We start from the raw sequence: 54,296 nt of genomic DNA, 5'->3' as shown, positions 1-54,296 counted from the left end.
CAAAGCTTGCGGCCCAGCGCGCCAATCGCGGCGAGATCGGCCGGCTCTCGCTCGGCTTCACTGCTTCCTCCGCCTTCAACAGCATCGTCACGGCAACCATCCGAGAGTTTCGCGATCACTGGCCCGGAGTGCTGCTGTCGCTGACCGAGATGAACACCAATGCCCTGATGGAGCGGTTACTGCGCGGCGAAATCGATGCCGCCTTCATCCGACCCGGCCTGGAGGATACGCGCGATGTGCGCCTGAAGCGCTTTGCAGACGAGCCGATGATGATAGCACTGCCGGCCCGCCATCCCCTTGCGGCTGGGAATCAGGTGCCGATCGCAGCGCTTGCCGGCGAACCCTTCATCCTCTTTCCGCGGATGGTCGGCCTCAGCCTTTACGACGATATCGTCGCGGCCTGCCGCGAGGCGGGCTTTGACCTCGTGGTGACGCAGGAGGCACCGCAGATACCGTCGATCGTCAATCTCGTCGCCGCCAACCTCGGGGTTTCCATCGTTCCCGCGTCGATCGCGCAGATCAAGCTCGACGGCGTCGCCTATCGGCCGATCGACGGGCCGCCGGTCGTGGCGCGGCTCGGCCTTGCAAGCCTCAAGGCACAGCGCTCGCCCGTCGTCGCCAATCTCATGAGCCTGATTGCCTGATCAGGCGCTCTCGTCCCAATAGGGTGGATCGCCGAACGCCGTTTTCAGATGATCGGCGATGGCGCGCAGCTTCGCCGAAGGATTGCGCCCTTCCGGATGGGCCATGAAGATGAATTCCGGCGCCGGCCGATATCCGACATCGATCTCGACAAGCCGCCCTTCCCTCACCGAAGGTCCAGCAATAAAGGCTGGCAACAAGGCGATACCGAGCCCGGCAACCGCGGCATCATGAAGAACATCGCCGTTATTCACGCCCAATGCCAGCGTTCCCCTGATGACGACGGCGCCCTCGGGGCCCTGAAAACGCCAATCCGCCACGCCGCGATTCGTGTAGAAAATACCACGATGATTCTCGAGGTCGGCCAGGGAGGAGGGCTTGCCGTGACGTATCAGATAATCCGGCGACGCCACAACAAGACGGCGGCTGCGGGCAAGCTTCCATGCGATCAGGCGCGAGTCCGCAATCAGGCCGTGGCGGATGATCGCGTCATAGCCATCAGAGGCCGCATCGACCCGGCGGTCGTCGAGATCAAGTGTCAGCTCGATTTCGGGATGATCGACCAAGAACGGATAGAGAGCAGGCCCCAGATGCAGGCGGCCGAAGGTAACGGGCGCGGCGATGCGCAGCGGCCCCATCAACGTGCCGCGCCGCTCGGCGAGATCGGCGGCGGCCTCGCGCACCTCCTGCGCGATGCGGGTCGCGCGCTGCAGAAAGGCTGCCCCGTCCTCCGTCAACGTCAGCTTGCGGGTGGTGCGGTGAAGCAAAGTCGCCCCCAACGCCTTCTCCATTTCCGACAGACGCTCGCTGACGACGGATTTCGACAGGCGCAGGCGTCGGGCCGCCTCGCTGATCGAGCCGGCCTCGGCTACTGTCACGAATGTCACGATCCCATCGATCTTCAACATCGTTCGGAAACTCCGAATTCGAATTCCACTATTTGCAGACTAATCCGAACGATCAGGAAAGGCCATCTTCCACGTATCGGACAAACCGAAAGACACGTCCTCACACAGGAGATGGAACAATGAATCGCTTGAATGGAAAAGTTGCAATAATCACCGGCGCCAGCTCCGGCATCGGCCGCACCACGGCAAAGCTCTTTGCCGCCGAAGGCGCCAAGGTTATCGTCGGCGCCCGCCGCGCCGCAGAGCTGGAAAGCCTAGCCGCCGAGATCAAAGCTGCCGGCGGTGAAGCAGCCGTGCTGGCCGGCGATGTACGCTCGGAAGACTATCACAAGGCGCTGGTCGCCCTTGCGGTCGAACGCTATGGCAAGCTTGATATCGCTTTCAACAATGCCGGCACGCTCGGCGAAGCCGGTCCGAGCACCGAGGTTTCCGAGGCAGGCTTTGCCGATGCGCTGGCGATCAACCTCACCGCATCGTTCCTGGCCGCCAAGCACCAGATTGGCGAAATGGTCAAGCACGGCGGTGGCTCGGTGATCTTCACGTCGACCTTTGTCGGCTATACCGTCGGCTTCCCGGGCGTTGCCGCCTATGCCGCCAGCAAGTCCGGCCTGATCGGCCTGACGCAGGCACTTGCCGCCGAATTCGGTCCGCAGAATGTGCGCGTCAATGCCATACTGCCCGGCGCCGTCGATACCGACATGTATCGCGAGATGAACGACACGGCCGACAAGCAGGCCTTCATAACCAATCTGCATGCGCTGAAGCGCGTTGCCGGCCCCGAAGAGATTGCGCGCTCGGTCCTCTATCTCGCCTCGGATGATGCAAGCTTCGTCAGCGGCACAGCTTCGCTCGTCGACGGCGGGCTGTCGATCACGCGTACCTGAGCGGGCGTTTTGCCGGCGCAATTATCGCGCCGGCAACTTCGGAATACGGACATGATCCCGCAACCAGTTCCTGTTTGCGGGATCATGTCGCTGGAATGCCTTGAATGGATAAGAGCGGGCCGCAGATCTTGCTTCCCCTTGCGGCCTTTCAACTCAGAACATCGTATTGTTGTTCTTCGACGTCTCGGGGATCGGCTGCACCGAGTCCCAATGTTCCTGGATCTTGTTGTCCTCGACGCGGAAGATATCGACGATGGCGCTGCCGCGATCGCCCGGCTGGCGAATGGCGTGGACGCGCAGGATCACGTAGTCGCCGTCGACCATCACACGCTTGATCTCGCTCTTCGACTGCGGATAGTTCTTCTTCAGGTATTCGAGGAAGCCGCGCAGGCCTTCGGGACCATCGGCCGCCATCGGATTGTGCTGGATGTACTTGCCGAGATATTTCGAGGCCGCGTCGAAGTCCTTTTCGTTCAGCGCCTTCTGGTAGAAATCCAGAACGATCTCCTTGTTCTTCAGCTCTTGCGGCGAATAGGCACGCTCGGCAAAAGCCGGCATGGCGGCGGCCATGATTGGCAGGGCGATCATCGCGATTTTCATCAGTTTCAAGGCGTTGCTCCTTTGGTCGTTAACGTGTTCAGTGTTGTCGAGACGGAAGGCGCTCGCAAATGACAAGGATGTGAGGCCGGCGTGATCATCTGCCGGAAATGGCGGGAAAGGACAGCTTGCAACCGTAATGAGAGAATGCCGCGATTGCCTATGACACACCAAAGGCTTAGGCTTGTCGGCAAAAGAACAGACGACGGGTTCAGGCATGGTTCTCGCAGGAAAGCGCATCCTTCTCATCATCTCCGGCGGCATCGCGGCCTATAAAAGCCTCGATCTCATCCGCCGGCTGCGCGAGCGCGGCGCGAGCGTGCGGCCGGTCATGACATCGGGCGCGCAGGAGTTCATCACGCCGCTCGCTGTCGGGGCACTGGCAGCCGACCACGTCTTCACCGATCTGTTTTCACGTCAGGACGAGCAGGATGTCGGCCATATCAGGCTGGCGCGCGATTGCGATCTCGTGCTGATCGCGCCGGCGACCGCCGATCTGCTCGCCAAGATGGCAAACGGGCTGGCGGACGATCTGGCCTCGACCATTCTGCTTGCCACGGATCGGCCTGTCCTTGCCGCACCGGCCATGAACCCGAAAATGTGGGCGCATCCGGCGACCAAGCGCAACGTCGAGATGCTGCACGGCGACGGCATCGCCTTCGTCGGGCCGATGACGGGGGAAATGGCTGAAAGCGGCGAGATCGGTGCCGGCCGGATGGCGGAACCGCTCGATATCGTCGCCGCCGTCGAGAGGCGGCTGGATGATGGTGCAAAGCCGCTTGCCGGCAGGAAGGTCATCATCACCTCGGGGCCGACGCACGAACCGATCGATCCCGTACGCTATATTGCCAACCGGTCATCAGGCCGCCAGGGCCACGCCATCGCCGCAGCGCTTGCCGCACTCGGCGCCGACGTCACCCTCGTCGCTGGCCCTGTCACCATTCCCGATCCGACTGGTGTGCGGGTCATCCATGTCGAGCGCGCCGACGAGATGCGCGACGCCGTCCTGGCTGCTCTTCCGGCCGACGTCGCCATCATGGTCGCAGCCGTCGCCGACTGGAAGGTCGCTTCCGCCTCCGACCAGAAGATCAAGAAGCATCCGGGCGAATCTCTCCCGACCCTGGCGCTCACCGAAAATCCCGATATCCTGAAGACAGTCGGCCATCACACGCAGCGGCCGAAGCTGGTCATCGGCTTTGCCGCCGAGACGCAGGACGTCGAGAGCAATGCGAAGGTGAAGCTCGAACGCAAGGGCGCCGATATCATCGTCGCCAACGACGTCTCACCGGCGACCGGCATCATGGGCGGCACGCACAACCGCGTGAAGATCATCAGCCACCACGGCGTCGAACAGTGGCCCGATCTCGACAAGGATGAGGTGGCGACACGGCTCGCGGCCCTGATCGCCAAACAATTCACGCAGGGATAGCAGCGATTGGCGGGCGTTCGACGGGCGCGCGTTTTTCAGGCTGGAAGGCCGTGACATGGACGCCGGTATCGTCGATCATGACGGCGCTGCCGTCCGGGATCTCGCGCCAAGCGTCGACATCGTCGTTCAGCGGCTCCGAAACGAGGCAATTGCCTGACCCGACCGGCGAGGCATAGAGCGTCGGCGCCTTGCGGTCGGTCGCATAGCGTATGGCGTAAAGCGACTTGCCGTCGGAAAAGGCTGCTGTGAAGCGTACCAGCACCGAGCCGGTCAGACGCAGCGAAAGCCCTTCGACGAAGCCGATGGTTTCGGCCATCGCGGCAATCGGATTTGCAGCCATGCCGAATTGCATCGCCAGCAGGAACAAGAGTTCAGAATCGGTCGTGCCGCTGCGGGCATGAAACAGCCGGTCGTCGAGCATGGCTTCCATCGGCCGGCGCAGGCGGTCGAAATTGGAAATCTGGCCGTTATGCTGGAACGACCAGTTCTCGAAGACGAAAGGATGGCAATTGTCGCGTCGCGTGCCGCCACCGGTGGCCGCGCGGACATGGGCGAGGAAGAGCGGCGAACGGATCTGCCGCGCCAGGCTCTTCAGATTGCAATCGGACCAGGCCGGCAGGATATCGCGATAGCGGCCGGGCTCCGGCCGATCGCCATACCAGGCAATACCGAAACCATCGCCGTTGGTCGCCGTCTTGGCGCGCGTGGCGCAATGGGATTGTTCGACCAGGGAGTGGGCAGGCGAAGACACCAGCTCCTCCAGATAGAGGGGGTCTCCACGATAGGCTGCCCAGCGACACATGCGTCTCTTACTCCGATTCCTGCTGTCTTCCTGTCCCGCGGGAGAATGGCAAATCTTGGACGATTGTTTATGCGAAATGGGTAATAAACTCTTAATTTTCCATGCAGTTGCTTGCAGGATGACAGATATTTGACGCTTCGTCCGATCACGTTTGGCATCGCAACATTTTCTTCGTGAAGCCCGCTGTCATAGGGCTTTTGCCGCAGATGCGCCGAGCCCAGGCATTTCAATGCGACAAGAAGTGTGAAGCTTCATAAGGCCGAACCCCTTGCATCGGCTCAAATTTGAGCTACGTTTGTCTTGTCTGAAACGTAACGAAAGGAAGGTGATCCAATGTCTAGTGGGATTTCGGTCTTGGTATCTGGCATGGAAATGGTCGTGAACGTCGCGAGGCAGCCCTCGCACTGATCAACACCTTCCCGAAGCGCTAGCCGCTTCAGGCCAGTTACGGGCCAAAGCTCATGGGGGGTCGCTTGAGGCGGCCCCTTTTGCGTTTTCAAGCGCCAATATCCGGACGATCGGCCCGATCCTCCCCGGCAGCGATTTTGTTTTTTACCTTGCCAAACGGGAAGAGCGCCTTAGCTAAGGCAACATGTCTTCTCAGGAACAGCCCGAACAGGGTGACGCCAAGCCGAGGTCGTTCAAAGAGCCGGCCCTTACCGCACTCTCATTGTATCCTCAGGACTGGGCGCTGTTCCTCGATATCGACGGAACCTTGCTCGATCTCGCCGAAAGGCCGGAAGCGATCGTTGTTCCCGACTATCTGCCCGGCACGCTCCATGCGCTCTCCCGCCAGCTCGGCGGCGCACTGGCATTGGTGACCGGTCGCTCGATCGAGTTCGTCGATCCGCTCTTTGCCCCTTTCCGCTTCCCCGTTGGCGGCCTGCATGGCGCGGAACGGCGCGATGCAGCCGGACGGTTGCGGCGCGCGCATATCCCGACCGCCTTTCAGGAGATGAAACAGGTCATCCGGCACGAGGCCACGGCCTGGCCCGGCGCCATCGTCGAAGACAAAGGAGCTGCCGTCGCAGTTCACTTCCGGCATGCGCCGGCAAGCGAGGTCGAAATCGGCGAGGCCATGCAGCGCCATCTGGAGGACGCCGGTCCCGACTGGGCCCTTCAGCGCGGCAAGAAGGTGATCGAAATCTGCCCCGCTCATGCGAGCAAGGGACATGCCGTCGAGGCGTTTCTGGCCGAGGCTCCCTTCGAGGGACGCCGCCCGATCACCATTGGCGACGACGTGACCGACGAGACGATGTTTGCCGCCGCCAATCGTCTCGGCGGCCAATCGGTGCGCATTGGCGATGCCAGCGGAAAAACGCTGGCGCGTGCATCCATTGGCTCGCCCGCGCGTTTAAGAGACGTGCTGGCAACGCTCGTCAGGTAATCCGTCGATCCGTTCGGCGCCTCCAGCGTCTTATTTTCCCGCAATTCCGAACGGAAAGCTGCTGCGCACTTTTCCTGGAATTGCTTTGGCCTTCTCGAAAGGAAGTTACCATTGAGTCGTCTGATCATCGTTTCCAACCGCGTTTCCGTGCCCGATCACAAGGGTGCCGCTGCCGCCGGCGGCCTTGCCGTGGCGCTGCAGGCAGCCCTTGCCGAACGCGGCGGCATCTGGATGGGCTGGTCCGGCAAATCGAGCGGCGACATCGAGCCCGAGCCGCTGCAGATGACGCAGGACGGCAATATCACCTATGCCCTAACCGATCTGACCCAGACCGATGTCGAGGAATATTATCAGGGCTTTGCCAACCGCGTGCTCTGGCCGATCTGCCATTACCGGCTCGATCTGGCCGAATATGCCCGCAAGGAAATGACCGGCTATTTCCGCGTCAACCGCTTCTTTGCCCATCGCCTTGCCCCATTGATCGAGCCCGACGACATCATCTGGGTGCATGACTATCACCTCATTCCGCTGGCGGCGGAGCTCAGGCAGATGGGGCTGAAGAACCGCATCGGCTTCTTCCTGCACATTCCCTGGCCGCCGGCGGATGTCGTGCTCGCCATGCCGGTGCATGAGGAAATCATGCGCGGCCTCTCCTCCTACGATCTGCTCGGCTTCCAGACCGATCATGATCTTGAGAATTTCGCGGGCTGCCTGAAGCGCGAGGGCATGGGCATCGAGAAAAGTCCGGGCCATTTCAGCGCGCATGGCCATGATTTTCGCGGCGGCGCCTATTCGATCGGCATCGAGACGGAAGGCTTTGCCGCCTTCGCCCGCAAGGCCGCGTCGCACAGCATGGTGCAGAAGGTACGCCAAAGCATCGAGGGCCGCGACCTGATCCTCGGCGTCGACCGGCTCGATTACTCGAAGGGCATCACGCAGCGTATCGACGCCTTCGAACGCTTCATCACCAACAACCCGGCCCACCAGCGCAGCGTCACCTATCTGCAGATCACCCCGAAATCGCGTTCGGAAGTCCCGGAATACGAGGTGATGCAGCACGCGGTCGCAGAACAGGCCGGAAGGGTCAACGGCGCGATCGGCACGGTCGACTGGGTGCCGATCCGCTATATCAACCGCTCGATCAGCCGCCCTATACTGGCCGGTCTCTACCGGCTTGCGAAAGTCGGGCTGGTGACGCCGCTACGCGACGGCATGAACCTCGTTGCCAAGGAATATGTCGCCGCGCAAGATCCGGACAACCCCGGCGTGCTGGTGCTCTCGCGCTTTGCCGGCGCTGCTCGCAAGCTGCACGGTGCCTTGCTGGTCAATCCCTATGATGTCGACGGCACCGCCAATGCGCTCGCACGCGGCATCAACATGCCATTGCAGGAGCGGCAGGAACGCTGGCGCGGCATGATGGATTATCTCCTCGAAAACGACGTATCGCATTGGTGCGAGACGTTTCTCGCGGATCTCACGGCAGAGTAAATCAGGATCGCTCGGCTGCGGCTTCCATAAGCAGCCATTGCGCCAGCTGCTCCGCCTCCGCGTTTGCAGCAGCCGGCGGCAGCAGCCAATAGCCACGCTCCGGCGCCTCCAGCATGGGGCCGGCCGTCACCAGCGTCCGGGCAGTAAGCAGGGAATCGACGAGGCCCATCCAGCCGATCGCCACACCCTGCTCGCTGAGCGCGGCCTGCACAACCAGCGAATAGGTATTGAAGCGCAGGTCGCCGCGACCGGCATGGGCGTCCCGGTTAACACCGAAGGCCGCGAGATAACTCTCCCAATCGAACCAGGGCGATGGCATCTCCGAATCGAGATGGACAAGCGTGGTGCCCGCGAGCTGCGACGGATCGGTGAATGGCCCATGGCGCTCCGCGAAGCCCCTGGTGCAGATCGGCACGACCTTCTCCGGCAAAAGCAGCGTGGCCGCCGGACCGAATTCGCTGCGCGCGCCGAAGAAGACGGCGATATCGCCGCTCTCCGGCGCGCCCCGATCCAGCCGCTGCGTGGCGACGATCTGGATATCTACCTCCGGATGGAGAACCCGGAACGTGTGCATGCGCGGGATCAGCCACAGAGCGGAAAAGGCGTAGTCGGTCCGCAGGCGAACGGATGGGCGCGCCGCCTCGACGCGGAAGCTGCGCACCAGATTGTCGACGCCGCCGACCGCCCTTTCGACGATCTCGAACAGGCGCTGGCCTTCGGCCGAGAGTTCGACACCGCGATGCTGACGGCGGAACAGGGAGACACCCATCTGCTCTTCGATGCGGCGGATCTGATAGCTGACGGCCGGTTGCGTCAGGCCAAGCGATAGGGCGGCGGCGGAGAGGCTGCCGGCGCGCGCCACCTCCAGAAAAATCCGCAGCCAGCCAAGATCGACGACACGTTCAGCCATAAATTTTCCTTTTGGCATCCATTGAAAAATGCCCGCTTCACAGAGATAACTCTAGTGATGTTCAATAAATTAATCCAATAACAAGAGGGAACCATCGTCATGCGCATGTCTGCAATGGGCCGGCTGGCCGCCGGCGCTCTTCTTTCCGTCCTTTCCTTTGCCGGCATCGCCCGGGCCGACGGCGACAGCTGCAAGACGATCCATATGTCGGACCCCGGCTGGACCGATATTACCTCGACCAACGGCGTGACCGGCGTGTTGCTGACGGCTCTCGGCTACGAGCCCGATATCAAGACCCTGTCCGTGCCGATCGGCTATCAGGCGATGAAGACGAAAGAGATCGATGTCTTCCTCGGCAACTGGATGCCGGCGCAGAAAGCCTTCGTCGACGACCTCAACAAGGCGAAGGCCATCGAGGTGCTGAACCGCAATCTCCAGGGCGCGAAATTCACGCTCGCCGTCCCAACCTATGTTGCAGATAAGGGCATCAAGAACTTCTCAGATCTGCAGAAGCATGCCGGCGATTTCGACCACAAGATCTACGGTATCGAACCCGGTGCGCCGGCCAATGCCAACATCCAGAAGATGATCGATGCCAACGATTTCGGCCTCAAGGGCTGGGAACTGGTGGAATCCAGCGAACAGGCGATGCTGTCGCAGGTGGAGCGCGCCGCAAAGGACAAGCAGGCAATCGTCTTCCTCGCCTGGGCGCCGCATCCGATGAACGAACGGTTCAAGATCGCCTATCTCTCCGGCGGCGATGCCTATTTCGGCGCGAATTACGGCGGGGCCGAAGTCTACACGCTGGCGCGCGCCGGCTGGGCAGCCCAATGTCCGAATGCCGCCAAGCTCTTCCACAACCTGGCCTTCGATATCGGCATGGAGAATTCGCTGATGGGTTCGATCCTCGGCGGCGACAGCGCCAAGGACGCCGCGACCGCCTGGCTGAAGGCACATCCGGACGCCTTGACGCCCTGGCTTTCCGGCGTCACCACTATCGACGGCAAGCCCGGCCTCGATACCGTCAAAGCCGCCATCGGCCTCTGATCTCCAAGGAAGACGCTACCATGTCCCGCCCGAATATCCTCATCCTTATGGTCGATCAGTTCAACGGGACATTCTTTCCCGACGGCCCGGCGGATTTCCTGCACGCGCCGGTCCTGAAGGCCCTGGCGAAGCGCTCGGTGCGCTTTGCCAACAGCTATACGGCAAGCCCGCTCTGCGCGCCGGCGCGGGCCTCCTTCATGTCGGGGCAGCTGCCAAGCCGCACGCGCGTCTACGACAATGCCGCCGAATTTTCCTCCGACATCCCGACCTTCGCTCATCACCTCCGCGCCGCCGGCTATCAGACGGCGCTGTCGGGCAAGATGCATTTCGTCGGTCCGGACCAGATGCACGGCTTCGAAGAACGGCTGACAACAGACATCTACCCGGCCGATTTCGGCTGGACGCCTGATTATACGAAGCCCGGCGAACGCATCGACTGGTGGTATCACAATCTCGGTTCGGTGACCGGCGCCGGCACGGCCGAGATTACCAACCAGATGGAATATGACGACGAGGTCGCCTATCACGCGACCCGCAAGCTCTATGACCTCTCACGCGGCCATGACGAGCGGCCCTGGTGCCTGACCGTCAGCTTCACGCATCCGCACGACCCTTACGTCGCGCGCCGGCGCTTCTGGGATCTCTATGAGGATTGCCCGGCACTCGACCCGGACGTCGGCGAAATCCCCTTCGAGCGGCAGGACCCGCATTCGCAGCGGCTGATGAAGGCCTGTGACCACACCGCCTTCGACATCACTCCGGAGCAGATCCGTCGGGCGCGGCGCGGCTATTTCGCCAATATCTCCTATGTCGACGAGAAGATCGGCGAGATCCTCGAAACGCTCGAGCGCGGCCGCATGACCGACAACACCATCATCCTCTTCGTCTCGGACCACGGCGACATGCTCGGTGAGCGCGGTCTCTGGTTCAAGATGAACTTCTTCGAGGGCTCCGCCCGCGTGCCGCTGATGATATCGGCGCCCGGTTGGCAGCCGAAGCGCATCGATCAACCGGTTTCGACACTCGACGTGACGCCGACGCTGGCCGCCCTTGCCGGGATCGACATCGCCTCGCTGCGCCGCTGGACCGATGGCGAAGACCTGACGCCCTTGGCTCTCGACACCGGAAGCCGCAGCCCCGTGCCGATGGAATATGCGGCGGAAGGCTCCGAAGCGCCGCTCGTGGGCTTACGCGACGGCCGCTACAAGCTGACGCTTTGCGAGAAGGACCCGCCGATGCTATTTAACATCGCGGAGGACCCGAAGGAGCTTAACAATCTGGCCGGCAACCCGGCCTATGCCGAAACGCTGAACCGGCTGACGGCGCGAGCGATGGCCCGCTGGAACCTGGCAAGCTTCGACGCTGATGTGCGCGAGAGCCAGGCGCGGCGATGGGTCGTCTATACCGCCCTTCGCAACGGCGCCTACTACCCATGGGACTACCAGCCCTTGCAAAAGGCGTCGGAGCGATACATGCGCAACCACATGGATCTCAACGTGCTGGAGGAAAACCAGCGGTTTCCGCGCGGCGAATAGAATTTCGGTAGCTTGCCGCGAACCGAAACGATATTGTTGCGCCGCAAAAGGGAGAAACATCCATGAAAATCAGTGCAAGAAACCGCCTCAAGGGCAAGGTCGTCGAAATCACCAAGGGCGCGACGACAGCGCATGTCCGCATCGATATCGGCAACGGCTCGATCGTCACCTCCTCGATCACCAACGAAGCCGTGGACGAGCTGGGCCTGACGGTCGGCGCATCGGCCTATGCCGTCATCAAGGCATCCGACGTCATGGTCGCCGTCGACTAAAGCAATTCCAGGAAAAGTGCGAAGCGGTTTTCCGTCCGGAATTGCGTAAAACAATCTAAGCATCGCGCTTCTGGCAGTAATGCGCGGTCTCGCCGTCGCCGGTCTGGAAATCTCCGGGCTGCGCCGGCGCGATGGGTTTGAACAGCGTGCGATCCGGCTTCAGGTCGAGCAGCGGCGTGCCATCCAGGCAATCGAGGCCGCGCACCAGCAATACGGCACCCTCGACGGCTTCAAGCTTGACGATGGATGTGCCGATAGGGTTGGGCCGCACCGGCGATCGCAGCGCGAATGTGCCATGTACCCTGCCGTTTCTGGCCGGGCTCTGCAGCACGAGATCCCGGCGCGAACGATCCAGCCAATAGAGAATTTCCAGGCGCTCGAAAGCTTCGACGCCGGTCAGCGCCGGCACCCAGGGCTCGAAGATTTCTACCCGGCAAATCGGCCCGTCATGCCGCCCCTGCCTCGGCGTTTCCAGGCGCGATGTCCAGGGCGTGGAAATGCGGCCGATGAAGGTGAGGCCGGCATCCGAGGCTGCGGGCGGCTCGACGGCCACTTCGTTTTCGCGAATCTCGTTCTCACGAACCATGCGCTGCTTCCTTCCTCGATGCCGGTTACTTCACGCCCTTCAGCAGCGTCGCCAGCTGATCGTCCGTCAGATCGACCTGATAGAACAGTTTGTAGAACGTCTTCACATCATCGGAGAAATCGCTCCTGAAGAGTTTCGGATAGAGCAGCTTCTCCATCCAGCGCACGCCGAGCAGCCGGTTGACGCCGGGCGGCGAATCGAACCAACCGAAGGGCAGCGACGGCGGCACGAAAACCTTGCCGTCCTTGACAGCCTTGATGCCGGCCCATTGCGGATCGCTCTTCACCAACGCGGCGAATTTTGCATCATCGGCGATGATGATATCGGGATTCCAGCCGACGACCTGCTGCGGCGTCACCTTGGTCAACCCGCCCTTACCCGCAGCGGCGGCAACATTCATTGTGCCGACGGCATCGAGTATCTCCAGATTGATCGAGCCGGAAAGCCCGGTTTCCAGGCCATCGGCGCCACGGCCATAGTAAACGCGCGGGCGTGGATCGTTCGGCAACGTCGCCAGTTTTTCGTTCAGATCCTTGATTGCCGAATCGGCATAATCGGCCAGCTTGTCGGCGCGATCCTTGACGCCGATCAGGGCGCCGACGTCGCGAAGCGTATCGGCTGTGCGGGCAAAGCTGCCGTCGACAAGGACATAGGGAATATGCGTTTCGGCCTGCACCTTGTCTGCCAGAGCCTTGTAGGTCGGATCGACCGTGCCGGCATCGAGGATGATGTCGGGCTTGGCGTCCATGACCGCCTGTGCGCTGATCGTGCCGTCCTTGCCCGTCAGGCGCCCGACGGTGGGCAGCGCCCGAACCGACGGCATCAGATAGGCTTTTGCCGCATTATCAGGCGCGTGAACCCAGCCCACCAGTTTCTCGGGCGCCAGCACATAGACCAGCACCGTGGCCGGCGGCCCGGCCACCAATATGCGGTTGATCTTGTCCGGCACAGACACCGTGCGTCCGGCCGCATCGGTGATGATTCGCGCGTCTGCTGCGACCGGCACCAGGCCGACGAAGGCCAGAGCAAGAACCGCAAGAAATTTCATCATGAAAGCTGCTCGTTCTGATCGAGGGGACCCCGGGGCGGCACTATGGCATAGCGCTATATCGGATGGAACATGGCGAAACCACTATTCCAAAATGAAACGCATCCAAACCGATCACGTCGGCTTGAGGCGCGATCGTGGCTGCTTTCATTACATCGCATGTAATTGAGAGCAGCATTCGCCTTGGAGTATCTAAACACCATCTTCTTGCAGGAAGAGCTTTTAGCCCTTCAACGAAAGAGAGCTTTTGCCCGGCATGACATCGATGGCCACGACATCATGCCAAGGGCAGGCTCAGGAGAATTCCATGACGACCATGTCATTCACTAAGAAAGACGCCCCGCAATGGCTGCTGGCCTTCTGGCGGGAAATCGACGACAAGACCTTCGGCGAAGGCTTTGATTGCCTCGCGGAAGACGCGACATGCAACCTCGGCATTGCCGACTGGAAGGGGCGCGACACCATTCGCCAGAACCTTCGCGCCTTCATCGACACCGGCTTTACCGCGTTGCATGATGTCACCGAATATTGGGACGGCGGATCGCTAAAGGTGTTTCGCGGCACGGTGACCATGACGCCCGACGATCGGGCGCAACCCATGGTCAAACCGGTCATGATGCACTTTTTCTATATGGATGAGACCGATCCCGCCAAGGTGCGTCATTGGTATGGGTCGGTCGGACCTGTTGCCTTCTCATAGAAATTGAAGCTGGCGGGGTGTTGAATGACGCCCCGCCACAATGACACGAGCGAAGCAAGGCCATTGCAAGATGAGTTCTTCCCAAGCAAATCTGAGACCACCAAACGAACTCGGCCCGCAGCTGCGCGCCTGGCGCGACACGCGCGGCAAGAGCCAGCTCGAGCTTTCCCTCGACACCGGTATTTCGCAGCGTCAGATCAGCTTTATCGAAAGCGGCAGGAGCACGCCCGGCCGCCAGAATGTCCTGCGTCTCGCCGATGCGTTGGACGTGCCTTTCCGCGAGCGCAACACCCTGCTGCTCGCCGCCGGCTACGCGCCGATCTACTCGGAAGGAAGCTTCGATGATCGCGAGATGCAGGGCGTTGCGAAAGCGCTGAAGCGTATGCTGCATCAGCACGAGCCGTTTCCGGCCGTGGTGATGGACCGCTACTGGAATGTGCTGATGGCCAATGATGCGACGCTTCGCTTCTTCGGCCGGTTCATCGATATGGCCACGCGCCCGGCACCCCGCAATCTCCTGCATCTGATGTTCGATCCGGCGGGCATGCGGCCCTTCATTCCGGATTGGGACGAGACGGCCAAGAGCCTTTTGGGACGCGTCTTCCGCGAGGCCGTCGGTCGTGTCATCGATGCACGGACGAAGGAGCTCGTCGACAGTCTGCTCGCGTACCCCGATGTGAATGCCGAATGGCGGATATCACCGACGATGGAGAACGCGCCACTCATCCCCCTATCCTTCATGAAGGACGGACATATCCTGAGATTTTTCTCGCTGGTCACGACGGTCGGAACCGCGCAGATGATCACGACCCAGGAACTGCGCATCGAATGCATGTTCCCGATGGATGAAGCTACAGAGGCTCAGTACGCTGAACTCATGAATCCGACGGAACAATAATCGCCATGCGCCACAGGCTCATCGCCGGCAACTACAAGATTGCCGGTATCACGCCGCCTTGACGGCGTGATATTCCTTGATGGCGACCATCTTGATAGCCGGATAACGTTCCGCCTCGTAACGCAGCGAGAAGCCGTCCTGCGCGAGGAAGACCGGGTCGCCGTCGAGATCGCGGGCGATATCGCCGCGGCGCGCGGTGACGAATTTTTCAAGGTCGGCGGCCTGGTCAGCTGACACCCATCGGCAAACCGAAAAGCGCGACATTTCGAAGGAAACCGGCAGGCCGTATTCGGCCATCAGCCGCTCCTTCAAGACGTCGAGCTGCAGCGCGCCGACGACGCCGACGATGGCGGGCGAGCCGTCTTCCGGCGAGAAGAGCTGCACGACGCCTTCCTCGGCCATCTGCTGCAGCGCTTCCTTGAGCTTCTTCGCCTTCATCGCATCCTCAAGGCGCACGCGGCGCAGGATTTCCGGCGAGAAGTTCGGCACGCCCTGGAAGACGAGGGATTCGCCTTCCGTCAGCGTATCGCCGATGCGCAGCGTTCCGTGGTTCGGAATGCCGACGACGTCACCGGCATAGGCGGTATCGGCGAGCTGGCGCTGCGAGGCGAAGAAGAACTGCGGCGCGGTGAGACCGAGCTGCTTGCCGGTGCGCGACAGCCGCGCCTTCATGCCGCGCTCCAGCTTGCCGGAGCAGATGCGGGCAAAGGCGATGCGGTCGCGATGGTTTGGGTCCATGTTGGCCTGGATCTTGAAGACGAAGGCCGTCATCTTGTCGTCGGTGGCGTGCACCGTCCTGATATCGGCGACCTGATCGCGCGGCGGCGGCGCGAATTCGCCGAGCGCATTGATGAGATCGCGTACGCCGAAATTGCGCAGCGCAGAACCGAAGAAGACCGGCGTCATATGGCCCTCAAGGAAGGATTCCTGGTCGAAGGGGCGGCAGGCCTCGATCGCCAGTTCCGTCTCGTCGATGAAGGCCTGGCGCTCGTTTTCCGGCAACCTGTCGGCAACGGCCTGCGGGCCGTTGACGGGGGTCGCGGCAACTTCGGTATCGGAGCCACGGACGGTGTTGGATGCCAGATGATAGGAGCCGCAGAAGGTCTTCGAGCGGCCGATGGGCCAGGTGATCGGCGCCGTGTCGAGCGCCAGCTTCTCTTCGACCTCATCGAGAATCTCGAAGGGATCGCGGCTTTCGCGGTCCATCTTGTTGATGAAGGTGATGATCGGGATGTCGCGCATGCGGCAGACTTCGAACAGCTTCAGCGTTCGCGGCTCGATGCCCTTGGCGGCGTCGATGACCATGACGGCGGCGTCGACGGCCGTCAGCGTACGGTAGGTGTCGTCGGCGAAGTCTTCGTGGCCGGGCGTGTCGAGAATGTTGAAGACATTGCCTTCGTATTCGAAGGTCATGACCGAGGTCACGACCGAAATGCCGCGCTCGCGCTCGATCTTCATCCAGTCGGATCGCGTCTGCATCCGATCCTTCTTCGCCTTGACTTCGCCGGCAAGCTGGATGGCGCCGCCGAACAGCAGCAGCTTTTCGGTGAGCGTCGTCTTGCCCGCGTCCGGGTGAGCGATAATAGCGAATGTGCGGCGGCGGGAGACCGCCTCGGCGAGACTTTCGGCCATGCGTGTGAATCCTGTGAATTGCGGCCGTATCTAGCGACTCAAAGCCCTAAATGCAATTGACCTCCGGCGTTCGAGCGCAAACTATTGCAGGATGACCATTCACACCGACACCCGACCGACCGTGAACCTCATCCGCCTGCCGCATGGCGAAGGCATTGAGCTACCAGCCTACCAGACCAGGGGCGCTGCGGGCATGGACCTGCGCGCCGCAGTCGATGATGGCGCGCCGCTGACGCTCCTTCCGGGTAAGCGGGATCTCGTTCCCACCGGCTTCATCTTCGAGGTTCCGGAAGGCTACGAGGCGCAGATCCGTCCGCGCTCGGGCCTTGCTTTCAAGAACGGCATCACCTGCCTGAACTCGCCGGGCACGGTCGACAGCGACTATCGCGGCGAAGTGAAGGTGCTGCTGATCAACCTCGGCGAGGAGCCGTTCGAGATCACGCGCGGTATGCGCATCGCACAGATGGTCATTGCTCCTTCGATCCAGGCCCGCATTTTCGAGACGACTGAAGCAAGCGAGACCATACGCGGAGCAGGCGGTTTCGGCTCGACCGGCGTGTGATGCCGGAGCTTGCCCAGGCGCATGGCCTAACTCTGCGCCAGGACTATTTCGGCGATCTCACCGCATGGAAGGGCCTTGTCGACCTGCTACAGGACACGTTCTCGATCGACGTCGACCTGCAAGCTTCGTTCGGCGGCCCCGACCCGACCAGCATGCCCTTCGGCTATTTCGATGGCGACGGGCGCTGCGTCGCCAATTTCACTGCCTTCTCCATGCCGGTGATCGTCAATGGCCGCTCCGTCAAGGCAGCGGGCTATCAGTCCGGTGCCGTGCGGCCGGAATGGCGTGAGCGCGGGCTCTATCGCGACCTGATGCAACGTGCCTTTGAGCGTACCGCAGCCGAGGGCTACGAACTCGATCTCCTGCTGACCGACAAGCCGGCTCTCTATGAGCGTTACGGCTTTCGCAGCCTGCCACAGCATATCTCTGTTGCGCGGATGCCAAAGCTCGAGAGATCCGGCTCGACTGCCCGGCGGCTCTCCCTGGAAGCGCCGGAGGATCTGCTGCTGATCAAGACGCTGTTGCAAAACCGGCAACCGGTCTCCACTCGCTTCGCGGTTATCAGGCAGATGGAGATGTTTCTGCTGAATGCCTGCTTCAATCCTGCGATCCGCCTGACGACACTCGGCGATGCGGCGGTCGTTGCATGGACGTTTGACGGTGCGACTTTCTGGCTTCTCGATATAGCGGGAACGACCATTCCATCCCTCGCGACCATCCTGTCCGCGCTCGACGTCGAACCGGACCGCATCGAGATCTGCTTTTCGCCGGATCGCCTGGATTGCGAGGTATCGCTCGAACCCTATGAAGGTTACACGATGCTGATGGTACGCGGCAAAGCGGCGGACGATATTGCCGGGCCGCTCATGCTGTCGCCGATGGCCGAATTCTAGAGCCGCTTAACGGCTCTAGCCCCCTGTTCTGCGCAATTGCCAACGGAAAACCGCTACGCAGTTTTCCTGGAATTGCGCTAGCGCGAAAGCGGCGGCAGGCGGCGCTTGACCGGCGTTGCCTTGATCATCGACGTGTTCGTCTCGGCGCGCTCGGTGATCTTGTCGAGAATGCCGTCGAGTTCGCCCATCGAGCGCACCACCAGCCGGCCGATGAAGCAATCGTCGCCGGTAACCTTGTCGCATTCGATGAATTCCGGCGTCTCCTGAATGATGCGCTCGACGACATGCAGCTGGCCGGGCAAGGGCCGGATGCGAACGATCGCCTGCAGCGGATAGCCGATCGCCTCCGGCGCGATGTCGATGGTGAAGGCTGAAATGACGCCGCGCTCCTCCAGCCGTCGCAGCCGTTCCGCGGCACTCGGCGACGACAGGCCGGCCACTTCCGCCAGCTCTTTCAGCGATATCCGGGCATTGCGCGCCAGCGCCTCCAGCATTCGCTGATCGGTATCATTGAGACCGAGAGCCGCATTAGGAATACCCATAACTCAACCTCATTTATTTAGGTAAATCCGCCGTATCACCTCATTAAATCTATATCACCTATTCCAACAGCGCAATATCATCTGCCCCGATAGACGGGAGCCAAGACGATGAACGAGACAAGACGCGGTGCGATGGAAATGACGGCGGCGATGCTGATTTCAGGCACGATCGGTTGGTTCGTGCTGACGTCCGGGCAGGCCGTCACCGGTGTCGTCTTCTGGCGCTGTTTCTTCGGTGCGCTGACGCTGCTCGCCATATGCGCAGCCATGGGCCTGTTGCGCCCCGGCATTCTGAGCCTCAAGACGTTTTCCATCGCGGTCGGCGGCGGGATCGCCATCGTCCTGAACTGGCTGCTGCTTTTCGCCGCCTACTCCCACGCCTCGATTTCGATCGCCACGACCGTCTACAACACGCAGCCATTCATGCTGCTCGGGCTCGGCGCACTGTTCCTGGGAGAGCGGATCACCTTCACCAAGCTGTTCTGGCTCGGCCTCGCCTTTGCCGGCATGGTGGTTATTGTCGAAGGCAAACCAGCCGGGGCGGCAGGCTCCGGGAGTTACGCAATCGGCATCCTGCTTTCGCTTGGCGCAGCCTTCTTCTATGCGCTGGCGGCAATTGCCGCCAAGTGGCTGAAGGGCACGCCGCCGCATCTGATCGCACTTATTCAGGTGTCAACGGGCATCCTGATGCTGGCGCCCTTCACCGATTTCTCCGCCGCCCCGCATGATGCCGGCGGATGGTCGATCCTCGTCACCATGGGCATCGTCCATACCGGCCTGATGTATGTGCTGCTCTATGGCGCCATCCAGAAGCTGCCGACACATCTCACCGGCGCGCTATCCTTCATCTATCCGATCGCCGCCATCGTGGTCGATCGTTTCGCCTTCGGCCATGTGCTTGGCATCGCACAGATCGCCGGCGCGGTCATCATTCTCGCGGCCGCCGCCGGCATGAATCTCGGCTGGACGATGCCCCTGCCCTGGCATAGAAACGATCGTCTTTCAAAAGGGACCGCCGAATGATCACCTGTTATCTGCGCTACGTTATCGACCCATACAAGCTTGCCCAGTTCGAGCACTATGCCCAGCTCTGGATTCCGCTGGTCAACCGGCTGGGCGGCACGCATCACGGTTATTTCATGCCGCATGAGGGCGCCAGCAACATCGCGCTCGCGCTCTTCAGCTTCCCGAGCCTTGCCGCCTATGAGGAATATCGGCTGAAAATACCCGAGGACGCGGAATGCCAGGCTGCGCTTGCCTACGGCGAGGAAACGCGCTGCATCGTCAGCTACGAGCGCAGCTTCATGCGGCCGGTTTTCTAAGACTTATTTAGCCGGAGTCGGACAGGTTTCGGGGCGACCATCGAGACCTTCCGCCATCTTTTCGAATGTCGCGCCTGATCCAGCCTTGCTTGCGCCGATGCGCAGCACATAGAGGCTGTCGAAATCCTTGCCATGCCATTTCGGCACCGCTTTTTCATCACCGCCATTCTCGCTCATCAGCTGGCGGGCGAGATCGACGATCTGCTTATGCTCCCACGCGACGAAGATCAGCTTGCCGGCATAGGCGGGCTTTGCCAGCGCGGTCTTCAGGCCGGCGATATCCTCGTAGCCGAAGCTGGTATCGACAGGCATGCCGAGCGCGATCGCGGTCGGCTCGATGGTGGCGAGCGGCCGGATGTAATCATAGGAGGCGCCGGAATCTTCCTTCCGTTTCGACGGATCGGGCGCGAAGATCGCCGCGGGCTTGCCGAAGAGCTTTGTCAGCACCGGCGGCAGGGCCAGCGCCCGGTTGAGACCTTGGCAGCTCAATTGGCCGAGACCCGCCTCGGGCTTTTCGCCGTGACGCATGAAGACGATTGTCTGCGTATCCGTCTCCGTCGCCGAAGCGGCACTCCAGAACGATGTCAGCGCCAGAAGGCTGGCGGCGAGCGGCAGCGAAACGCTCCGCATCAACGCTGTGCCTCGAAAGCCATGCGCACGGCAAGCCCGGCGAGCACCGTGCCCATCAGCCAGCGCTGCACCAGCGCGAAGGACGGACGGCGGGTGAGGAACATGGCGATCCAGCCGGCACTCAGCGCGAAGATGGCATTGAATGTCACACTGATGACGATCTGCGCAAAGCCCAGAACAATCGATTGAGTGAAGACACTGCCGGCGGCGGGATCGATGAACTGCGGCAGCAGCGACAGATAAAGGATCGCGACCTTTGGATTGAGCAGGCTGGTCACCAGCCCCATGGTGAACAGCCGGCGCGTGCTATCCTTCGGCAGCTCACGCACCTGAAATGCGGAGCGGCCGCCGGGCTTCAGCGCATTCCAGGCCAGCCAGCCGAGATAGGCGGCACCCGCCAGACGCAGCGCATCATAGGCGAAGGGGACGGCAAAGACGAAGGCGGTAATGCCGAGCGCGGCCGAAAACATGTAGAACAGGAAGCCGCAGGCGACGCCTCCAAGCGAGATCAGCCCCGCCGCCGGCCCCTGCGAGATCGAGCGCGACACCAGATAGATCATGTTCGGTCCGGGTGTCAGCACCATGCCGAGAGCGATCAGGGCAAAGGCGATCATGCTGGTCAGGTGTGGCATAGCGCCTCCGGCGGTAGGAAGGTATTCAGAAGAGAATCTCGCTGGAAACAGCGATCTTGATTTCATGCGATCCAGCATCGAAGCCGTCAAGCAGCATATTGTGATGGGTGACAATGTCTTCGAAGCTCAGCCGACCCATATCCGCTGTGGTGTGGCCGTCGGAGATCAGCGTCACATCGAAGCCGAGCGAAACGGCGCGACGCACGGTCGTATCGACACAGAACTGCGTCATGCAGCCGCCGACGATGAGATGGGTGACGCCGCGCGCGCGCAGCCGCGCCTCCAGATCCGTCTCGAAGAAGGAATCGCAGCTCGTCTTGTGCACGACGACATCGCCGGCCTCGGGCGCGATTTCCCGACGCAGCTGCCAGCCTTCGCTACGCTTGACCAGCCGATGCCCCGGAGCGCCGTCATGCTGGACGATGAAGGCCGGAATGCCAGCGGCACGCGCCTTGTGCTTCAGCGCGGCAAGCTTGGCGATGACCATCTCAAGCGCGGCATCAGTGACCGGTTGACGTTCCGGCGTGCCGAGGCCGGCCAGAATGGAGTTCTGAAGATCGATGAGTAGCAATGCAGAAGACATGATATCCTTGGGCAAAGCAGTTTCGACGCGCCGTTAACGCCTTGGTAATCTGTTCGCCGCGCCGGCGCAATCGCTTGAAAACGCAAAGGTGGTGCGCTAGAGCGAATACCATCTCAGGAGGAAAACTTCATGACGCTCGCGGCCCTGTTTGCCTATTGCGGCGCGCTGTTCATCGCCGCCGCCATTCCCGGTCCGGGCATTACCGCGATCGTGGCGCGCGCCCTCGGCTCCGGCTTTCGCGAGACCTTCTTCATGGGCCTCGGCCTCGTGCTCGGCGACACGATCTACCTGACGGCCGTCATCCTCGGCCTTGCCTTCGTGGCGCAGACCTTCACCGAGGTCTTCATCGTCATCAAGATCGCCGGCGCGCTCTATCTCGGCTATATCGCCTGGAAACTCTGGACCGCCGGGCTGCTGGCCGCCGATATCGCGGCGAAGAAATCCAGCGGCGCCGGCATGTCCTTTCTCTCTGGCCTGCTCGTGACGCTCGGCAACCCGAAGACCATGCTCTTCTATGTCGCGCTCGTGCCGACGCTGATCGACATCGGCAGCATCGGCCTGCGGGAATATGCGATCCTGGTGGCGGCAACCTTCGTCGTGCTGCTGATCGTTCTCGTGCCCTACATGCTGCTGGCTTCACGGGCCCGAACCTTCCTGAAGCAGCCGCGGGCACTGCAGATACTGAACAGGGTCGCCGCCAGCATTCTCGCCGCCACGGCCGCCTTCATCGCGGCTCGCGCGGCCTGAAAAAATATTCTCTGAAGCGGTCATTCGGGAGATTATTTTCTCACGGTCTACAAGTGGCGAGGATGCGCGCACTCTGGTTTCCGCAAGCGTTTGATCCTATTGTCATTCGATAATTCAAATGTAGGGAGAGTTACCCATGTCCGACACCCGCAAACCCGGCCGCGGCCGCGTCTATGCCTCGATTACCGAGACCATCGGCGATACGCCGATCGTCCGCCTCGACAAGCTGGCGAAGGAAAAGGGCGTCAAGGCCAACCTCTTGGCAAAGCTTGAATTCTTCAATCCGATCGCTTCGGTGAAGGACCGTATCGGCGTCGCCATGATCGAAAGCCTGGAAGCGCAGGGCAAGATCGCGCCGGGCAGGACGGTGCTGATCGAGCCGACCTCGGGCAACACAGGCATCGCGCTTGCCTTCGCCGCCGCCGCCAAGGGTTACAAGCTGATCCTCACCATGCCGGAGACCATGTCGATCGAACGCCGCAAGATGCTGGCGCTGCTCGGCGCCGAGCTGGTGCTGACCGAGGGACCGAAGGGCATGAAGGGCGCGATCGCCAAGGCAGAAGAGCTGGCCTCGACGCTGCCGGATGCCATCATTCCGCAGCAGTTCGAAAATCCGGCCAATCCGGAAATCCATCGCAAGACGACGGCCGAGGAAATCTGGAACGACACTGAGGGCAAGGTCGATATCTTCGTGTCCGGCATCGGCACCGGCGGCACGATCACCGGCGTCGGCCAGGTGCTGAAGGCTCGCAAGCCCGACGTCAAGGTCATTGCCGTCGAGCCGACGGATTCCCCGGTTCTTTCCGGCGGCAATCCCGGCCCGCACAAGATCCAGGGCATCGGCGCCGGCTTTGCGCCCAAGATCCTCGATACCCACGTCTACGACGAGGTGGTCACGGTCAGCAATGACGAGGCTTTCCAACTGGCGCGGCTCGTGGCCAAGCTCGAAGGCGTGCCTGTCGGCATCTCCTCGGGTGCCGCGCTGACGGCTGCCATCAAGGTCGGCCAGCGCCCGGAAAACGAAGGCAAGACCATTGTCGTCATCATCCCGTCCTTCGCCGAACGCTATCTTTCGACGGCGCTGTTCGAGGGGCTTGGCGGCTAACGCTGGCAATTGCGATTTTGACTTTCATGGGGCGCTTCGGTGCCCCTCTTTCATTCAGGCAAGCCGCAGACGATCAGGCGTTAGCTGAGGTTCGGATTTTCAGGCGTGCGCAACCAGCCGCTCGCCGACAATACGATAGGAAATGGCTTCGGCGAGATGGATGCGGCCAACGGTCGGCTTATCGTCGAGATCGGCGAGCGTCCGCGCGACCTTGAGGATGCGATGATAGCCACGGGCCGAGAATTTCATCTTCTCGGCCGCATCACGCAGCAATTGCAGGCCGGCGGCGTCCGGCTCGGCGATGGTTTCGATCATCGAGGTCGAGCAGCGAGCATTGGTGCTGATGCCCTTCATGCCGGCCCTTTCGAAACGCTCGCGCTGCCGTTCACGGGCGCGCGCGACGCGCAGCGCCACGTCGGCACTCTTTTCCGCCGTCGTCGGCCGGATGAGATCGGCAGCAGACACGGCCGGCACGTCGATGCGGATATCGATGCGATCGAGCAAGGGGCCGGAAATGCGGCCCTGATAATCGGAGGCGCAACGCGGCCCGCGGGCGCAGGTATGACCCGGCTCACCGGCCATGCCGCAGCGGCACGGATTCATCGCCGCCACAAGCTGGATGCCGGCGGGATAGGCGACGCGGTGGTTTGCCCTGGCAATGACGCACTCGCCGGTTTCGAGCGGCTGGCGCAGCGCATCGAGGGCCTGTGGCGAAAACTCCGGCAGTTCATCGAGAAAGAGGATGCCGTGATGGGCGAGCGAGACCTCTCCCGGCCTGGCGCGCAGGCCGCCGCCGACCAGCGCCGCCATGGTGGCGGAATGATGCGGCGCGCGATAGGGCCGCCGATCGGAGAGCTTGCCGCCGGAAAGCTGGCCGGCGATCGAATGGATCATCGACACTTCCAACAGCTCGTTCGTCGACAGTGGCGGCAATATCGACGGCAGGCGCGAGGCCAGCATCGACTTGCCGGAACCGGGCGGTCCGACGAACAACAGATTGTGGCCGCCGGCGGCCGCCACTTCCAGGGCGCGCTTGGCGCTTTCCTGCCCCTTGATGTCGGCAAGATCGGGCAGATTGACCGCGCTTGCGCGAACAGAGGGCTCCGGCCGTGACAGGACCTGTGTGCCGCGGAAATGATTGGCGAGGGCGATCAGGCTGCGCGGCGCCAGAATGTCGATCTCCTTGCCCGCCCAGGCGGCTTCCGGCCCACTTTCGGCCGGGCAGATCAGCCCCTTGCCCATGGCATTGGCGGCGATGGCCGCGGGAAGCGCGCCGGCAACGGGGGCGATCGTGCCATCGAGATTGAGTTCGCCGATGACGGTATAGGACGATAGGGCATCAGCCGGGATCGCACCCAGTGCCGCCATCAGGCCGAGTGCGATGGCAAGATCGAAATGAGATCCTTCTTTGGGCAGATCAGCCGGTGCGAGATTGACCGTGACCTTCTTCGGCGGCAGTGCCAGGCCGGAAGCATGAAGCGCGGCCTGCACCCGCTCGCGGCTCTCGGCAACCGCCTTGTCGGGCAGACCGACGATGTGCATCAGCACCTTGCCGGGCGCGATCATCACCTGCACTTCGACCGGCACGCCCTCAATGCCCTGAAACGCAACCGTACTGACGCGCGCCACCATGCCCTGCCCCTTGTTATCAGACTCGCTTGCCGCTACTTGCCCCGATCAGCAAACTGTGGGTTGCAATCTGGCACAAGACAGAGAATGAAACAAGAACAATAAATGAACGGAAATACGGTATACACGGCCGGCGATCATGCACCGGCGCTTTAGGCCACGGGCAGGAATCAATAACCGGATCTAGTGATCAGGCCCGCTTGGCTTCGATCGCATCCCAGAGCAGGCTGGCGATATCGGCGCCACCGAAGCGTTTGACCTCACGGATGCCGGTCGGCGACGTCACGTTGATCTCGGTCATGTAGTCGCCGATGACGTCGATGCCGACGAGCAGGAAGCCGCGGGCCTTGAGCGCCGGGCCGATGCGGGCGCAGATTTCCTGCTCGCGCGCCGTCAGCTCGGTCGCTTCGGCACGGCCGCCGACATGCATGTTGGAGCGGGCGTCATGCTCGGCCGGCACGCGATTGATCGCGCCGACGGCCTCGCCATCGACGAGGATGATGCGCTTGTCGCCCTTGCGCACGTCGGGCAGGTATTGCTGGGCAATAAAGGGCTCGCGGAAGAGCTGGCCGAACATTTCAAGCAGCGAGGAAAGGTTGCGGTCGTCGCGCGTCGAATGGAAGACGCCGGCGCCGCCATTGCCGTAGAGCGGCTTCAGGATGATGTCGCCCATCTCCTCGCGGAAGCGGCGGATTTCGCCGGCATCGCGGGTGATCAGCGTCTTCGGCATCAGATCGGCGAATTCGGTGACGAAGATCTTTTCCGGCGAGTTGCGCACCCAGGCCGGATCGTTGACGACGAGCGTCTTCGGGTGGATGCGCTCGAGCAGATGCGTCGAGGTGATATAGGCCATATCGAAGGGCGGGTCCTGGCGCAGCAGCACCACGTCCATGATCGAGAGATCGACGCGCTCGGGCTCGCCGAGCTCGAAATGGTCGCCCTTGACATCGCGCAGGATCATCGGCTCTACGGAGGCATAGACCTCGCCGTCGCGCATGCTCAGCCGCTCGGGCGTGTAGTGAAAGAGTTTGTAGCCGCGGTTCTGCGCCTCGAGGCTCATGGCGAAGGTCGAGTCGCCCGCAATATTGATGCCCCGGACATGGTCCATCTGGACCGCGACATTCTTGATACCAGCCATAGTCAGCCCTCGCTCGAATTCGCCGACAGATGTAGGTCGGCCCGCCTTCAAACGCAACGGCTATTCAAGGGCTTCCGTTAGGGTCTACCGCACTTAGGCGGCGAGGCCCTGCGTGCTGCCGCCCTGCCTGACGAGATCGCGCAGGCGATAGGCCATCGTCAGCGGCTTCGGGAACGGCTTGCGCAAGAAGGCGACCTTGCGCAGATAGCGGTCGATCCGCCACGTCGCCCAGGTGCCGCCGGCAAAATAGGCGACATCACCGGCGCAAAGCGTGCGCTCGACACCGTCTTCCGTGGTGATATGCACCTCGCCTTCGAGGATCATCACGGTTTCGTCCCAGCCGAAATACCAGCGGAACTCGCCGGCCGTACAATCCCAGAGAGCGGTCATCGCGGCATCGTCCTGCCCGCGCGAATGCTCGGCTATGCGGGCAACCGGATTGCCCGCCAAAACCCAGGACGGCTCGATCGGCGACGGTTTCATTTCCATGTCGTCGCTGGCGCCCGCCACGAAGTTCTTCGACGGCGGCAGCGCGACGACGACCGGTACGGCGCGCGCGGCAAAGGCCGCCATGCTCGCCAACATCAGTTTCAAGACCATGCAATCCCCCAAATTCCATGCGCGTCTACAATCTCATCGCATGGAAGGGGTAACGGCTCGGTTCATGAAACCGAGCGCATTTTAACGATTGCAGCGATCAGACGGAAAAACCTTCGATTGTGCACACGACCATGTCGTGGTCGGAGAGCGGCTTGCCCTCTTCATTGAGGGAGGAAACGAGATGGCTTTCGCCGATCTTCAGCCCGCGGGTGATGAACCAGTCGAGCTTCATGGCGCGATCAGGAAAGCGCGTGATCAGGCTTGGGCGCGTGCTTGTCTGATCGAGCGGGCCGCCATGGCATTCGAAGCCACGGCCCTCGGCCATGGCAAACAATGTATCCGTCGAGAAATCGCCGCCAGTGTGATTGCCGGTATTGAGATCGCCGCCGATCAGGATCGGCAGGCCGGGTGCGAAAGCCTCGACCTCATCGATCAATGCCGCCATCTGCCGCTCGCGATAGGCAGCGGTCGCAACGCTTTCGAGATGAACGGAAACCGCGACCATTGGGCCGGCCTCCGTCTCGACGATGGCGCCGACGGCGCAGCGATCGCCGATGCGCGGCTGCTCATTGCTGTCGTTGAACCAGACGGCCTCGCCCGGCAGGCGGATCATGAAAGCATCCTTCAGGGCGACGGAGGCCATGAGTGCGTTACCGTGAAAGCCCCTCTCGTTGAAATCGTCGCGGCAGTAGGAACGCTCGATTTCCGAACCAAGGCTGAGCTCCAGGAACTCGACGCCATAAGCATGATTCATGCCGAGTTCATCGGCGATGATGGCCGTCGGGTCGCGCTGCTCGGTGCGGGCCATGCCCAGATCCATTTCCGACAGCAGCACCAACGGCGCGCCGGTGTCGCGCAGCTTGGCAGCACTTTCCTTGGCAAACAGGCAGCGCTCGAGATTCCAGGCCGCGACCGTAAAGGGGAATCCCAAGGCCTCGACCTGAGCCTCCGCCCCGCCGATGCGCACCGTATTCAGGCAGGCGAGCGATGCCAGTTTCGCGGCATGAATGGCCGGGTTTTTTTCCAGAGAAGCAAAGCTCTTGCGCTCTTCCTGCGAGGGTACGGTGAAGGCGGAAACGGTGTTGCGGATCATAATGAAGCCTGTCGAAATGGAGCTATGCGCTTCGGCGCAAAAATCGGGAGTGCCAGTCGCCCGGCAATAGGCTGATTTTGTGACGGTGCTGTAACGCCATGCTTAAAACGCATCCGGAAAATGCAGCGGCCAGCGACCGGGTAGCATGGCGACGATGTCGTAGCGTTGCGACAGACGGGCGAAATCCGGTTGCCGGGCGAGCCACAGATCGCTGGCGGCGCGGATGCGTCTCTGTGATGACAAGGAAACCGCGTCGATCGCCTCCTGCGCGCCACGCCTCGATTTGACCTCGACGAAGACGGCCAGATCGGCCTTGCGGGCGACGATATCGATTTCGCCGAGCTTGGTTCGGTGGCGGATGGCGATGATGCGATAGCCCTTGAGCATAAGAAAGGCGGCGGCGAGATATTCGGCGACATGGCCACGCCGCCAGGCCTTTTGTCGTTTCAGCCTTTCGCCCGTCTCACCCATGGCGCTCCTTCATGTCGAGCAGGCGCTGGTAAAGCTCCTTGCGCGGCAGGCCGGTGAGGCGCGCAGCTTCGGTCGCGGCCTTGGCGGTCGGCATCGTCCCGGCAAGATCGGCCAGGATGGCATCGACATCAGCCTCCGCCGCGACGCTCTCCGCCGGCGGGCCGACGAGCCAGACGATCTCGCCCTTCACATTGTCGACAGTGTCATAGAATGCGGCGAGTTCGGAGAGCGAACCGCGGCGGAACTCCTCGAAGGTCTTCGTCAACTCGCGACAGACGGCGCCTGCGCGCTCGCCGCCGAGCACATCGGCGGCGGCGGCAAGGGTCGCGGTGATGCGATGCGGCGATTCAAAGAAGATGAGGGTGGCGGGGACGCCCGAAAGCTCGGCCAGCCGATCACGCTTGCCCTTGTCCTTGGCGGGCAGAAAGCCGGCAAAGAAGAAGGCGTCGTTTGGCAGGCCGGAGCCGACGAGGGCGGCAAGTGGCGCCGAGGCGCCTGGAATGGGAACGACCTTGTAGCCCGCTTCGATCGCCTGCACCGCAAGCCGGTAGCCGGGATCGGAGACGAGCGGCGTGCCGGCATCCGACACCAGCGCCACCGACCGGCCGGCTTCCAGCGCCTGCAGCAGCCGCGGACCGGCCTCATCGGCATTGTGCTCATGATAGGCATAGGGCCGGTTCTGGATGCCGTAGCGATCGAGCAGGACGCGGGTAACGCGGGTGTCCTCGCAAGCCAGAACATCGGCGCCGGCGAGCGTTTCCAGCGCCCTCAACGTAATGTCGCCGAGATTGCCGATGGGCGTCGCGACGAGATAGAGCGCCGGTTCGAGGGGACGGGCCGGAATTTGGTTATTGTGCAGACGGAAACTGCGCGCCCCGCCGCTTGATTGGTCTTCGTTCATACCGGTCCTGAATTCGCTTGGGATAAGCAGCCTTTATGGGCGAGGCGTGGGCTGACGGCAAGAGCGGTGCAAATCCTGTGAGCATTGTCGACGAAATGTCGAATTGGCGCTTGGCAATTGATCCATGCCTCTTGCATTCGGATGGAGAAGTCTGCCAAGTTGCCTGTCCAATCTTTCGGGCCTTGTCCGAAAACATGTCGCTCGGGCGCCTCGGGCCGCCCGGCAAGTCACGGTCGAAAGCGGTAGCATCCATGCGTATAACAATTGAGCGGTCGAACCTCCTGAAGTCGCTGAACCACGTGCATCGCGTGGTCGAGCGTCGCAACACGATCCCGATCCTGTCCAACGTGCTGCTGAAGGCCGACGGCACGAGCCTCGACATGAAGGCGACGGACCTCGATCTCGAAATCACCGAGGCGACGCCCGCCAATGTCGAGCAGGCCGGCGCCACCACGGTTCCCGCGCATCTGCTCTACGACATCGTGCGCAAGCTGTCCGACGGATCGGAAGTGCTTCTTGCCACCAACCCCGACGGCAGCTCCATGACGGTCGCCTCGGGCCGCTCGAAATTCTCGCTGCAATGCCTGCCGGAATCGGATTTTCCGGATCTCACCGCCGGCAGCTTCAGCCACTCCTTCAAGCTGAAGGCAGCGGATCTGAAGATGCTGATCGACCGCACGCAGTTCGCGATCTCCACCGAGGAAACCCGTTACTACCTCAACGGCATCTTCTTCCACACGATCGAAAGCGATGGCGATCTGAAGCTCAGGGCCGTCGCCACCGACGGCCATCGTCTGGCCCGCGCCGATGTTACCGCTCCTTCGGGCTCCGAAGGCATGCCCGGCATCATCATCCCGCGCAAGACTGTGGGAGAACTGCAGAAGCTCGTGGACACGCCAGATACGATCGTGACGGTCGAAGTATCCGACGCCAAGATCCGCCTGACGATCGGCTCCATAGTCATGACATCGAAGCTGATCGACGGCACCTTCCCGGATTATCAGCGCGTCATCCCGGCCAATAACGACAAGGAAATGCGGGTCGATTGCCAGACCTTCGCCCAGGCGGTCGATCGTGTTTCGACAATCTCATCGGAACGCGGCCGCGCCGTGAAACTGGCGCTGTCTGATGGTCAGCTGCTCCTCACGGTCAACAACCCGGATTCGGGAAGCGCGACCGAAGAAGTCGCGGTCGGCTATGAAATGGACCCGATGGAAATCGGCTTCAATGCCAAGTACCTGCTCGACATCACCGCGCAGCTTTCCGGCGAAGCCGCCGTGTTCCTGCTTGCCGATGCCGGCTCGCCGACGCTCATTCGCGACACGGCAGGCGACGACGCGCTTTATGTGCTGATGCCGATGCGCGTGTAGCGAAACCAAAGCGCCCTTCATGCGTTTATTCAAACGCAGGGGCGCTTTTATTTGGTCCTTTGTCGATTGCGACATTTTCTCTCGTTATTGCGGCATCCTATTGCAAGAACGCCGAGAAAGAATATGTAAGTCGCAACCATAACATCTGGTGGGGGAGAGCATGGCGCTGCGTCTCAAGGAACGGCTGGGCAAGAAGTTCGACGAAGAGATTCGTTTCTTCAGGGGCATGATGCAGGGGCCGAAGACTGTCGGGTCGATCGTTCCCACCTCCTCGATCACCGCCCGCAAGATGGCGGGTGTCATCAACCCGCAATCCGGCCTGCCGGTGCTGGAACTCGGACCGGGAACCGGGGCGATCACCAAGGCGATCCTCGGACGTGGCATCGAACCGGAGAATCTGGTCGCCATCGAATATTCGACCGATTTCTACAATCATCTCGTGCGACGCTACCCCGGCGTCAACTTCATCAACGGCGACGCCTTCGATCTTGATACGACGCTTGGCGTGCTGCGCGGCCAGACCTTCGATTCCGTCGTCTCGGGCATCCCGCTCCTCAACTTTCCGATGAAGGCGCGCGTCGCCCTGCTGGAAAGCCTTTTGGACCGTATGCCACCCGGCCGGCCGATGGTGCAGATTTCCTACGGACCGGTTTCGCCGATCATCGCCAAGCCGGATCGCTACCATATCCGCCATTACGACTTCATCGTCCGCAACATTCCGCCGGCCCAGCTCTGGGTCTACAGCCGCGGCTGAGGCAATCCATGTACGCTCTTTATATTACGCACCCGCAGGTGCGCATCGATCCCGATGTGCCTGTACCGCAATGGGGGCTTTCCGAGATCGGCGCGGCAAGGACGCGGTCGGCGGCGACGCATCCCTGGGCGCGTAAGCTTGGGCTGATCGTTTCAAGCGGCGAGCGCAAGGCGATCGAAACAGCCGAGATCCTCGCAGCGACGAGCGGCGCCGCAGTCGAGATCATCGAAGCCACGCATGAAAACGACCGCAGCGCCACAGGTTTCCTGGCGCCGCCGGAGTTCGAAAAGGCAGCCGACTGGTTCTTCGCCAACCCGCATGAAAGCTTCAAGGGCTGGGAGCGCGCCATCGACGCGCAGGCGAGGATCGTCTCGAATGTCGAGGCCATTCTGGCGCGGCACGATCCGAACATGCCGGTCGCCTTCGTCGGGCACGGCGGCGTCGGCACGCTGCTGAAATGCCATCTGGAGGGAAAGCCGATCGCGCGACAGGGTGATCAGCCGCCCGGCGGCGGCAATCTTTTCTGTTTCGATCTTGCGAAGCGCGCCATCTCATGCGACTGGACACCCATGGAAGACTGGATGGGATGGGCTTGATATGACCGCACGCGACCGCTTGATCGTTGGACTGGATGTTCCAAACCTTCAGGAGGCCGAGAAAGTGGTCGGCGCCCTCGGCGACGATATCCTCTACTACAAGATCGGCTATCAGCTCGCCTTTGCCGGCGGCCTGGAATTCGCCCGCGATCTCGCCGCCAGCGGCAAGAAGATCTTTCTCGACATGAAGCTGCTCGACATCGACAATACGGTCGCCTCCGGTGTGGAGAACATCGTCAAGATGGGCATGTCGATGCTGACGCTGCACGCCTATCCAAAGGCGATGAAGGCGGCCGTCGAAGCGGCCAAGGGATCGGACCTCTGCCTGCTCGGCGTCACCGTGCTGACCTCGATGGACGAAGAGGACCTGATCGCCGCCGGCTATGAATATGATCCGCATACGCTGGTGCTGCGCCGGGCCGAGCAGGCACATCTCGCCGGCATGGGCGGCATCGTCTGCTCGGCGGAGGAGTCAGCCGCCGTCCGCAAGATCATCGGGCCTGACATGGCGGTGGTGACCCCCGGTATCCGGCCCGCCGGCAGCGACAAGGGCGACCAGAAGCGGGTAATGACGCCGGCCGATGCCATCAAGGCCGGATCGAGCCATCTCGTCGTCGCCCGACCGATCGTCAAGGCGGCCGATCCGAGGCAAGCCGCCCGCGCCATCCTCGCCGAGATCGACGCCGCACTCTAAACGACAACAGCAAGCAGGGAGGAAAACATGCCAAAGGGATATTGGATCGCACGCGTGGATGTTCGCGACCTCGAGCGCTACAAGGATTACGTCGCTGCCGCGAAGCCCGCCTTCGAGAAATATGGCGCGAATTTCCTCGCCCGCGGCGGTGCCTTCACGCCGCTTGAGGGACAGGCGCGCGGCCGCAATGTCGTCATCGAGTTTCCATCGCTGCAGCACGCCGTCGACTGCTATAATTCGCCGGAATATCAGATCGCCGCCAAAATCCGCCAGCAGGTGGCGGACGCTGAAATGGTCGTCGTCGAAGGGGTTTGAACCCTTTGAAAAGCCGACGCTGCGATGCAGCGCGATAGCACTTCACCTCTGCGCCCGGATCGGCTAAGACGAAACCAGATAAGCCCAATCAAAGCCTTTCGAGGAGCCTGCCATGACCCTGTCCAACCTCCCGCCGCTCGTCACCGTGTTCGGAGGATCAGGCTTCATCGGGCGGCACGTGGTGCGTGCGCTTGCCAAGCGCGGCTATCGCATCCGCGTCGCGGTGCGCCGCCCCGATCTTGCCGGTTTCCTGGTGCCGCTCGGCAATCTCGGCCAGATTTCGATCGTTCAGGCCAATGTGCGCTACCGCAACTCCATCGACCGCGCCGTCGAAGGCGCCCAGCATGTCGTCAACTGCGTCGGCATTCTGGCTGAAAGCGGCCGCAACACCTTCGACGCCGTCCAGGAATTCGGCGCCAAGGCCATCGCCGAGGCAGCCCGCGGCGTCGGCGCTTCGCTGACGCATATTTCGGCGCTCAGCGCCGATGCCAAATCGCCTTCGGCCTATGCGCGCACCAAGGCCCGCGCCGAAGCCGCGATCCTGTCGATCAGGCCCGATGCCGTCATCCTGCGCCCCTCGATCGTCTTCGGGCCGGAAGACGAGTTCTTCAACAAGTTTGCCGACATGTCGCGCACAGCGCCATTCCTGCCGTTGATCGGCGGCGGCAAGACGAAGTTCCAGCCCGTCTACGTCGAGGATATCGCCGAAGCCGTTGCCCGCAGCGTCGACGGCAAGCTGAAGGCCGGCACGACCTACGAGCTCGGCGGCCCGGAAGTTCTGTCTTTTCGCGAATGTCTCGAGACGACGCTTGCCGTCATCAACCGGAAGAAGGCGCTCGTCTCCATCCCCTTCGGCCTTGCCTCGCTGATCGGCTCTGTCGCCTCGCTGGTGCCGCTCATCAAGCCGCCGATCACCACCGACCAGGTGACCCTCTTGAAGAGCGACAACGTCGTTTCCAAGCAGGCGGAAGCGGAAGGACGCACCTTGAAGGGCATCGGCCTGCTGCCGACGCTGCTTGTCTCCGTGCTGCCGTCCTATCTCGTGCGCTATCGCCCGCAGGGTCAGTTTACCGGTTCCGGCAAAGCCGCGTAGCGATTCGGCAACTCAAAAAAATCAGCGCCGCCCGGCTTCGTCGAGCGGCGTTTTTTGTTGCCTATGAGAGACGGATCGGAGCTCAGAGGCACTGGCAAAGCCTGTTCATTCACAGCTTAGCGTTGCTCAAAAGACGCACTGTGGAAATAGTAGCATTAACGTCAAATTTAATATGAACATTTATTGCTATTGCTCATCTCACTGACTAACACAGCCGCGCGTCTCAGGCTTGGACAATGAACCGGTCCGTGGCGCGCTTCACACTTCTGCGGAAAGGCATTCTTCGATGGGCAAGTCTATCGCGCTTCTGTTTGCGTGCGCGGCACTGGTGATTCTGGCCGGCTCTTTCGTAGCCCGCGGCAGCATCGCCTCGATCAAGGGCGAATGTGCGCCGACCTACGGCGTCGACCCCTGCACGACGGGTTCCATCGACACGTCCTCCCCGAACTGATCGGGCATGAAAAAGGCCGGTGAAAACCGGCCTTCGCTTTTTCCAGGATTGCTGGGTCTGGCGATCCGCCTCAGCCGAAGTAAAGCGCGATTAGGCCGACCGTGCCGACGGCGATACGCCACCATGCAAAGGGGGCGAAGCCGTTGCGGGAAACGAAGTCGAGCAGCGCGCGCACGACGAACAGCGCCGAGATGAAGGCGGTGACGAAGCCGATGACGATCAGCAGGCCCTGGTCCATGCTGAGATCGTGACGGCTCTTCCAAAGATCCAGCGCAAAGGCGCCCGCCATCGTCGGCATGGCGAGGAAGAACGAAAATTCGGCCGCCGAACGCTTGTCGGCTCCAAGCAGGAGCGCACCGACGATAGTGGAGCCGGAACGCGACGTTCCCGGGATCATCGCCAGGCACTGGAAGAAGCCGATCTTGACCGCCATCGGCCAGGAAAATTCGTAGGCGCTGGTATATTTCGGCGTGAACTTGATCCTGTCGATGACGAGCAGGACAATGCCGCCGAGGATCAGTGAGATACAGATGACCTTCGGCGAGTCGAACAGCACCGTCTTGATGAAATCATGCGCCAGCGCACCAATGAAGGCAGCCGGCAGGAAGCCGAACAGAACGGCCAGAACGAAGTGACGGGCCTTGACGCTGACGGGCAACGCCTTGGCGATCTGAACGAGGCGATTGAAATAGACGAGCAAGATGGCGAGAATCGCACCGAGCTGGATCAAAACTTCAAAAGTGCCGGCCGACTTGAAGCCGAGAAAATGTCCGAGCAATATCAGATGACCCGTCGAGGAGACCGGAATGAACTCCGTAAGCCCCTCCACAAGGCCTAAAACCAGCGCGATAATAATTTGTTCAGCCATATCGTGTCCTTTGTCAAACGGCAGGGCGGCCCGATTCGCTTGTGCAAACTAGGCCAAGATCCTATAGCTTCAACCGATGACAAATGACTAGGGTCGCAGAATCGCGACCCAAAAGACTCCATAGCATCAATCAGAAACACCCGAGTACCAATGCCGACGCTGTATCATCACCCCATGTCATCTTCCTCCCGGTTCGTTCGTCTGATCCTGACGGAATATGGCTACCAGACGGAGCTGATCGAGGAACAGACCTGGGAAAAGCGACGCGATTTCCTGGCGCTGAACCCCGCCGGCACCTTGCCTGTCTATGTCGATGACAGCATGCGGGCGCTCTGTGGCGCCTCCGTCATTTCCGAATATCTCGACGAGACGCACGGCGTGCTGAAGCGCGACCGCCGGCTCCTAGCCGAAGATCCGTTCCAGCGCGCCGAGATCCGCCGGCTGACGGAATGGTTCATGCAGAAGATGGAGCAGGACGTGACGCGGCCGCTGTCGCGCGAGCGCGTCTTCAAGCTGCAGATGACCGCCGAACAGGGCGGCGGCGCACCCGATTCCAAGGTCATGCGCATGGCGCGCGGCAACATCCGCCAGCACATGAAGTATCTGTCCTGGCTCGCGGGCTCGCGGCAGTGGCTGGCCGGCGAGCGGCTAAGCTATGCCGATCTTGCCGCCGCGGCCTCGGTTTCCGTGCTAGACTACCTGGGCGAGATCGACTGGACGGAATCGCCTGTTGCCAAGGAATGGTACCAGCGGCTGAAGTCACGCCCGTCCTTCCGGCCGATCCTGGCGGAGCGGGTGCGCGGCGTCACTCCGGTTTCGCACTACGCCGATCTGGATTTCTAGAGCGCTTTCGCTTTTCTTCGAACAGCGAAAACGCTCTATCTCTTTTTTCACGCAATTCCGGACGGAAAACCGCTAACGCACTTTTCCTGAAATTGCTTTGACGAGGGCTCGATATGCCCGATAATCGCGACGCAGAAAAAGCTGACAAGCAACGACGTACGCTGACCGCGTTCCTGCGCGAGGAAGCACTTGCCCAGGGCTTCGATCTCTGTCGCATCACGAGGCCGGATGCCATCCCCGAGGCTGCCGTCCGCCTCGGACAATTCCTCGACAAGGGCCATCACGGCACCATGGGCTGGATGGAGGAGACACGCGACCGTAGAGGCGACCCGCGCGTGCTCTGGAGCGAGGCCCGCTCCATCGTCGTCTTCGGCCTCAATTACGGTCCCGATGAAGATCCCCGCGGCATTCTGGAGAAGAAGGACAAGGCGGCGATATCAGTCTATGCCAGAAACCGCGATTATCACGACGTCATCAAGGGGCGGCTGAAGGAGATTGCAACGCGCTTTGCAGCGCGCTCGAAGGAGGACGTCAAGGTCTTCGTCGACACCGCGCCGGTCATGGAAAAGCCGCTCGCGGGCGCGGCCGGCCTCGGATGGCAGGGCAAGCACACCAATCTCGTCAACCGCGCCTTCGGCTCCTGGCTGTTTCTCGGCTCGATGTTCACCACGGCCGATCTCGATCCGGATCAGCCCGAGATCGACCATTGCGGCTCGTGCCGGGCCTGTCTCGACGTCTGCCCGACATCGGCATTCCCCGCGCCCTATCAGCTCGATGCGCGCCGCTGCATTTCCTATCTGACCATAGAACACAAGGGGCCGATCGACCCAGAGCTGCGGCCGATGATCGGCAATCGCATCTACGGCTGCGACGACTGCCTTGCCGCCTGTCCCTGGAACAAGTTCGCCAGTGCCGCCTCTGAAATGAAGCTCGTTGCGCGGGACGATCTCAAGGAACCGTCTATCGCCTTCCTGCTTGATCTCGACGACGCGGCTTTCCGTGCCTTCTTCAGCGGTTCGCCGGTCAAACGCATCGGCCGCGACCGGTTCATCCGCAACGTGCTGATCGCGGCCGGCAATTCCGGCGAGCGATCCCTTATAGAGAGATGTCGAGAATTGGCCGGAGACCCCTCACCCGTCGTGCGCGGCATGGCCGTCTGGGCGCTATCGCGGCTGATGACGGCTGGCGAATTCAAAGCATTTGCGGCACAAAGGCAGGACGAAGCGGACGAAGAGGTTCGCGCCGAATGGACATTGGCGGGAGTAACGTAATGCATGTGATGATTTTCGGCTGCGGCTATTCCGGAACGGCGATCGCCAAGGCCTTCGCCGGCTCCGGCATTCGCATCACCGGCACGACCCGCTCCGCCGACAAGGCGGCATTGCTGACGAAGGAAGGCATCGAGGCCTTCGTCTTCGACGGCGAGACGCTCGATCCCGCTCTGGCCGAGGCGATAACAACAGCGACGCATCTGGTGCAATCGATCTCGCCGGGCAATTCAGGCGATCCGCTGCTGCGGCTGGCGCAGCTCAATCTCAAGGCACTGATGCCGAAGCTGGAGTGGGTCTGCTATCTCTCGACTGTCGGCGTCTATGGCGACCATAAGGGCGCCTGGATCAGCGAACAGACATCGCTGCATCCGATCGCCGACCGTTCGGTCGAACGTGTCGAGGCGGAAGACGGCTGGCTGCGGGTCGGCATCAGGCTCGATCTTCCCGTCGCCGTGCTCAGGCTTTCCGGCATCTACGGTCCTGGCCGCAATGCCTTCTGCAATCTGGAAAAGGGAACCGCGCGGCGGCTTATCAAGGCAAACCAGGTCTTCAACCGCATCCGTGTCGAGGATATCGGCGCCTGCGCCCACTTCCTGTCCGAGCGCAAACTCGGCGGCATATATAATGTCACCGACGATGAGCCTGCGCCGCCGCAGGATGTCGTTGCCGAGGCCGCCCGCCTGATGGGTGTCGAAGCGCCGCCGGAGCAGCCGTTCGAAACGGCGGAGCTGACGCCGATGGCGCGCTCCTTCTATGGCGAGAACAAGCGCGTTTCGAACGCGAAGCTGCGGGCGCTCGGCTTTCCCTTTCGCTACCCTGAGTATCGCATGTCGCTTGCCGAACTCTGGTCCTCCGGACAGTGGCGCGGCTAAGAAAATAGCTCTTCACACCAAGCGGAATCGCACGAAAATTCCTACTTAGCCGGCTGGCCTAGTTCAATTTGCTCCGCGTTTATGGTTAACGACCTCTAAAATTGCACAAATGGGGCAATGATTATGGCGAAGTCGGAAAATTATTTTTCCTGTTTTCGTGATCCCTGGCATTGTCGCGCATCCGCGAGAAAATTCATTCCATTTTTAACTGATTTTATTAGGTTTTTTCCACAATCAAGCAAATTCGCCGAATAGCCATAGTATTCCCTCAATATCACAAATGTTACAGCTCGTAACATTCCGTGATATTAAATGGCACTTTTTCGCCATTTTTGGCCTGATTTAAGCCCCGCCGCCTACCCAAGGCGCAAGTTCAATAGCTTGAGGGAAAAATCGGTTTGAAGAAAATCGCACGTTCATTGGCGATCGCCGCAACTATATCCGCCTCCTTTGCTGTCGTTTCGACACCGGCATTTGCATCCGCTGGCTGCGGAGGCGCTTCATGGTACGGGGGAAGCTCCAAGACTGCTTCCGGGGAACGTATGAGTTCCAGAAATCTTACTGCAGCCCATCGTTCGCTTGCCTTCGGTACGCGCCTCCGGGTCACCAACAAGCATAACGGCCGCAGCGTCGTCGTTCGTATCAACGACCGTGGGCCTTTCATTCGCGGACGCGTACTAGACCTTTCCCGTGCTGCCGCGCAGAACATCGGCATGGTCGCCTCCGGCACCGCCAAGGTCTGCTACGAGGTCGTCGCCTCGAAGTAATCGTCGATGGCCGGAACCACCGGCAAATCGGCATGACGCTTGCTCTCTCGGTCAATCGCGGCTACCACGCGATTGAGACGTCTCGAAATCCGCCGGCATAAGCATTATTTGCGCGGATTGGCGAGTTGTCAGCGGTTTTGGTAGTGCGCAGCTTCCCAGGATGAGCTCCAATGGGTTCCGGGTCGTGCGCAAGCAGGAGAGTGTGAATGCGTCTGGGCGGCCGATTGCAGGGGGCCATCGAAGTTCTTGCCGATATCGAAGCGCGCAAGCGACCGGTGGCCGATGCCCTGAAGGATTGGGGTCTTGCCCATCGCTTCGCCGGTTCCGGCGACAGGGCCGCGATCGGCAACATCGTCTATGACGCGCTACGGATGCGGCTTTCGCATGGCTGGCTCATGGGGGACGATAGTCCCTCGGCGCTTGCCCATGCCGTCCTCTTCCGCCAATGGGGCCTGACGCCCGAGGCACTGGCCGCCGAACTCGACGGCGATAAATTCGCGCCCGAGGCGCCGAGCGCCGAAACGCTTACCGCCTTTGCCGCCCGCAAGCTCGACGATGCGCCCCTTCACGTCCAGGGCGATATTCCCGAATGGGTCGAGCCTTCCTTCAGCCAAGCCTTCGGCGATGGCTGGCTCTCCGAAGCGCAGGCTCTTTCCGAACGCCCGACGCTCGACCTTCGCGCCAATTCGCTGAAGGCGGACCGCGCCAAGGTCGTGAAGGCCCTGGAGCGCGCCGGCGGGCAGGCATCGAAAATCGCCCGTTTCGGCATCCGCATTCCCGCTGGCGAAGGCGCGTCCCGCCTGCCGAACGTCACGGCCGAGCTCTCCTTCCAGAAGGGCTGGTTCGAGGTGCAGGACGAAGGCTCGCAGATCGTCGCGGATCTGGTGCTGCCCGAAGAGGGCGACCAGGTGCTCGATTATTGCGCCGGCGGCGGCGGCAAGACGCTCGCCATGTCGGCCGCGATGCACAACAAGGGCCAGGTCCATGCCTATGACAGCGACCGGCGGCGGCTGGCGCCGATCATCGAACGATTGAAGCGGGCCGGCACCCGCAATGTTCAGGTCCATGACGAACGCAACGGCCTGCTTCAACTGCGCGGCAAGTTCGACAAGGTTCTGGTCGATGCCCCCTGCACCGGCACGGGCACCTGGCGGCGCCGTCCCGATACGAAGTGGCGGCTGACGCAGAAGAACCTCGACGAGCGCACCAGTCAGCAGCAGGAGGCCTTGGCTCAGGCCGGCGAATTCGTCCGTCCCGGCGGCTCGCTGCTCTATGTCACCTGCTCGGTGCTGCCGGAAGAGAACGAGGTGCAGGTGAACCGTTTCGCCGCCCAGAACCCCGACTTCGATGTGGTGGAAACGCTTGATGCCTGGGAGAAGCTGTTCGGCAAGGATGCCCCTCAGCCCCGTTCGTCGGATGGCAAGACCATCACGCTCACGCCGGCCTCCACGGATACCGACGGGTTCTTCTTCTGCCGCCTGCAGCGGAAGGGGTGAGGAAAAATCATTCCGCTCGCAGCGGATATTGCTGCCTGGGCGGAATAAGATGATGCAGCACGGCGATCGCGATCAGCAGAAGGCCGCCGAGCGCGACGACCGTAAACAGCGTCCATGCCGACAGATGCGATCCTAAAGCCACCAGCGGCACGGCGCCGGCCGGCGGATGCGTGACCCGCAAGATCAACATTCCCGCAATGGCGAGACCGACCGCGACGGCGGCCGCCCACCACAGGCCCGGAAGCAGTGCCATGGCAAGGCTGCCGACGAACGCAGCCAGAAGATAGCCGCCGAGCACATTGGCCGGTTGCGCCAGCGGGCTTTTCGGCTGGCCGAAGATCAGCACGGCCGTCGCACCGAAGGGCGCGATCAGCAGCGGGATGCCGGTTGCCACAGCCAGGCCGCCGACGGCGGTCATGCCGGTAACGGCGCCGATGCCCGACTTCAGATGCCCGTGCCAATGACCTTTCGGCTCATGACGATGAATAAAATGCTTCAAATGATGGCGCATGGAAGATCTTCGCGATCCGGCTGAAATCTAGTTGCCTGTTTTTTGACCTGCATCTGCTGCTTTTTCAAGCAAATCCATTCCATTCACAATGCGGAAGTCAAGAATTTCACGTCTTATAATCGTTCTAAACTAGAGCGTTTGACACAAGTTTGTTTTTCATACATGACACAAAATGCCAAGTTTTGACGGTGCCCCCGCTGTCACAGGAGAGGAACATGAAACTAAAGATCAATGTTGGCGCCGCGCTCGCGGTGGCCGTTGTCACGACTGCCGCTTATGGCCTGCCGGCCTACGCAGCCGCTCCGGAACCGGCGGCCGTCGTCAAGCATTATGCGGAACTGGCCCATGCCAAATATCAGGACTCCCTGACGACGGCGAAGGCTCTCGACAAGGCGATCGACGCTCTGCTCGCCAACCCGAGCGACAAGACGCTGAAGGCAGCGCGCGCAGCCTGGATCAAGGCTCGCGTTCCCTATGCGCAGACGGAAGTCTATCGTTTCGGCAACCCGATCGTCGACGACTGGGAAGGCAAGGTGAACTCCTGGCCGCTAGACGAGGGCCTGATCGACTATGTCGACGCCTCCTACGGCACCGAAAGCGACGAGAATGCGCTCTATGTCGCCAATGTCATCGCCAACAAGTCGATCAAGATCAACGGCAAGGACGTCGACGCCTCGCACCTCAGCCCGGAATTCCTGTCGGGCACGCTGCATCAGGCCGGCGGCGTCGAGGCCAATGTCGCGACGGGCTACCACGCCATCGAATTCCTGCTCTGGGGCCAGGATCTGCATGGCACCGGACCTGGCGCCGGCGAACGCCCGGCCACGGATTACGATCTGAAGAATTGCACGCACGGCAATTGCGACCGCCGCGCCGAATATCTGCGATCCGCTTCGACGCTGCTCGTTTCCGACCTTCAGGACATGACGGACAAGTGGGCGCCGGATGGTGAAGCCACCAAGCATGTCGAAGCCGATCCGAATGCCGGTCTCACCACCATCCTGACCGGCATGGGCTCGCTCTCTTACGGTGAGCTTGCCGGCGAGCGCATGAAGCTCGGCCTGCTGCTGCACGATCCGGAAGAAGAGCAGGATTGCTTCTCCGACAACACCTACAACGAGCACAATGGCGACGCCATTGGCATCGCATCTGGCTATAACGGCAACTATACCCGCGTCGACGGCACCAAGATGAAGGGTCCGTCGCTGCATGATCTGGTCAAGGCCAAGGACCCAGCACTCGACAAGGAAATGGAAGGCAAGCTCGACACGACGCTTTCGGCCATGAAGGCGCTGGTGCATCGCGGCGAGACGGTCGAGAAATACGATCAGATGATCGGCGAAGGCAACAAGGAAGGCAACGCCACGGTCCAGAAGGCCATCGACGGCCTGCTCGACCAGACGAAGAGCATACAGCGCGTCATCGCCGCCCTCGATCTCGGCACGATCAAGCTCGAAGGTTCGGACAGCCTGGACAATCCGAACGCCGTCTTCAAGAAGAAGTAATGAGGGAGGGTGGCAGCGCAACCAGGCGCTGCCACCCCGCTATCCATGACAGGTTTACCGGCCAATAGAGCCCTTTTGCCCGCCCTTGCCGCGGGTTTTCTGGTTTTCTCCATTACGCTGGCCGCCGCCGATATTCTCGATTTTCCGAGCAGCCGCACCGACCTCTCCTCCGAGGAACTGAAGCGCGTCCACGACGTCACCCGCGCGACCAGCAATTTTCTCAAGGCCGAGCCTTACGAAACGATGCAGGGCGGCGCGCCAACCTCGATCGACAAGGTCACGCGCGATATCTTCTCGCAGCCTTCCGCCAACCTGAACGCGGAGCAGGGGCAGGATTTTCACCTCGGTAACGCGCTCTTCCGCAAGCTCTGGGTTTCGGCCCCCTCCTCCACGCAGGCGTCCGATGGGCTTGGCCCGCTGTTCAACGCGCGCTCCTGCCAGAGTTGCCATATCCGCGACGGCCGCGGTCATCCGCCGGAGACGGCGGGAGCCCCCGCGACCTCGATGGTACTGCGCCTGGGCCGGCCGGCCATCACCCCGGAGGAAGAACAGGCGGTCAAGGAGTTCCGCGCGCTGAATTTTCCGGACTCCACTTATGGCAAACAACTGCAGGATCTCGCCGTGCCCGGCCTTGCCGCCGAAGGCAAGGTGACTGTCAGCTACAGCGAGGAGACGGTGACGCTTGCCGGCGGCGAGACCGTGACCTTGCGCAAGCCGACATACGGTGTCAGCGATCTCGCCTACGGGCCGATGGACGCCAACACCACGCTTTCGCCGCGCATCGCGCCGCCGATGATCGGCCTTGGCCTGATCGAAGCCATTCCCGATGCGGATATCCTCGCCAATGCCGACCCGGACGGCAAGAAAGGCAGCGGCATACACGGTCGCCCCGCCATCGTTCGCGATCACCGCACCGGCCAGCTCGCGCTCGGGCGCTTCGGCTGGAAAGCCCAGAACGCCACCGTGCGCGACCAGGTGGCCGACGCCTTCTCGGTCGATATCGGCATTTCGACGCCCGACCGGCCCAATCCCTATGGCGACTGCACGCCTAAAGAAGCGCGCTGCCTGACCATGCCGACCGGTGTGCAGAAGCGGCTGGGCGACACGGAAGCGCCGGACCCCGTGCTTCCCCTCGTCACCTTCTATTCCGAAAATCTTGCCGTGCCGGCCCGCCGAGGGACAGGCTCTGCCAACGTGCTGCACGGCAAGGACATGTTCTACCGCTCCGGCTGTGCCGCCTGCCATACGCCGAAATTCGTCACCCGCGATGGCATCAAGGGCAGCGACGGCAAGGATTCGCCGCAGGCCTTCCAGCTGATCTGGCCCTATTCCGACTTCCTGCTGCACGACATGGGCGAAGGCCTCTCCGACGGGCAGCAGGTGGGCGTCGCATCCGGCAGCGATTGGCGCACGCCGCCCCTCTGGGGTATAGGCCTGACACAGACGGTCAGCGGCCAGCAGGCCTATCTGCATGACGGCCGCGCCCGCACATTGACCGAAGCCATCCTCTGGCATGGAGGAGAGGCGGAAAACGCCCGCAACGCATTCGCCGGTCTTTCAAAGGACGATCGGCAAGCCCTCATCAACTTTCTGGAGTCACTCTGATGCACCACTGGAAAAGCCTTGCAGCCAGCCTTCTCCTCACCGTCGCCGCCCTGCCCGCCCATGCCGAGGACGCGACGACCACCGGCGCCGGCCTGAACGAGGCGGCGGTGCCGGCAACCCTGCAGAAGGCGGTGGATGACGTCATCCGCCCGGGCTACCGCGCCATGCACGACTCCGCGTCAAAGCTGACGGTAGCGATGAAGGCGCTTTGCGCCGATCCCACCGATACTACCCTTTCCGGCGCGAAGTCCGCCTTCGGAGATACGGTGAAGAGCTGGTCGCGCATCGAGATCGTCGACACTGGCCCGATCATCGACAAGAACCGCTTCGAACACATCCTCTTCTATCCCGACCGCAAGGGCGTCGGCCTCAGGCAGGTGCAGGCGCTGATCGCCAAGGCTGACGAGCACGACACGACCGTCGAGGCCGTCGCCGGCAAGAGCGTGGCGCTCATGAGCATGACGGCGCTGGAATATGTGCTGTTCGGCAACGGGTCCGACGTTCTAGGCAAGGACAAGCAGAGCTTCCGTTGCCGCTATGGCGCGGCGGTTGCCGGCAACATCGAAAGCACGGCCAAGGCAATCGCCGACGAATGGGACGCGCCCGATGGCGTGCAGAAATCCTGGAAGTTTCCGGGCAAATCCAGCGACGACTTCATGGACAACAAGGAGGCCGTGACCGCACTGCTCGGCATCCTCGTCCATGGGGCCGCCAATGTCCGCGACCAGCGGCTGGAAACCTTCTACAAGGGCGATCCGGCGGCGACACGGCCGAAGATGGCGATCTACTGGCGCTCGGCCAATACATGGACCTCGTTCACTGGTAATATCGAAGGCCTCAGAACGCTCTGGGAAAAGGCCGATATGGCAAGCCTGCTTCCCGCCGACAAGCGCGCCGCCGCCGCCAAGATCGACGGCCTGCTGAACGAGCTTGCGACGACGGCGCCGACGATCAATCCGGATATCGAGGCTGCCATCGGCAACGATGCCGAGCGCGCCAAGATCGACAAGCTGCTCTCCGTCAGCCGCGACCTTGCAACCAGCTTCAGCGACCAGTACGGCGGCGCCATCGGCCTTTCGGCCGGTTTCTCCTTCGCAGACGGAGACTAGAACATGATGCCGAAAAGTGTTTGCGGTTTTCGGGCGACATCATGTTCTACTTCTTCGATTTTAGAGCGGATGATTTTAGGTCGAACAGACCTAAAATCATCCGGCTCTGGGCGCATGCGCAGCGGCCTCATCGATCGAAGAGCTTTCGTCAAGGCGGCAGGGCTGACCTTTCTCGCTGCCTTGAAACCCGGTGCCCTGATGGCGCTGGAACGGGCCGACGCCGTCTATGCCTCCGGCATTCGCGCCGCCGACGGTTCCTTTGCCGTGGCGACGGTGACCGAGCAGGGCCGCATCGTCGATCAGGTCGCGCTGCCGGCCCGTGCCCACGGCATGGCCTTTTCGAAGGCGACCGGCAAGACCGTCGCCTTCGCGCGCCGTCCCGGCACCTATGCGATGATCTTCGATCCCTGGAACAAGGCCGAGCCGATCGTCATATCAGCCAAAGAGGGACGGCATTTCTACGGGCACGGCACGTTTTCGCCTGACGGCAAACTGCTTTATGCCAGCGAGAACGACTTCGACGACAATCGCGGCATCATCGGGCTCTACGACAGCGGCAACCGCTTTGCCCGCATCGGCGAATACGAGACCTATGGCGTCGGCCCGCACGACATGACGGTTTCGGACGATGGCAGGTATCTGATCGTCGCCAATGGCGGCATCGAGACGCATCCGGATTTCGGCCGCACCAAGCTCAACCTCGACCATATGCAACCGTCGCTGACGCTGATCGATGCGGCCACCGGCCGACTGATCGAGAAGCACACGCTGCCGGCGCAATATGCCCAGGTCTCGACCCGGCACGTCGATGTCGATGCCAGCGGCCGGGTCTGGTTTGCCTGCCAGTACGAGGGCCACCGCAACGACCTGCCGCCGCTTGTCGGCCATTTCGCGAGGGGCGAGGACCTGAGTTTCGTCACCTTGCCCGACGATACGACCCGGGCGCTCGGCAACTATGTCGGCGCCATCGCCGTCAACCGCGCCGAAAACCTCGTGGGGGTGACATCACCGATCGAAGGAACCTCGGTGACGCTGGATGCAAAGACCGGCAAGGTGCTGAAGGTGGAAAGCATCGCTGATGCGGCCGGAATCGCGCCCGCTCCTCGCGGGTTCGCCGTATCCTCGTATGATGGAGATTTCCTGGGCGAGCACAGCGACGTCGCCTGGGATCAGCATATCGTGCGCATCGCCCGCAGCTGATTTTCCAGGCCTCAGTCAGCCTTGCTGGCCTCTATGAAGCGACGCAGGGCCGTCGCCGCATTCAGCATATGTGCTCGCATGCGCCGCGACGCCATCTCGCCATCACCCTCGGCGATGGCCTGCATGATGGCGTCATGTTCAGCTCTGGAGCGATCGAGGCGCTCATCCTGCTGCAACTGTGCGCGGCGGAAGGCGGTCAAGCGATTGCGGATAGCGATCGCTTGTTCGGCCAGAAAGCTATTATGCGTTGCGTGATAGATCGCCTCATGAAAAGCGCGATTGAAGGCATCGTAGGCATCGAAATCGCCCTTCTTCACGATCGTCGCGGACGCATCGTGCAGCTCGATCAGATGGCTGCGCTCCAAAGGCGTCATGCGATAGGTGGCAAGCCTCACGCACATGGCCTCGATTTCCGCCACCGTCTCGAACATCTCCATGATGCGCTCCGGTGTCATGCGGGCAACGACCACGCCGCGCCGGGGCCGTACCTCGACCAGACCGCTCACCGCTAGCTGCCGCAGTGCCTCGCGAACCGGCGTGCGCGAGGCACCGAAACGATCGGCCAGCTGCTGCTCGTCGAGTGCAGCACCCGCCTCCAGACGTCCAGTCGCGATCTCGTCCGCCAAGGCATTGCGAATACGGTCCGACAGCAATTCGCGGTCGTCGGCGGCATCTTCGAGTTCATTTGTCATTTTCGACCTCCCGGCCCTTTCGCTTCGTCTCGTATGCAACATCACCTCTACGACCACACTTTGCATGCAAAATATCAATCACGCAACTGTTACGTATTCAATTATTGACCACTTTCGACGATGGGAATACAAAAATCATCAATGAGCTTCATCCTGCATACACACAGCCGCGAAAATAGCGGCCCAGAATGCAGCAAAGCCAGCGACTGCCGATTTCATCCCTCCGATGCAAAGGACCAGGATCATGATGATAACCAGACGGAATTTCTCGGCGGCACTTTTTGCCGGCGCCGCCGCCTCGCTCGTTTCCACCAGCGGCATGGCCGCCGCCAGCACACCCCTCGCCGCAGCGAAGGCGGCACCGCAAAAGGCCCGCAACATCGTGTTGGTGCATGGGCTCTTCGCCGACGGTTCCTGCTGGTCGGAGGTCATCGCGCGGCTGCAGGCAAAGGGGCTGAACTGCACCGCTGTACAGAACCCGTTGACCACGTTGCCGGAAGCCGTTGCCTCCGCCCAGCGCGTTCTCGACCGCCAGGATGGCCCGACCGTTCTCGTCGGCCACTCCTTCTCGGGCATGATCGTCACCGAAGCGGGCATGCACCCGAAGGTCTCGTCGCTGGTCTATGTCGCAGCCCGCGCCCCCGACGCCGGCGAGGATTACACGGCGCTCGCCAAGACCTATCCGACGCCGCCGGCATCGGCCGGTATCGTCTTTGACGGCGACGAGGGCCGTTTGACCGAAGAAGCTTTCCTGCGCGACTTTGCCGGCGACCTCCCCGAAGCCAAGGCCAAGGTTCTCTACGCCGTGCAGGAGCCGTTCCAAAAAGAGCTCCTCACCGGCAAGACGACGCAGGCTGCGTGGCATTCGAAGCCGAGCTGGTATGCCGTCTCCACCGAGGACCGGACAATCAACCCCGATCTCGAACGCTTCATGGCGAAGCGCATGGGCGCCAAGACCATCGAGGTGAAGGCAAGCCATCTTGCGCTGATCTCCCACCCCGATACGATCGCTCATCTGATCCTCGAAGCGGCCGGGCACTAGGCCGACAGGTCGCCGGCCTACCCCTTGCGCGCAAACTCCGTCTGCTCCGCTGTGACTGCTGCCGCAGCCGCCTTTGCGGCCGCGCGTAGCCAATCAGGACCTCGCCTGTCGAGATCGGCGAGAATGCCAGGAATGAGCGACGCATCGTTGGCGTGGCAATTGGCGATCTCGAAGCCCATCAGATCCAACATGTCGGGCGAGAGCAGCACCTCAGCGTCGCCCTCGACCTCGATCTTGCGGCTGTTGGGCGACAGGCGGCGCACCAGCAAGCCCGCACCCACCTGATACCGCGGATCGGGCGAGCGTGCCCGCCCGCCGGCGATGACACCCGTCCGGATCGTCTTGTCCGACGGATCGTGCATCAGCGACCAGCCCGATTGCAGCAGCGCCTTGACCTCGCGCAGGACAGGGCCGCCGCGCCATTCTATGTAGGCGACGAAGCGTGGGCGGCCAAGGCTGCCGGTGCCGGCGAGGCGCGGCTTCGGCTCGAAGGCGGTTGCCGGATCGGGCAAGGCCCTGTGCAGCGCTTGAATATAGCGATCCGCGACAGGGCCGCTTGCCGGCGCCAGGTTGCGATACTTTTCCCAGAAGGCCTTGCGCTCGGCATTCGGCAGCAGCACGGCATTGCGCAGCCATTTGTAGTCGCGCTCGAGAATGACGGGAGACGGCTTGCGCAAGCCGCGGCGATAGCCGGCGAGGATGCTGTCGGTGACCACGCGCGGCGTCGGGCCGTCCTCGCCGCGCGCCAGCATCGCACTCGTCGCCAGGCGCACGAGATCGAGCGCATAGGGCATGACGGCAGCCTCGTCGAAATCATTGGCGCCCCAGACGAGCCGGCCCTCCTCATCGCGCCAGGTGCCGAAATTTTCCAGATGCGTGTCGCCGATCGCCAATGGCTGCGGCGCGTTCCTAAGATCGGGGCAGATATCGAGCATCGTTTCGGCCCAGCGCCAATAGGTGCCTCGCAGGAAGGAGAAGCTGTCGGCCTTCATCAGTCTGTGCTTCTTTTCCAACCCGGCCTCGACGAGATCGGCGCCGAGCTGCGCCCGCATCCAAGTCTCGTAGGCCGCCACCGATTGCAAGATCGTCGTCATCTGCGCCCTCATCACGCTTCGTCACTTCGGATAGCATGGCGATCCGATCGAGGAAATTCGATGTCGGCAGGCGAAGCCGGAGCGCTTCGCCTTTTCCACCGGATAACCCTTGTCCTTGCCGCTTCTCCATGCCAATTTCGCACCCGCGAAAGGGGACGGCATGACAGAAGTAGACAGCGGCGATTTTCGAGCCCGGATCAGAACGAGCTTCGAGCGGCAGGCGGCGATGGCGACCATCGGTGCCGAACTGACACGCGTAGAACATGGCGCGGTCGAGATCGAGCTGCCGTTCGACGTCAAGCTGACGCAGCAGCACGGCATCCTGCATGCCGGCATCATCGCCGCCGCGCTGGATTCGGCCTGCGGCTTTGCCGCCTACAGTGTCATCGATCCCTCCGCGTCGATCCTGACGATCGAATTCAAGATCAATCTGATGTCGCCGGGACGCGGCGAGCGTTTTCTGTTTCGCGGCGATGTCACCAAGCCCGGCACGACGATCATCGTCGCCGATGGCCGCGGCTATGCCATTGGCGACGGACCGGCCAAGCTGATTGCCTCGATGACGGGAACAATGATGGTCATCCGGGGCAGAGAGGGAATTAGCGGATGAAATTCGAATTGAAGCGGGTATCGGGCAAATCGATCCTGTTCGTCATGGCGGCCGAGGCCGAATACGGGCCCTTCCTGCGCTCGCGCATCGATCCGCTGATGACGGGTGTCGGCCCCGTCGAGGCCGCCATCGCGCTGACCCGCACATTTGCCAAGCTCGAAGCTCAGGACGACCTGCCCGATCTCGTGGTGTCTCTTGGCTCGGCCGGTTCCGCCAGGCTGGAGCAGACGGAGGTCTATCAGGTCACCTCGGTTTCCTACCGCGACATGGATGCCTCGCCGCTCGGTTTCGAGAAGGGCCGCACGCCGTTCCTCGATCTGCCCGCGACGATCGACCTGCCGCTGCGCATCCCGACCATTGCCGAGGGCAGCCTTTCGACAGGCGCCAATATCGTTTCCGGTACGGATGCCTACGCGCGCATCGGCACAGACATGGTCGATATGGAAACCTTTGCCGTGCTGCGCGTCTGCCAGATCTATGGTCTGCCGCTGATCGGGCTGCGGGGGATTTCCGACGGGCAAGTGGAATTGCAGCGCATTTCCGACTGGACCGAATATCTGCATGTGATCGACCGCAAACTGTCCTATGCCGTCGATGGGCTGTTTACCGCGCTGGAAGACGGGGTATTCTGGTTCTGAGGGCCGAAACCGCCCTATGTGAGGACAATCGGGACAATAAAATCGGCGCTCGCGTGATTTGCCCGATTGCCAGGGAAAGCGCTTTTCATTAAAGGCTCGCCATGACCCAGACAGCACATCCAGACACCGTTCTCATCGTCGATTTTGGCAGCCAGGTGACGCAGCTCATCGCACGGCGCGTGCGCGAAGCGGGCGTCTACTGCGAAATCGTTCCCTTCCAATCCGCCGAAGCCGGCTTTGAGCGGCTGCGGCCGAAGGCCGTGATCCTCTCCGGTAGCCCGGCCTCGACCGTGGACGAAGGCTCGCCCAGAGCGCCGCAGATCATCTTCGACAGCGGCATCCCGGTGTTCGGCATCTGCTACGGCCAGCAGACCATGTGCATGCAGCTTGGCGGCAAGGTGGAGAGCGGACATCACCGCGAATTCGGCCGCGCCTTCCTCGACGTCAACAAGGATTGCGCGCTCTTCGAAGGCCTGTGGTCCTCCGGCTCGCGCCATCAGGTCTGGATGAGCCACGGCGACCGCGTGACAGCGCTGCCCGATGGCTTCGAAGTCGTCGCCACCTCCTCGAACGCACCCTACGCCTTCATCGCCGACGAGGCACGTAAGTATTACGGCGTGCAGTTCCATCCGGAAGTCGTGCATACGCCCGATGGCGCCAAACTCATCGGTAACTTCATCCACAATATTGCAGGGATCAAGGGCGACTGGTCGATGTCGGCCTATCGCGCCAAGGCGGTGCAGGCGATCCGTGATCAGGTCGGCGACAAGCGCGTCATCTGCGCGCTGTCGGGTGGCGTCGATTCCTCCGTCGCAGCCCTTCTGATCCACGAAGCGGTCGGCGATCAGCTCACCTGCATCCTCGTCGACCACGGCCTGATGCGTAAGGACGAGGCGGCCAATGTCGTCGCCATGTTCAGCGAGCACTACAATCTGCATCTCCTGCATGTCGATGCTTCCGACCGCTTCATCGGCGAGCTGGAGGGTGTCAGCGACCCCGAGACCAAGCGCAAGATCATCGGCCGCCTCTTCATCGAGACCTTCGAAGAGGAAGCCAAGAAGCTCGGCGGCGCCGATTTCCTCGGCCAGGGCACGCTCTATCCCGACGTGATCGAAAGCGTTTCGTTTACCGGCGGCCCCTCGGTCACCATCAAGTCGCACCACAATGTCGGCGGCCTGCCGGAGCGCATGAACATGCAGCTCGTCGAGCCGCTGCGCGAACTCTTCAAGGACGAAGTGCGGGCGCTCGGCAAGGAGCTTGGCCTGCCCGACAGCTTCATTGGCCGCCACCCCTTCCCGGGTCCGGGCCTCGCCATCCGTTGCCCGGGCGGCATCAGCCGCGAGAAGCTGGAGATCTTGCGCGAAGCCGATGCCATCTATCTCGACGAGATTCGCAAGGCCGGCCTCTACGACGCCATCTGGCAGGCATTTGCCGTGCTGCTGCCTGTCCAGACCGTCGGCGTCATGGGCGACGGCCGCACCTATGAATTCGTCTGCGCGCTGCGCGCCGTGACCTCCGTCGACGGCATGACCGCGGATTTCTATCACTACGACATGGAATTCCTCGGCCGCGCCGCGACGCGCATCATCAACGAAGTCCGCGGCATCAACCGCGTTGTCTACGACGTCACGTCGAAGCCGCCCGGCACGATCGAGTGGGAGTGAGGGGAAAAACCGGGAAATTCGGGGTTTCGGTTCTGCGATAGATTTGCCGCTGCTTCATGGGTTGAAAGGGCGTTGGGCGACCTTGCTCTCAATCACGACCATCGCTCATGAGATAGTGATGCTCGAAGCGTAACAGGGCGCTTGATCGCCAGCGTTGACGCACAAAGGGCTGGACAGTCTGCTCGTCGGTCCAACCCGCCGTTTATCGAGACCGGCTGATCTGAGCTCGGGAAGTGAGCCACCGTATTCATCCGTATTTGAGATGCGCGAACACGGCCGCCAGACCCCTTGTGCCGAGATCGGCCTCGGCATGCGTCAAGCCCGAGAAGCCGAGCAAGAGGCCGTGACGGGGCATGGGTGCCACATGCATGGGCGAAATTGGCAGAACCGCAACGCCATGCCGGCGCGCTGCCTGCGCCAACGCGACATCGTTGTGTTCCGCGTCGGGCCGAGCCAGAAGATGGACGCCCTGGTGCGGGGAATTCACCTGCAGATGATCGGACAAGCGCGCGCGCAACAATGACACCAGCACGTCGCGCGAGGCGCGATAGGCCTCGCGCAGCCGTCGCAGATGGCTCGAGAAATGCCCCTCGGCCAAAAAGTCGGCCACCACCAATTGCTGGAATGGCGCGGGGAAACGATCAAGTAGCGTTCGCATCACCCGAAACGCGGGCACCAGATCTGCCGGCACCACCAGATAGCCGAGGCGCAGGCCCGGCAACAGAGCCTTGCTGAAGGTACCGGCATAGATAACGCAATGATGCTCATCGACGCCTTGCAAAGCCGCCAGCGGCCGGTCGTCATAGCGGAACTCGCTGTCGTAATCGTCTTCGATGACCCAAGCCCCCGTGGCGGCCGCCCAATCGAGGAGCGCCAGACGCCTCGCCATCGAGAGAACCGCCCCGGTCGGGTATTGATGGGAAGGCGTTACATAGACGGCCCGCGGCTTGACGGCGAGCGCCGCCAGCACGGTGACGTCGAGGCCATCGCCATCGACCGGCACGGGCGCCAGCCCCGCGCCATGGACCGTCAAGGCAAGCCTGGCCGGCGGATAGCAGGGGTCCTCGACCGCCACGAAATCACCCGGGTCGATCAGCGTGCGGATTGCCAGATCGATCGCTTGCTGCGACCCCGCCGTGATGAAGATGCGATCGGGCGTGCAGCGCACGCCGCGCGCTGCCAGGAGATAGGCAGCCACCGCTTCGCGCAGCACCGTCTCGCCCTGGGGATCGCGGTAGTGGTCCGACAGGGCGCCGAGATGGCGATGGCCGATGCGGGTCAAGACAGCGCGCGTCTTTGCATCCGGTGGCGTCCGGCCAGTGACAAAGGGTATCTGCAAGGAAGGCTCGGACAATTGGGGCGGGGGCGCGGTCACGGCGCGAGCGGCGCGGGAGAGCAAGCGGCCAGGCTCAGGCCGGTTCCATCCCGCCCCGCCCGAGCGTCCTGTGCGCTCCGGCACATCGGTTGAGACATAGGTGCCGGAGCCGGCGCGGCCGACCGCATAGCCTTCGCTCATCAGCGTTTCGTAGGCCTCGGTGACAAGGCCACGAGACATGCCCCACAGGCGCGCCGCCGCGCGCGTGGATGGAAGCCGCGCCCCCGGCGGCATGCGGCCGGCAACGA

At 62.0% G+C, this 54,296-nt stretch carries 58 protein-coding genes (2 of these 58 only partly in view); 36 read left to right on the top strand and 22 right to left on the bottom strand.

Features of this window, described 5'->3' with window-relative positions; genetic code table 11:
* Positions 1-644: the 3' portion of a LysR family transcriptional regulator gene (locus ACIQWP_RS09335; RefSeq protein ID WP_402785312.1), read on the top strand. The gene continues 232 nt to the left of window position 1, outside the view; the window shows 644 of its 876 coding nt (coding positions 233-876); its start codon lies off the left edge, out of view; its stop codon occupies positions 642-644.
* Here ACIQWP_RS09335 and ACIQWP_RS09330 read toward each other — a convergent pair whose 3' ends face one another.
* On the bottom strand, positions 645-1,550 hold the full coding sequence (locus ACIQWP_RS09330; protein ID WP_402785309.1) for a LysR family transcriptional regulator: 906 nt from the start codon (positions 1,548-1,550) through the stop codon (positions 645-647). It lies immediately after the preceding gene.
* Positions 1,551-1,669: 119 nt separating this feature from the next.
* On the opposite strand from ACIQWP_RS09330, the gene ACIQWP_RS09325 reads away from it, so the two are divergent.
* Entirely contained in the window at positions 1,670-2,434 is a 765-nt protein-coding gene (locus ACIQWP_RS09325) for an SDR family oxidoreductase (RefSeq protein ID WP_402785306.1), read from the top strand.
* A gap of 153 nt (positions 2,435-2,587) precedes the next feature.
* Here the strand turns inward: ACIQWP_RS09325 and ACIQWP_RS09320 are convergent, their stop codons facing one another.
* Entirely contained in the window at positions 2,588-3,034 is a 447-nt protein-coding gene (locus tag ACIQWP_RS09320) for an ester cyclase (RefSeq protein ID WP_183079377.1), read from the bottom strand.
* A 214-nt stretch (positions 3,035-3,248) separates the two neighbouring features.
* Between ACIQWP_RS09320 and coaBC the strand changes: the two genes are divergently transcribed.
* The gene (gene coaBC, locus ACIQWP_RS09315) at positions 3,249-4,460 is read left to right on the top strand and encodes a bifunctional phosphopantothenoylcysteine decarboxylase/phosphopantothenate--cysteine ligase CoaBC (protein ID WP_402785303.1); all 1,212 of its coding nucleotides are present in this window, start codon (positions 3,249-3,251) and stop codon (positions 4,458-4,460) included.
* Here coaBC and ACIQWP_RS09310 read toward each other — a convergent pair.
* Positions 4,447-5,262: a class II glutamine amidotransferase gene (locus tag ACIQWP_RS09310; RefSeq protein ID WP_402785300.1), complete on the bottom strand. Its 816-nt coding sequence runs from the start codon at positions 5,260-5,262 to the stop codon at positions 4,447-4,449. The two genes, coaBC and ACIQWP_RS09310, sit on opposite strands and share 14 nt — an antisense overlap.
* A gap of 592 nt (positions 5,263-5,854) precedes the next feature.
* Here ACIQWP_RS09310 and otsB point away from each other — a divergent pair.
* On the top strand, positions 5,855-6,649 hold the full coding sequence (gene otsB, locus ACIQWP_RS09305) for a trehalose-phosphatase (RefSeq protein ID WP_402785298.1): 795 nt from the start codon (positions 5,855-5,857) through the stop codon (positions 6,647-6,649).
* A gap of 111 nt (positions 6,650-6,760) precedes the next feature.
* Positions 6,761-8,137 carry an alpha,alpha-trehalose-phosphate synthase (UDP-forming) gene (gene otsA / locus ACIQWP_RS09300; RefSeq protein ID WP_402785296.1) on the top strand — a complete coding sequence of 459 codons (1,377 nt, stop codon included), beginning with the start codon at positions 6,761-6,763 and terminating at the stop codon, positions 8,135-8,137.
* 1 nt (position 8,138) lies between these two features.
* On the opposite strand, the gene ACIQWP_RS09295 is transcribed toward otsA, so the two are convergent.
* The gene (locus tag ACIQWP_RS09295; RefSeq protein ID WP_402785294.1) at positions 8,139-9,047 is read right to left on the bottom strand and encodes a choline sulfate utilization transcriptional regulator; all 909 of its coding nucleotides are present in this window, start codon (positions 9,045-9,047) and stop codon (positions 8,139-8,141) included.
* 99 nt (positions 9,048-9,146) lie between these two features.
* Between ACIQWP_RS09295 and ACIQWP_RS09290 the strand changes: the two genes are divergently transcribed.
* The 3 genes from ACIQWP_RS09290 (at position 9,147) to ACIQWP_RS09280 (ending at position 11,901) form a co-directional block, all read left to right on the top strand.
* Entirely contained in the window at positions 9,147-10,094 is a 948-nt protein-coding gene (locus tag ACIQWP_RS09290) for a choline ABC transporter substrate-binding protein (protein WP_402785292.1), read from the top strand.
* 20 nt (positions 10,095-10,114) lie between these two features.
* Positions 10,115-11,629, top strand: coding sequence for a choline-sulfatase (gene betC / locus ACIQWP_RS09285; RefSeq protein ID WP_402785290.1), 1,515 nt, complete (start codon positions 10,115-10,117; stop codon positions 11,627-11,629).
* A 62-nt stretch (positions 11,630-11,691) separates the two neighbouring features.
* Positions 11,692-11,901: a molybdopterin-binding protein gene (locus ACIQWP_RS09280; RefSeq protein ID WP_004108310.1), complete on the top strand. Its 210-nt coding sequence runs from the start codon at positions 11,692-11,694 to the stop codon at positions 11,899-11,901.
* Between the two features lie 55 nt (positions 11,902-11,956).
* Here ACIQWP_RS09280 and tsaA read toward each other — a convergent pair whose 3' ends face one another.
* Together tsaA and ACIQWP_RS09270 are read right to left on the bottom strand one after the other, a co-directional pair.
* Positions 11,957-12,487 carry a tRNA (N6-threonylcarbamoyladenosine(37)-N6)-methyltransferase TrmO gene (tsaA, locus tag ACIQWP_RS09275; protein ID WP_402785287.1) on the bottom strand — a complete coding sequence of 177 codons (531 nt, stop codon included), beginning with the start codon at positions 12,485-12,487 and terminating at the stop codon, positions 11,957-11,959.
* A gap of 25 nt (positions 12,488-12,512) precedes the next feature.
* Positions 12,513-13,538 carry an iron ABC transporter substrate-binding protein gene (locus tag ACIQWP_RS09270; RefSeq protein WP_402785284.1) on the bottom strand — a complete coding sequence of 342 codons (1,026 nt, stop codon included), beginning with the start codon at positions 13,536-13,538 and terminating at the stop codon, positions 12,513-12,515.
* A 304-nt stretch (positions 13,539-13,842) separates the two neighbouring features.
* Between ACIQWP_RS09270 and ACIQWP_RS09265 the strand changes: the two genes are divergently transcribed.
* On the top strand, positions 13,843-14,235 hold the full coding sequence (locus ACIQWP_RS09265) for a nuclear transport factor 2 family protein (RefSeq protein ID WP_402785281.1): 393 nt from the start codon (positions 13,843-13,845) through the stop codon (positions 14,233-14,235).
* 70 nt (positions 14,236-14,305) lie between these two features.
* Positions 14,306-15,133 (top strand): helix-turn-helix domain-containing protein, encoded by an 828-nt coding sequence (locus tag ACIQWP_RS09260; RefSeq protein WP_402785278.1) that lies wholly within the window; start codon positions 14,306-14,308, stop codon positions 15,131-15,133.
* A gap of 48 nt (positions 15,134-15,181) precedes the next feature.
* Here ACIQWP_RS09260 and ACIQWP_RS09255 read toward each other — a convergent pair whose 3' ends face one another.
* Positions 15,182-16,765: a peptide chain release factor 3 gene (locus ACIQWP_RS09255; protein ID WP_402785275.1), complete on the bottom strand. Its 1,584-nt coding sequence runs from the start codon at positions 16,763-16,765 to the stop codon at positions 15,182-15,184.
* Positions 16,766-16,856: 91 nt separating this feature from the next.
* On the opposite strand from ACIQWP_RS09255, the gene dut reads away from it, so the two are divergent.
* Together dut and ACIQWP_RS09245 are read left to right on the top strand one after the other, a co-directional pair.
* The gene (dut, locus tag ACIQWP_RS09250; protein WP_402785272.1) at positions 16,857-17,327 is read left to right on the top strand and encodes a dUTP diphosphatase; all 471 of its coding nucleotides are present in this window, start codon (positions 16,857-16,859) and stop codon (positions 17,325-17,327) included.
* On the top strand, positions 17,327-18,220 hold the full coding sequence (locus ACIQWP_RS09245; protein WP_402785269.1) for a GNAT family N-acetyltransferase: 894 nt from the start codon (positions 17,327-17,329) through the stop codon (positions 18,218-18,220). The genes dut and ACIQWP_RS09245 overlap by 1 nt, the downstream gene beginning before the upstream one ends.
* Positions 18,221-18,297: 77 nt before the next feature.
* On the opposite strand, the gene ACIQWP_RS09240 is transcribed toward ACIQWP_RS09245, so the two are convergent.
* Complete coding sequence (locus ACIQWP_RS09240) at positions 18,298-18,762, bottom strand: Lrp/AsnC family transcriptional regulator (RefSeq protein ID WP_402785266.1); 465 nt, start codon at positions 18,760-18,762, stop codon at positions 18,298-18,300.
* Between the two features lie 108 nt (positions 18,763-18,870).
* Between ACIQWP_RS09240 and ACIQWP_RS09235 the strand changes: the two genes are divergently transcribed.
* Positions 18,871-19,785, top strand: coding sequence for a DMT family transporter (locus ACIQWP_RS09235; RefSeq protein ID WP_402785263.1), 915 nt, complete (start codon positions 18,871-18,873; stop codon positions 19,783-19,785).
* Positions 19,782-20,084: an NIPSNAP family protein gene (locus ACIQWP_RS09230; protein WP_402785260.1), complete on the top strand. Its 303-nt coding sequence runs from the start codon at positions 19,782-19,784 to the stop codon at positions 20,082-20,084. Before ACIQWP_RS09235 ends, ACIQWP_RS09230 begins: the two co-directional genes overlap by 4 nt.
* Positions 20,085-20,087: 3 nt before the next feature.
* Here ACIQWP_RS09230 and ACIQWP_RS09225 read toward each other — a convergent pair whose 3' ends face one another.
* From ACIQWP_RS09225 to ACIQWP_RS09215, 3 genes are read right to left on the bottom strand one after another with little or no spacing between them, the layout of a single operon-like run.
* Positions 20,088-20,714 carry a hypothetical protein gene (locus tag ACIQWP_RS09225; protein WP_402785257.1) on the bottom strand — a complete coding sequence of 209 codons (627 nt, stop codon included), beginning with the start codon at positions 20,712-20,714 and terminating at the stop codon, positions 20,088-20,090.
* Complete coding sequence (locus tag ACIQWP_RS09220; protein ID WP_402785254.1) at positions 20,714-21,346, bottom strand: LysE family translocator; 633 nt, start codon at positions 21,344-21,346, stop codon at positions 20,714-20,716. The genes ACIQWP_RS09225 and ACIQWP_RS09220 overlap by 1 nt, the downstream gene beginning before the upstream one ends.
* A 25-nt stretch (positions 21,347-21,371) precedes the next feature.
* Entirely contained in the window at positions 21,372-21,929 is a 558-nt protein-coding gene (locus tag ACIQWP_RS09215) for a cysteine hydrolase family protein (RefSeq protein ID WP_402785252.1), read from the bottom strand.
* Positions 21,930-22,058: 129 nt separating this feature from the next.
* Between ACIQWP_RS09215 and ACIQWP_RS09210 the strand changes: the two genes are divergently transcribed.
* Together ACIQWP_RS09210 and cysK are read left to right on the top strand one after the other, a co-directional pair.
* The gene (locus ACIQWP_RS09210) at positions 22,059-22,676 is read left to right on the top strand and encodes a LysE family translocator (protein WP_402785249.1); all 618 of its coding nucleotides are present in this window, start codon (positions 22,059-22,061) and stop codon (positions 22,674-22,676) included.
* A 136-nt stretch (positions 22,677-22,812) separates the two neighbouring features.
* Entirely contained in the window at positions 22,813-23,781 is a 969-nt protein-coding gene (gene cysK, locus ACIQWP_RS09205; RefSeq protein WP_402785246.1) for a cysteine synthase A, read from the top strand.
* Between the two features lie 99 nt (positions 23,782-23,880).
* On the opposite strand, the gene ACIQWP_RS09200 is transcribed toward cysK, so the two are convergent.
* From ACIQWP_RS09200 to rsmI, 6 genes are all read right to left on the bottom strand, one after another.
* Positions 23,881-25,413: a YifB family Mg chelatase-like AAA ATPase gene (locus ACIQWP_RS09200; protein ID WP_402785243.1), complete on the bottom strand. Its 1,533-nt coding sequence runs from the start codon at positions 25,411-25,413 to the stop codon at positions 23,881-23,883.
* Between the two features lie 187 nt (positions 25,414-25,600).
* Positions 25,601-26,548, bottom strand: coding sequence for a glutathione synthase (gene gshB / locus ACIQWP_RS09195; RefSeq protein ID WP_402785240.1), 948 nt, complete (start codon positions 26,546-26,548; stop codon positions 25,601-25,603).
* Between the two features lie 93 nt (positions 26,549-26,641).
* Positions 26,642-27,148 carry a cupin domain-containing protein gene (locus ACIQWP_RS09190; protein WP_402785238.1) on the bottom strand — a complete coding sequence of 169 codons (507 nt, stop codon included), beginning with the start codon at positions 27,146-27,148 and terminating at the stop codon, positions 26,642-26,644.
* A 97-nt stretch (positions 27,149-27,245) separates the two neighbouring features.
* Positions 27,246-28,241, bottom strand: a complete 996-nt coding sequence (locus tag ACIQWP_RS09185) for an endonuclease/exonuclease/phosphatase family protein (RefSeq protein ID WP_402785235.1) — start codon at positions 28,239-28,241, stop codon at positions 27,246-27,248.
* A gap of 102 nt (positions 28,242-28,343) precedes the next feature.
* The gene (locus ACIQWP_RS09180) at positions 28,344-28,712 is read right to left on the bottom strand and encodes a YraN family protein (RefSeq protein WP_402785232.1); all 369 of its coding nucleotides are present in this window, start codon (positions 28,710-28,712) and stop codon (positions 28,344-28,346) included.
* Positions 28,705-29,613 (bottom strand): 16S rRNA (cytidine(1402)-2'-O)-methyltransferase, encoded by a 909-nt coding sequence (gene rsmI, locus ACIQWP_RS09175; RefSeq protein ID WP_402785229.1) that lies wholly within the window; start codon positions 29,611-29,613, stop codon positions 28,705-28,707. Before rsmI ends, ACIQWP_RS09180 begins: the two co-directional genes overlap by 8 nt.
* Before the next feature lie 251 nt (positions 29,614-29,864).
* On the opposite strand from rsmI, the gene dnaN reads away from it, so the two are divergent.
* The 7 genes from dnaN to ACIQWP_RS09140 all read left to right on the top strand — a co-directional run bounded on the left by dnaN (position 29,865) and on the right by ACIQWP_RS09140 (position 34,886).
* A complete protein-coding gene (gene dnaN / locus ACIQWP_RS09170) occupies positions 29,865-30,983 on the top strand; it encodes a DNA polymerase III subunit beta (protein ID WP_402785226.1) in 1,119 nt (372 codons plus the stop codon).
* A gap of 160 nt (positions 30,984-31,143) precedes the next feature.
* Positions 31,144-31,737 carry a phospholipid N-methyltransferase PmtA gene (gene pmtA, locus ACIQWP_RS09165; RefSeq protein ID WP_402785223.1) on the top strand — a complete coding sequence of 198 codons (594 nt, stop codon included), beginning with the start codon at positions 31,144-31,146 and terminating at the stop codon, positions 31,735-31,737.
* A gap of 8 nt (positions 31,738-31,745) precedes the next feature.
* The gene (locus tag ACIQWP_RS09160; protein ID WP_402785220.1) at positions 31,746-32,333 is read left to right on the top strand and encodes a histidine phosphatase family protein; all 588 of its coding nucleotides are present in this window, start codon (positions 31,746-31,748) and stop codon (positions 32,331-32,333) included.
* Position 32,334: 1 nt separating this feature from the next.
* The gene (gene pyrF / locus ACIQWP_RS09155; RefSeq protein ID WP_402785217.1) at positions 32,335-33,027 is read left to right on the top strand and encodes an orotidine-5'-phosphate decarboxylase; all 693 of its coding nucleotides are present in this window, start codon (positions 32,335-32,337) and stop codon (positions 33,025-33,027) included.
* A gap of 27 nt (positions 33,028-33,054) precedes the next feature.
* Complete coding sequence (locus tag ACIQWP_RS09150) at positions 33,055-33,342, top strand: DUF1330 domain-containing protein (protein WP_402785214.1); 288 nt, start codon at positions 33,055-33,057, stop codon at positions 33,340-33,342.
* A 112-nt stretch (positions 33,343-33,454) separates the two neighbouring features.
* Positions 33,455-34,435: a complex I NDUFA9 subunit family protein gene (locus ACIQWP_RS09145; RefSeq protein WP_402785211.1), complete on the top strand. Its 981-nt coding sequence runs from the start codon at positions 33,455-33,457 to the stop codon at positions 34,433-34,435.
* 286 nt (positions 34,436-34,721) lie between these two features.
* The gene (locus tag ACIQWP_RS09140; protein WP_167459855.1) at positions 34,722-34,886 is read left to right on the top strand and encodes a hypothetical protein; all 165 of its coding nucleotides are present in this window, start codon (positions 34,722-34,724) and stop codon (positions 34,884-34,886) included.
* A 70-nt stretch (positions 34,887-34,956) separates the two neighbouring features.
* Here ACIQWP_RS09140 and ACIQWP_RS09135 read toward each other — a convergent pair whose 3' ends face one another.
* Positions 34,957-35,754: an undecaprenyl-diphosphate phosphatase gene (locus ACIQWP_RS09135; RefSeq protein WP_402785206.1), complete on the bottom strand. Its 798-nt coding sequence runs from the start codon at positions 35,752-35,754 to the stop codon at positions 34,957-34,959.
* A 150-nt stretch (positions 35,755-35,904) separates the two neighbouring features.
* Here ACIQWP_RS09135 and ACIQWP_RS09130 point away from each other — a divergent pair, with 150 nt between their 5' ends.
* From ACIQWP_RS09130 to ACIQWP_RS09110, 5 genes are all read left to right on the top strand, one after another.
* Complete coding sequence (locus ACIQWP_RS09130) at positions 35,905-36,597, top strand: glutathione S-transferase family protein (protein ID WP_402785203.1); 693 nt, start codon at positions 35,905-35,907, stop codon at positions 36,595-36,597.
* A gap of 113 nt (positions 36,598-36,710) precedes the next feature.
* Positions 36,711-37,868 (top strand): tRNA epoxyqueuosine(34) reductase QueG, encoded by a 1,158-nt coding sequence (gene queG, locus ACIQWP_RS09125; protein WP_402785200.1) that lies wholly within the window; start codon positions 36,711-36,713, stop codon positions 37,866-37,868.
* Positions 37,868-38,740 (top strand): SDR family oxidoreductase, encoded by an 873-nt coding sequence (locus ACIQWP_RS09120; RefSeq protein ID WP_402785197.1) that lies wholly within the window; start codon positions 37,868-37,870, stop codon positions 38,738-38,740. Before queG ends, ACIQWP_RS09120 begins: the two co-directional genes overlap by 1 nt.
* 398 nt (positions 38,741-39,138) lie before the next feature.
* The gene (locus ACIQWP_RS09115; protein WP_095433727.1) at positions 39,139-39,507 is read left to right on the top strand and encodes a septal ring lytic transglycosylase RlpA family protein; all 369 of its coding nucleotides are present in this window, start codon (positions 39,139-39,141) and stop codon (positions 39,505-39,507) included.
* 206 nt (positions 39,508-39,713) lie between these two features.
* Complete coding sequence (locus tag ACIQWP_RS09110) at positions 39,714-41,003, top strand: RsmB/NOP family class I SAM-dependent RNA methyltransferase (protein ID WP_402785192.1); 1,290 nt, start codon at positions 39,714-39,716, stop codon at positions 41,001-41,003.
* Between the two features lie 7 nt (positions 41,004-41,010).
* On the opposite strand, the gene ACIQWP_RS09105 is transcribed toward ACIQWP_RS09110, so the two are convergent.
* On the bottom strand, positions 41,011-41,514 hold the full coding sequence (locus ACIQWP_RS09105) for an HPP family protein (RefSeq protein ID WP_402785189.1): 504 nt from the start codon (positions 41,512-41,514) through the stop codon (positions 41,011-41,013).
* A 215-nt stretch (positions 41,515-41,729) separates the two neighbouring features.
* Here ACIQWP_RS09105 and ACIQWP_RS09100 point away from each other — a divergent pair, with 215 nt between their 5' ends.
* From ACIQWP_RS09100 to ACIQWP_RS09085, 4 genes are all read left to right on the top strand, one after another.
* On the top strand, positions 41,730-43,019 hold the full coding sequence (locus ACIQWP_RS09100; protein ID WP_402785186.1) for an imelysin family protein: 1,290 nt from the start codon (positions 41,730-41,732) through the stop codon (positions 43,017-43,019).
* Positions 43,020-43,064: 45 nt separating this feature from the next.
* Positions 43,065-44,624, top strand: coding sequence for a di-heme oxidoredictase family protein (locus ACIQWP_RS09095; RefSeq protein ID WP_402786092.1), 1,560 nt, complete (start codon positions 43,065-43,067; stop codon positions 44,622-44,624).
* Positions 44,624-45,733, top strand: a complete 1,110-nt coding sequence (locus tag ACIQWP_RS09090; RefSeq protein ID WP_402785183.1) for an imelysin family protein — start codon at positions 44,624-44,626, stop codon at positions 45,731-45,733. Before ACIQWP_RS09095 ends, ACIQWP_RS09090 begins: the two co-directional genes overlap by 1 nt.
* Positions 45,734-45,847: 114 nt before the next feature.
* Positions 45,848-46,933 (top strand): DUF1513 domain-containing protein, encoded by a 1,086-nt coding sequence (locus ACIQWP_RS09085; protein ID WP_402785180.1) that lies wholly within the window; start codon positions 45,848-45,850, stop codon positions 46,931-46,933.
* 11 nt (positions 46,934-46,944) lie between these two features.
* Here the strand turns inward: ACIQWP_RS09085 and ACIQWP_RS09080 are convergent, their stop codons facing one another.
* Positions 46,945-47,625: a GntR family transcriptional regulator gene (locus ACIQWP_RS09080; protein WP_402785177.1), complete on the bottom strand. Its 681-nt coding sequence runs from the start codon at positions 47,623-47,625 to the stop codon at positions 46,945-46,947.
* A gap of 244 nt (positions 47,626-47,869) precedes the next feature.
* Here ACIQWP_RS09080 and ACIQWP_RS09075 point away from each other — a divergent pair, with 244 nt between their 5' ends.
* Positions 47,870-48,667, top strand: a complete 798-nt coding sequence (locus ACIQWP_RS09075; RefSeq protein WP_402785174.1) for an alpha/beta fold hydrolase — start codon at positions 47,870-47,872, stop codon at positions 48,665-48,667.
* 17 nt (positions 48,668-48,684) lie between these two features.
* Here ACIQWP_RS09075 and ACIQWP_RS09070 read toward each other — a convergent pair whose 3' ends face one another.
* Positions 48,685-49,761, bottom strand: coding sequence for a DUF2252 family protein (locus ACIQWP_RS09070; protein WP_402785171.1), 1,077 nt, complete (start codon positions 49,759-49,761; stop codon positions 48,685-48,687).
* A 160-nt stretch (positions 49,762-49,921) separates the two neighbouring features.
* Here ACIQWP_RS09070 and ACIQWP_RS09065 point away from each other — a divergent pair, with 160 nt between their 5' ends.
* The 3 genes from ACIQWP_RS09065 to guaA all read left to right on the top strand — a co-directional run bounded on the left by ACIQWP_RS09065 (position 49,922) and on the right by guaA (position 52,673).
* A complete protein-coding gene (locus tag ACIQWP_RS09065) occupies positions 49,922-50,371 on the top strand; it encodes a PaaI family thioesterase (RefSeq protein ID WP_402785168.1) in 450 nt (149 codons plus the stop codon).
* A complete protein-coding gene (locus tag ACIQWP_RS09060) occupies positions 50,368-51,009 on the top strand; it encodes a 5'-methylthioadenosine/S-adenosylhomocysteine nucleosidase (protein WP_402785165.1) in 642 nt (213 codons plus the stop codon). The genes ACIQWP_RS09065 and ACIQWP_RS09060 overlap by 4 nt, the downstream gene beginning before the upstream one ends.
* A gap of 101 nt (positions 51,010-51,110) precedes the next feature.
* Entirely contained in the window at positions 51,111-52,673 is a 1,563-nt protein-coding gene (gene guaA / locus ACIQWP_RS09055; protein ID WP_402785162.1) for a glutamine-hydrolyzing GMP synthase, read from the top strand.
* A 247-nt stretch (positions 52,674-52,920) separates the two neighbouring features.
* Here the strand turns inward: guaA and ACIQWP_RS09050 are convergent, their stop codons facing one another.
* Positions 52,921-54,296, bottom strand: the 3' portion of a protein-coding gene (locus ACIQWP_RS09050) for a PLP-dependent aminotransferase family protein (protein ID WP_402785159.1). The gene runs 118 nt beyond the window's last position; 1,376 of the gene's 1,494 nt are visible here — the last part of the coding sequence; its start codon lies off the right edge, out of view; its stop codon occupies positions 52,921-52,923.

Source organism: Rhizobium sp. NPDC090279 (assembly GCF_044769665.1).
Classification (GTDB): Bacteria; Pseudomonadota; Alphaproteobacteria; order Rhizobiales; family Rhizobiaceae; genus Rhizobium.
The sequence above is the reverse complement of the archived record's forward strand: the minus strand, read 5'-3'. Positions and strand labels throughout refer to the sequence as shown.

Bases quoted from the DNA above. Each gene is read 5' to 3' on its own strand.
- ACIQWP_RS09130 (WP_402785203.1), top strand. From the start codon at position 35,905: ATGCCGACGCTGTATCATCACCCCATGTCATCTTCCTCCCGGTTCGTT.
- ACIQWP_RS09110 (WP_402785192.1), top strand. From the start codon at position 39,714: ATGCGTCTGGGCGGCCGATTGCAGGGGGCCATCGAAGTTCTTGCCGAT.
- ACIQWP_RS09220 (WP_402785254.1), bottom strand. From the start codon at position 21,346: ATGCCACACCTGACCAGCATGATCGCCTTTGCCCTGATCGCTCTCGGC.
- ACIQWP_RS09225 (WP_402785257.1), bottom strand. From the start codon at position 20,714: ATGCGGAGCGTTTCGCTGCCGCTCGCCGCCAGCCTTCTGGCGCTGACA.
- ACIQWP_RS09235 (WP_402785263.1), top strand. From the start codon at position 18,871: ATGAACGAGACAAGACGCGGTGCGATGGAAATGACGGCGGCGATGCTG.
- ACIQWP_RS09060 (WP_402785165.1), top strand. From the start codon at position 50,368: ATGAAATTCGAATTGAAGCGGGTATCGGGCAAATCGATCCTGTTCGTC.
- ACIQWP_RS09090 (WP_402785183.1), top strand. From the start codon at position 44,624: ATGCACCACTGGAAAAGCCTTGCAGCCAGCCTTCTCCTCACCGTCGCC.
- pmtA (WP_402785223.1), top strand. From the start codon at position 31,144: ATGGCGCTGCGTCTCAAGGAACGGCTGGGCAAGAAGTTCGACGAAGAG.
- ACIQWP_RS09200 (WP_402785243.1), bottom strand. From the start codon at position 25,413: ATGGTGGCGCGCGTCAGTACGGTTGCGTTTCAGGGCATTGAGGGCGTG.
- ACIQWP_RS09260 (WP_402785278.1), top strand. From the start codon at position 14,306: ATGAGTTCTTCCCAAGCAAATCTGAGACCACCAAACGAACTCGGCCCG.
- ACIQWP_RS09270 (WP_402785284.1), bottom strand. From the start codon at position 13,538: ATGATGAAATTTCTTGCGGTTCTTGCTCTGGCCTTCGTCGGCCTGGTG.
- ACIQWP_RS09150 (WP_402785214.1), top strand. From the start codon at position 33,055: ATGCCAAAGGGATATTGGATCGCACGCGTGGATGTTCGCGACCTCGAG.
- ACIQWP_RS09265 (WP_402785281.1), top strand. From the start codon at position 13,843: ATGACGACCATGTCATTCACTAAGAAAGACGCCCCGCAATGGCTGCTG.
- betC (WP_402785290.1), top strand. From the start codon at position 10,115: ATGTCCCGCCCGAATATCCTCATCCTTATGGTCGATCAGTTCAACGGG.
- ACIQWP_RS09095 (WP_402786092.1), top strand. From the start codon at position 43,065: ATGACAGGTTTACCGGCCAATAGAGCCCTTTTGCCCGCCCTTGCCGCG.
- ACIQWP_RS09215 (WP_402785252.1), bottom strand. From the start codon at position 21,929: ATGTCTTCTGCATTGCTACTCATCGATCTTCAGAACTCCATTCTGGCC.
- tsaA (WP_402785287.1), bottom strand. From the start codon at position 12,487: ATGGTTCGTGAGAACGAGATTCGCGAAAACGAAGTGGCCGTCGAGCCG.
- ACIQWP_RS09280 (WP_004108310.1), top strand. From the start codon at position 11,692: ATGAAAATCAGTGCAAGAAACCGCCTCAAGGGCAAGGTCGTCGAAATC.
- ACIQWP_RS09100 (WP_402785186.1), top strand. From the start codon at position 41,730: ATGAAACTAAAGATCAATGTTGGCGCCGCGCTCGCGGTGGCCGTTGTC.
- ACIQWP_RS09290 (WP_402785292.1), top strand. From the start codon at position 9,147: ATGCGCATGTCTGCAATGGGCCGGCTGGCCGCCGGCGCTCTTCTTTCC.
- gshB (WP_402785240.1), bottom strand. From the start codon at position 26,548: ATGGCTGGTATCAAGAATGTCGCGGTCCAGATGGACCATGTCCGGGGC.
- dnaN (WP_402785226.1), top strand. From the start codon at position 29,865: ATGCGTATAACAATTGAGCGGTCGAACCTCCTGAAGTCGCTGAACCAC.
- ACIQWP_RS09135 (WP_402785206.1), bottom strand. From the start codon at position 35,754: ATGGCTGAACAAATTATTATCGCGCTGGTTTTAGGCCTTGTGGAGGGG.
- ACIQWP_RS09295 (WP_402785294.1), bottom strand. From the start codon at position 9,047: ATGGCTGAACGTGTCGTCGATCTTGGCTGGCTGCGGATTTTTCTGGAG.
- ACIQWP_RS09310 (WP_402785300.1), bottom strand. From the start codon at position 5,262: ATGTGTCGCTGGGCAGCCTATCGTGGAGACCCCCTCTATCTGGAGGAG.
- guaA (WP_402785162.1), top strand. From the start codon at position 51,111: ATGACCCAGACAGCACATCCAGACACCGTTCTCATCGTCGATTTTGGC.
- queG (WP_402785200.1), top strand. From the start codon at position 36,711: ATGCCCGATAATCGCGACGCAGAAAAAGCTGACAAGCAACGACGTACG.
- ACIQWP_RS09105 (WP_402785189.1), bottom strand. From the start codon at position 41,514: ATGCGCCATCATTTGAAGCATTTTATTCATCGTCATGAGCCGAAAGGT.
- ACIQWP_RS09255 (WP_402785275.1), bottom strand. From the start codon at position 16,765: ATGGCCGAAAGTCTCGCCGAGGCGGTCTCCCGCCGCCGCACATTCGCT.
- cysK (WP_402785246.1), top strand. From the start codon at position 22,813: ATGTCCGACACCCGCAAACCCGGCCGCGGCCGCGTCTATGCCTCGATT.
- ACIQWP_RS09140 (WP_167459855.1), top strand. From the start codon at position 34,722: ATGGGCAAGTCTATCGCGCTTCTGTTTGCGTGCGCGGCACTGGTGATT.
- otsB (WP_402785298.1), top strand. From the start codon at position 5,855: ATGTCTTCTCAGGAACAGCCCGAACAGGGTGACGCCAAGCCGAGGTCG.
- ACIQWP_RS09075 (WP_402785174.1), top strand. From the start codon at position 47,870: ATGATGATAACCAGACGGAATTTCTCGGCGGCACTTTTTGCCGGCGCC.
- ACIQWP_RS09185 (WP_402785235.1), bottom strand. From the start codon at position 28,241: ATGATCCGCAACACCGTTTCCGCCTTCACCGTACCCTCGCAGGAAGAG.
- ACIQWP_RS09330 (WP_402785309.1), bottom strand. From the start codon at position 1,550: ATGTTGAAGATCGATGGGATCGTGACATTCGTGACAGTAGCCGAGGCC.
- coaBC (WP_402785303.1), top strand. From the start codon at position 3,249: ATGGTTCTCGCAGGAAAGCGCATCCTTCTCATCATCTCCGGCGGCATC.
- dut (WP_402785272.1), top strand. From the start codon at position 16,857: ATGACCATTCACACCGACACCCGACCGACCGTGAACCTCATCCGCCTG.
- ACIQWP_RS09080 (WP_402785177.1), bottom strand. From the start codon at position 47,625: ATGACAAATGAACTCGAAGATGCCGCCGACGACCGCGAATTGCTGTCG.
- ACIQWP_RS09120 (WP_402785197.1), top strand. From the start codon at position 37,868: ATGCATGTGATGATTTTCGGCTGCGGCTATTCCGGAACGGCGATCGCC.
- ACIQWP_RS09190 (WP_402785238.1), bottom strand. From the start codon at position 27,148: ATGGTCTTGAAACTGATGTTGGCGAGCATGGCGGCCTTTGCCGCGCGC.
- pyrF (WP_402785217.1), top strand. From the start codon at position 32,335: ATGACCGCACGCGACCGCTTGATCGTTGGACTGGATGTTCCAAACCTT.
- ACIQWP_RS09145 (WP_402785211.1), top strand. From the start codon at position 33,455: ATGACCCTGTCCAACCTCCCGCCGCTCGTCACCGTGTTCGGAGGATCA.
- ACIQWP_RS09320 (WP_183079377.1), bottom strand. From the start codon at position 3,034: ATGAAAATCGCGATGATCGCCCTGCCAATCATGGCCGCCGCCATGCCG.
- ACIQWP_RS09065 (WP_402785168.1), top strand. From the start codon at position 49,922: ATGACAGAAGTAGACAGCGGCGATTTTCGAGCCCGGATCAGAACGAGC.
- ACIQWP_RS09160 (WP_402785220.1), top strand. From the start codon at position 31,746: ATGTACGCTCTTTATATTACGCACCCGCAGGTGCGCATCGATCCCGAT.
- ACIQWP_RS09230 (WP_402785260.1), top strand. From the start codon at position 19,782: ATGATCACCTGTTATCTGCGCTACGTTATCGACCCATACAAGCTTGCC.
- ACIQWP_RS09245 (WP_402785269.1), top strand. From the start codon at position 17,327: ATGCCGGAGCTTGCCCAGGCGCATGGCCTAACTCTGCGCCAGGACTAT.
- ACIQWP_RS09325 (WP_402785306.1), top strand. From the start codon at position 1,670: ATGAATCGCTTGAATGGAAAAGTTGCAATAATCACCGGCGCCAGCTCC.
- rsmI (WP_402785229.1), bottom strand. From the start codon at position 29,613: ATGAACGAAGACCAATCAAGCGGCGGGGCGCGCAGTTTCCGTCTGCAC.
- ACIQWP_RS09180 (WP_402785232.1), bottom strand. From the start codon at position 28,712: ATGGGTGAGACGGGCGAAAGGCTGAAACGACAAAAGGCCTGGCGGCGT.
- ACIQWP_RS09210 (WP_402785249.1), top strand. From the start codon at position 22,059: ATGACGCTCGCGGCCCTGTTTGCCTATTGCGGCGCGCTGTTCATCGCC.
- ACIQWP_RS09240 (WP_402785266.1), bottom strand. From the start codon at position 18,762: ATGGGTATTCCTAATGCGGCTCTCGGTCTCAATGATACCGATCAGCGA.
- ACIQWP_RS09070 (WP_402785171.1), bottom strand. From the start codon at position 49,761: ATGACGACGATCTTGCAATCGGTGGCGGCCTACGAGACTTGGATGCGG.
- ACIQWP_RS09085 (WP_402785180.1), top strand. From the start codon at position 45,848: ATGCGCAGCGGCCTCATCGATCGAAGAGCTTTCGTCAAGGCGGCAGGG.